Genomic DNA, 55,869 nt, shown 5'->3' with positions numbered 1-55,869 from the left:
GCAACGGCTACGTCCTGGAGCAGCTGCTCTCCCCGCTCGTGGTCCACACGACCCCGGCGCACGAGGAGCTGATCGCGCTGGCCCCGGGCGTGCTGACCTCCCACCACGCCCACCACTACCGGGGGTTCGCCAACACGCAGTGGCGGCTCTTCGAGAAGGCCGCCGAACTCAAGCCGCTGCTCTACGCGTTCCGGGCGCTGCTCACCGGCGTCCACCTGATGCGGTCGGGCACGGTGCAGGCGCACCTGCCGACCCTGCTGGCCGAGGTGCCCGAGGCGCCCCCGTACCTCGCCGCCCTGATCGAGGCCAAGGTGGCCGCCGAACACGGGGGCTACGAGGGCCCGGCCCTCGACGGGGTGCGCGCGGACTTCGAGGCGCTGCACGCGGTGCTGGACACGGCCCAGTCCGCCTCCGCCCTGCCCGAGCACGCGTCGGCGTACGAGGCCCTCGACGCGTTCGTCGTACGGCGCCGCGTGCTACTCGACTGAGGCGCGGCGGGCGCGGACCAGGAAGTCCTCGACGCGGGCGCGGTCCGGTTCCGCGGGCAGGGGCGTGGTGGCCAGGGCGGTCTCCGTCTCCTCCTGGAGGCGGGCCATCCAGGCGTCGACCTCGTCCCAGGCGAGCTCCCCGCGGCGGACGGCCAGGAGGCGGTCGCGGTACGGGCCCGCGTCGATGCTCAGGCGGCCCGTGCGCAGGAGGTCACGGCAGGACAGCAGCAGGCGCAGCAGGTGCATGGCGTGCTTCCAGCGCGGGGCGCCGTGGACGCGGACGTCGGCGAGGAGTTTGCCGCGCTGGGAGACCGCGTACCGGCTGAAGCTGGTGTGGGCCCGGCGGGAGAGGAAGGCCCCGCGCAGCGAGAGCAGTTCCTCGCCCACCGGGGTGAGCTCGTCCACCAGGGGCGAGTGCAGACACTCCAGGACGTTCGGGTTGGCCCGCAGCGCGAGTTCGCAGAAGCGCTCCAGCTCCCACGAGAACTCCTCGTCCCGAGGGCCCTCCACGTGCGTGGGGGGCTTCTCGAACCGCCAGAACAGCGGAGCCGGGGCGAGGTAGACACCGCGCCGGTCGGTGTCGCTCGCCTCCGTCGCCAGCCCGAACGCCCGGGACCCCATCACGCACCGGTAGACCGTGTGGTCCCGTACCAGCGTCAGATCGTCCATGGGGCGAGCGTAAGCGCCTGACCTGCCGCTATGCGAGCGAGATAGTGCCGTCCGGCGCGACCTTGATCTTCTTCTCCGCCAGTCCCTTGGTGGCCGGGCCCTTGGTCACGGCGCCGTCCGCGACCGCGAACTTGCTGCCGTGGCAGGGGCAGTCGATGCTGCCGTTCTCCACCTTGTTCACCAGGCAGCCCTGGTGCGGGCAGACCGCCGTGAAACAGCGGAAGGAGCCGGCCGTGGGCTGGGTGACCACGAGCTTCTGCTCCTTGAGGACGGTGCCGCCGCCCTTGGGCACGTCCGCGGCCTTGACGAGGACGTCGGAGCCCGCCGAACCGGATTCCGGGGTCGCGGCGGAGGCGGCACCGGAGGCGGCGGGTGCGGACGCCGAGGCGTTCGACTGTCCCTGGGGGGTCGTCTCGCCGTCACTGCCGCAGGCGGTCAGCGCGCCGCCGGCCAGGGCGGCCGCGCCCGCCGCCAGTACCGTGCGCCGGGCGGTGTGCGTGGGGTCGCTCATGAGTCTCTCCTCGCGTTGTGGCCGGGAAGGGCGTGCAGCATCCTGGCCTGCGGCGAGCCTCGGGTGAAGCTCGCCGCGCCGTTTCATCGGCCCGGTTCCCATGGGGCCAGTGAGGCAGGGGTGCCGGGTGTGCGTACGACCTCCCACACGTGGACCACGGCCTCCCGGTTCAACGGACCATGGACATGTGGGTAGCGGACGCCCGATTCACCCTCGCGGCGGACCTCCGCGGTCAGGGCGTCCTCGTCGAGCTCCACCGCGAGCAACGTACCCGGCACCTCCCGGTAGTGCGCGTCGGCGATCGCGAGCGCCGTCGGGCGGTCGGCCGAACAGTGCACGAAACCCTCCGAGTCCAGTGAGCGCGGGGCGTACGGAAGCCCGGGTGCGGCGGCCCAGTAGGCGAGCGGGACGATGTGGAAGATCATGCGGATCGTTCTACCGCAGCGGCCCGGAGCCGCGCATCGGGTGGCGGCGCGCCGAGGACACCATCGAGGCTCGGGCGCTCCGACCTCGGAGAAGACGACCCGGCCCCGGCCGCCGTCCCAGCGGACGGACCGCCGGGCCCTCGTGGCTCCGCTCTGGCTACTCTGGCGGGGCAGCCCCGTCACCTTCCGTACGCAACCCTGGAGCGCTTGTGAGAACCGCCGTCGTCATCGGAACCGGACTGATCGGCACCTCCGCGGCGCTCGCCCTGGCGGCGCGCGGGATCACCGTGCACCTCGTCGACCACGACCCGGACCGGGCCCGGACGGCCGCCGCCCTCGGGGCCGGCACCGACGAGGCCCCCGAGGGCCAGGTCGACCTCGCGATCGTCGCCGTACCGCCGGCCCACGTGGCGGCGACCCTCGCCGACCTGATCGGACGCAAGGCGGCGCGGGCGTACGTGGACGTGGCCAGCGTCAAGGGCGGGCCGCGGCGGGAGCTGGCGGCGCTCGGCGTGGACGTCACCGCCTACATCGGCACGCATCCCATGGCGGGCAAGGAACAGTCCGGACCGCTCGCGGCCACCGCGGACCTCTTCGAGGGCCGCCCGTGGGTGCTGACCCCGACCCGGGACACCGAACACGAGGTGCTGAACCTCGCGCTGGAGCTGGTGGCCCTGTGCCGGGCCGTTCCCGTGGTGATGGACGCGGACGCGCACGACCGCGCGGTGGCGCTGGTCTCGCACACCCCGCAGCTGGTGTCCAGCATGGTGGCGGCCCGGCTGGAGGAGGCCGACGAGACGGCGGTCCGGCTGTGCGGGCAGGGCATAAGGGACGTGACCCGGATCGCGGCCTCCGACCCGCGGATGTGGGTGGAGATCCTGTCGGCCAACCCGGGGCCGGTGGCCGACGTCCTCGCCGGGATCGCGGCTGACCTGGAGGAGACCGTGGAGGCACTGCGGGGCCTCCAGTCGGCCGACGTGGAGAAGCGGCGCGGCGGCGCGGCGGGCATCGAGGACGTGCTGCGGCGCGGGAACGCCGGCCGGGTGCGGGTCCCGGGCAAGCACGGCGCGGCGCCGACGGTCTACGAGACGGTGGCCGTGCTCATCAGCGACCAGCCGGGCGAGCTGGCGCGGATCTTCGCCGATGCCGGCCGGGCCGGGGTCAACATCGAGGACGTGCGGATCGAGCACGCGACGGGGCAGCAGGCGGGCCTCGTGCAGCTGATGGTGGAGCCGCGGGCGGTCGCCGGCCTGACCGCCGAGCTGCGGGAACGGGGCTGGGCGCTGCGCCGGCAGTAGGCGCGGCGCCGCGCCTGCGGCGGCCGCCCCGTCCGGGCCGCAGGCGCCGCCCCCGGCCCCCCGCGGGGCCGGATGTGCACGGCGGGGCCGGGGGGTGTCCGGGGCCGGTAACCTTGGGGAGGGGCGTTTTGCCGCGCCCGGACACGTACGCGCAACCAGGAAGGTGCCCGCACCGTGGAAACCGCAGCTCCGTCCGCCGTGATCGTCGCCATCGACGGTCCCTCCGGCACGGGCAAGTCCAGCACCTCCAAGGCCGTGGCCGCCAAGCTCGGGCTGCGCTACCTGGACACCGGTGCCCAGTACCGGGCCATCACCTGGTGGATGATCACCAACGGCGTCGACACCGACGACCCGCAGGCCATCGCCGTCGCCGCCGGCAAGCCCGGCATCGTCTCCGGCACCGACCCGGCCGCCCCCACCATCACGGTGGACGGCCTGGACGCCGCCGGCCCCATCCGCACCCAGGAGGTCACCTCCAAGGTCAGCGCCGTCAGCGCCGTCCCCGAGGTGCGCACCCTGATCACCGAGCTCCAGCGCTCCATCGCCGCCGCGGCGGCCCAGGAGGCCGAGGGGATCGTCGTCGAGGGCCGGGACATCGGCACCACCGTGCTGCCCGACGCCGACCTCAAGATCTTCCTGACCGCCTCCGCCGAGGCGCGCGCCGCCCGGCGCAGCGGCGAGCTGCGCGGCAAGGACGCCACCGACCTCGCGGCCACCAAGGAGGCGCTGATCAAGCGCGACGCGGCCGACTCCGGCCGCAAGACCTCCCCGTTGGCCAAGGCCGACGACGCCGTCGAGGTGGACACCACCGAGCTCACGCTCGACCAGGTGATCGAATGCGTCGTGACCCTGGTCGAAGAGAAGCGGGCGGGCCGCAAGTGAGCGAATCGCCCTCCCTCACGGGTGCGGCGGTCGGCAGGCGCATCGGCATCGGGCTCATGTACGGGCTGTGGAAGCCGCGCGTGCTGGGCGCGTGGAAGGTGCCCGCCTCCGGTCCCGTGATCCTCGCCGTGAACCACTCGCACAACATAGACGGCCCGATGGTCATGGGCACCGCGCCGCGCCCGCTGCACTTCCTGATCAAGAAGGAAGCGTACGTCGGCCCGCTCGGCCCCTTCCTCGACGGGATCGGGCAGGTCAAGGTCGACCGCACCGGCACCGACCGGAGGGCGATAGGCCGCGCCCTGAAGGTGCTCGACAACGGAGGGGCCCTGGGGATCTTCCCCGAAGGCACCCGCGGCGAAGGGGACTTCGCCTCGCTGCGCGCGGGCCTCGCGTACTTCGCGGTCCGCAGCGGAGCGCCCGTCGTCCCCGTGGCCGTCCTGGGCAGCAGCGAGAACCGCGGAAAGCTGATCCCGGGGCTGCCGCCCTTCAAGAGCCGGGTCGACGTCGTCTTCGGCTCCGCCTTCGACGCCGGCGACGGCACGGGCCGACGTACCCGCACCGCGCTGGACGAGGCCACCACACGCATCCAGGACCGGCTGACCGCCCACCTGGCCGACGCCAAGCGCCTCACCGGGCGCTGAGCGAGACTTGAAACCAGTAGTGGAACCGCGCTGCGCGGGTGCCACCGACCACCACGAACGACGAGGAACGGACTTCATGAACGACCAGCACGACCACGGAGCACTTGGCGATGCCGAGTACGCGGAGTTCATGGAGCTCGCCGCGGAAGAGGGCTTCGACATCGAGGAGGTCGAAGGCGCCATCGAGGAGGCGGGCCACGGCCCGCTGCCCGTCCTCGCCGTCGTGGGCCGCCCGAACGTCGGCAAGTCGACCCTGGTGAACCGGATCATCGGCCGTCGCGAGGCGGTCGTCGAGGACAAGCCCGGCGTCACCCGCGACCGCGTCACGTACGAGGCCGAATGGGCCGGCCGGCGCTTCAAGGTCGTCGACACCGGCGGCTGGGAGCAGGACGTCCTCGGCATCGACGCCTCCGTCGCCGCCCAGGCCGAATACGCCATCGAGGCCGCCGACGCGGTCGTCTTCGTCGTCGACGCCAAGGTCGGCGCCACCGACACCGACGAGGCCGTCGTCCGCCTGCTGCGCAAGGCCGGCAAGCCCGTCGTCCTGTGCGCCAACAAGGTCGACGGCCAGAGCGGCGAGTCCGACGCGGCCTCCCTGTGGTCGCTGGGCCTCGGCATGCCGCACCCGGTCTCCTCGCTGCACGGCCGCGGTACGGGCGACATGCTCGACGCCGTCCTCGAAGCCCTGCCGGAGGCGCCCGAGCAGACCTTCGGCGGCGCCGCCCCCGGCGGCCCGCGCCGCATCGCGCTGATCGGCCGCCCGAACGTCGGCAAGTCCTCGCTGCTCAACAAGGTGGCGAAGGAGGACCGCGTCGTCGTCAACGAGCTGGCCGGCACCACCCGCGACCCGGTCGACGAGCTGATCGAGCTCGGCGGCATCACCTGGAAGTTCGTCGACACCGCCGGCATCCGCAAGAAGGTCCACCTCCAGCAGGGCGCCGACTACTACGCCTCGCTGCGCACGGCCGCCGCCGTCGAGAAGGCGGAGGTGGCGGTGATCCTCATCGACACCACCGAGAGCATCAGCGTCCAGGACCAGCGCATCATCACCATGGCCGTCGAGGCCGGCCGCGCGATCGTCATCGCCTACAACAAGTGGGACGAGCTCGACGAGGAGCGCCGCTACTACCTCGAGCGCGAGATCGAGACCGAGATGCAGCAGGTCGCCTGGGCGCCCCGGGTGAACGTCTCGGCGCTCACCGGACGTCACATGGAGAAGCTGGTCCCGGCGATCGAGACGGCGCTGGCGGGCTGGGAGACGCGCGTCCCCACCGGCCGGCTGAACGCCTTCCTCGGTGAGGTCGTCGCCGCCCACCCGCACCCGATCCGCGGCGGCAAGCAGCCCCGCATCCTGTTCGGTACCCAGGCGGGGAGCAAGCCGCCGCGGTTCGTCCTCTTCGCCTCCGGCTTCCTGGAGCACGGCTACCGGCGCTTCATCGAGCGCCGCCTGCGCGAGGAGTTCGGCTTCGAGGGCACCCCGATCCACATCTCGGTGCGGGTGCGCGAGAAGCGCGGCGCCCAGCACAAGAAGAAGAAGTAGCAGCGGAGGCCGCGGTACGCGGACGAGCCGTCCGGGGTCAGTAGCCCCGGCGCGGAGCGGGCGGCAGGGCCGCCGGGACGTGCGTCATCCCGGTCTGGTGCTGCCGCCCGCCGGCGTATCCGGGACTGCCCGCGTACGAGTACGCCGGCTGCGGCTGAGGCTGCGGCTGCGGGGTGTACGAGGGCTGCCAGTCGTCGGTCCGCTGCCATGCCGAACCGCTCCAGCCGCTGCCGTACGAGCTGCCCCCGCCGGTGTACCCGCCCCCGTAGGAGAAGGCCGTGAACCCGAGGTCCTCCTCGCCCGTACGGTCGCCCGGCAGTGCCCGGAAGGAACGCAGGTACTCGGAGTACAGCGTGTCGTAGATCGGGGTGTGCGAGACGGCCGGAGCGCTGTCCCGCTCGCGTGCGGGGCGCAGCGCGGGAACGGTGCTCGGATAGGACGGGGCGCGGGAGGAGTCGTATGAATGCACGTACCAGCCAACGAAACCGACGCCTTGCGGATGCGGGGTGACGGGGAAGGAAACGCAGATCGCCGGGGGTGCGCGGGACGGACCGCACACCCCCGGCGCACGCCGCCGAACCCCCGCGCCGGGGGCTGACGGCCGTTCCGGTGACCCGCTGGATCAGGCTCCGGGCGTACCCGCCAGGGGCATCGCGGCCGCCACGAGCTTGCCCGAGGCAGCGGCCTTGTCGAGCGCGTCGCGCAGCAGGTCCTCGCGGGGCTGCTGGCCGATGGAGCCGACGGGGGCGGCGTAGATGAGCACGCGCTGGGTCTTCTGGACGGCGGTGCGCCAGCCGTCGGTGACCGACAGCGCCTGGTGCGCCTGCCACCAGGCGACCTGGCCGCCGCCCTCGGTGCCCGGCTGCAGCACGGCGTGCAGCTGGCCGCCGGCGAGCAGGACCGACCAGCCGCCCAGGACGGTCGGGAGCTCGGCGGTGTCCGTCACCGGGATGAAGCCCTGTTCGATGAGGAGCGGCAGGAAGTCGTCGCCGGGACCGTCGCTGCCGGGGCGGGCGATCGGCGCGGTCGGCTCGACGACCAGGGCCGGGTGCAGCTCGCCGCCGATGAGGATGAGTCCGCTGGTGATGCCGAGGACGGCCTGGCCGCCGGGCACGTTCTGCGGGGCGCCGCCGTCTGCGCCGGGCGCCGGGCTGTCGCCGGTGATGCTGCGGACGGCGCCCTGGAGCTGCTCCTCGGAGACGGAGACGACCTGCGAGGGGATGCAGGTGGCGTGGGCGAAGGCGAGGACGGCGGTCTCCTCGCCGACGAACAGCACCGTGCTGGTGCGGTCGTTCTCGGGGTCGCCCGGGGTGCGGCAGGAAGTGCAGTCGTAACTGCGCGGCGCGTCCTCGCCGACGAGCAGCCTGTCGGCTTCTTCGTCACCGATCTCGGCACGTACCTCATCACTGACGTCGAGCATGCGCGGCACGGGGTGGCTCCTCGGCATAGGTGCGGGGCCGGGGGACTCCCGGCTCGCCGGGCTCAACGGCGGAGCGGCGGCCGGGGTCACGCCATTGGAGGGAACGGAATCGAACCTGGCCCCCGGAAGAGTGAACCGTCTGACCGGAGCGTTGCTTTCGTGCCAACTGTTTTCTGATTGTGCTCAGTTGACGGCCGGGTGTGGCCGTTTGGGGCAGGGGTGGCGGTCGGCCGACCGGGTGGGGTGCGGTGACCCGCCGCGTGGCGGGCCGGAGGGGGCCGCGGGGGCTGCGTAGCGTGACGCGATGCCCGACCTCCGGACCGCCGCTGGCGTCGCCGCTGCCGCTGCCGCCGTGCTGGTGCTCGTACTTCCCGGCGGCCCCGCGGCCGCGGCTCCGCCACCGCCCGCGCCCGGACCGGCGGGCGCGGCGCACCCCGGCTCGCCGGGGGTGATCGGCAGCGGGCCGGGGGACTGCGGACCGGGCGGGGAGTGGCCCTGGGACTGCGTGGCCGACTGCGAGAGCGGCGGGCGCTGGGCGGTCAACACCGGCAACGGCTTCTACGGGGGGCTGCAGTTCTGGCAGCCGACCTGGGAGGAGTACGGCGGGCTGGCGTTCGCCCGGCGGGCCGACCTCGCGACCCGCGGCCAGCAGATCCGGGTCGCGGAGGAACTCCTCGGCTCGCAGGGATGGAACGCCTGGCCGGTCTGCTCGAAGCGGTACGGGCTGGCGGGGCGGATGCACGCGGTACGGGCCGGGGACACGCTGGTGACGATCGCGCGCAAGCACCGGGTGCGGGGCGGGTGGCGGGCGCTGTACGAGGCGAACCGGGAGCTGATCGGGCCGCGTCCGGAGGCGATCGCGGTGGGCACGCTCCTGACGCTCCCCGAGCCGGGGCCCTCGCCGAAGCCGGACCCAAGGCCGGAGCCGGACCCGAGGCCGGACCCGAGGCCGGACCCGGACCCAAGGCCGGAGCCAAAGCCGCGGCCGGACCCGACGCCCGGGCCGGTGGCTCCGGCGGTGCCCGCAGGGCCGCAGCCCTCGTCCCCCGCCAAGGCCCCGCCTTCCGCCCCGCCCGCGCCGTCGCCCCGCCGCTGACGTACTCCCGCCGGTCCGCTCCCGCCCGGCTCCGCTGGCAGACTCGGGGGATGCTCGACACCTCCGCACGACTGCTGCGCCTGCTGTCCCTGTTGCAGGCCCACCGCGAATGGACCGGGGCCGGTCTCGCGGAGCGCCTCGGGGTCACCGCGCGCACGGTCCGCCGCGACGTGGACCGGCTGCGGGAGCTGGGGTACCCGGTGAACGCCAGCCCGGGGACCGGCGGCGGATACCAACTGGGGGCGGGGGCCGAGCTCCCTCCGCTGCTGCTGGACGACGACGAGGCCGTGGCCGTCGCCGTCGGGCTGCGGACCGCCGCCGGGAACGGGGTCGAGGGCATCGGCGAAGCCTCCGTACGGGCCCTCGCGAAGCTGGAGCAGGTGCTGCCCTCGCGGCTGCGGCGCCGGGTGTCCGCGCTCAACGAGTTCACGGTGCCGATGCTGCGCGGGGCCGAGCGGTCCACCGTGGACGCCTCGGTGCTGACCGAGCTGGCCTCCGTCTGCCGGGACGGCGAGCGGCTGCGCTTCGGCTACCGGGACCACGAGGGCAACGTCAGCCGCCGCACCGTCGAGCCGCACCGGCTGGTGTGCACCGAGCGGCGCTGGTACCTCGTCGCCTGGGACGTGGACCGGGCCGCGTGGCGGACCTTCCGCGCCGACCGGATCGAGCCCAGAGCGCCGCACGGGCCGCGGTTCACCCCGCGCCCGCCGCCCGCCGACGACCTCGCCGCGTACGTCTCCCAGGGCGTGTCGCAGCGGGTGTACGCGGCCCGTGCGGTGGTGCGGCTGAAGGTTTCGGCGCAGGAGGCGGCCCGGGTCGTCGGGCCGAGCGACGGAGTCCTGGAACCGGTGGACGGGCAGAGCTGTCTGCTGCGCACCGGGGCGGCCAACCTCGACGTTCTGGTGATTCACATCATGCTGCTCGGCTGTGAGTTCGAAGTGGTCGAGCCGCCGGAGCTCACGGATCGGATCAGGGCCGCGCGGGATCTCCTGGGGAGGGCCGTGGACGCCGGAGAAGTGAAGGAAATGTAGCGGACCTGAGGGGGATTCAGCTGGTCTGGTCCATGAGGGACGTGGCAATCCCCGAGGGGAATTCGGGGCCGCTCGGCGTCAATTCCAAAGTCCTTGTACGTCGGGCGTGTCGCGCTTCGGATAACAATTTGCGGTTGTAGATATTCTGTGACACAAGCGTGACCCGGGACGGACGAACGTCCGGGCGCGGCGCTGACGAACGACGAAGGCGGGCCCGGTCGGTGAGACCGGGCCCGCCTTCGTGTCGCGGGGTGAGGGGGTGCGTACCGCCCCGCGGCGGGTCGTCAGCCGCCGGCGATCGGACGGGCCGCGGCGCCCCGGGCGGCGGTCCGTTCGGTGTGCGCCGGGCGGCGGCTGCCGACCGGGGTGACCGGGGTCCGCTCGGAGCGGATCAGGTGCGGCCGGCCGACGGCCGGGTGCGCGGCGGGCCGGGGGGCCGGGGAGTGCGCCGTGCCGGCACCGGCCGCGGCGGGGACCGGGACCGGCTCCACGACGGCTTCGTCGACGCGCCGCAGCTGCCACTTGCCGCCCGCGGAGAGCAGCGGGAGGAGCGCGGAGACGACAGGTGCGGGCATCCGCCCGGTCTCGGCGCGGCGGCGGAGCAGCTCGCGCAGGTCGAAGACGTAGGCCTCGGCCCGGGCGATGAGCGGCTCGAACCACGGCAGGGCCAGCAGGATCAGCAGACCCGCGGACCAGCCGAGCAGGACGTCGCTGACCCAGTGGGTGCCGAGGTACACGGTGGTGGCGCCGACGCTCAGGGAGACGACCGCGGACACCACGGACAGCACGCGCCGGGTGACCACGGTGGAGGCCAGGTAGGCCAGGATCCCCCAGGTCACGACGGCGTTGGCGGTGTGGCCCGAAGGAAATATATCGCCGCCCGCGAAGAGTTCGGCGGATCCGATCTCCGTGGCGTAGTGCGGGCCGAGCCGGCCGAGGCCGAGCTTGACGGACCCGACGGTGACGTTCAGCAGGAGCAGTGCCACGCCGAGGGTGATCAGCGGCCGGAGCGTGTGCTGGCGCCAGCAGCGCCAGCCGAGCCAGGCGGCGACCATGACCGCGGTGGGTCCGCGCTGACCGAGCACGACGAGGTAGTCGAGGAACGCGTGCACCTGCGGCCACTGTTCGTACGGCCGGAAGAACATGATCTGCCAGTCCAGGCGGACCAGCCACGAAGTGGTCAGTACGGCCACCACGATGGCGAGATAGAAGACGAGGGTCGATCCCAGGAGTACGACGCGGTGCCGGCTCATCTGCGGGGTTTGCAGATGAGCCGGTCGCTCTGGTTCCCGGTCCAGCCGGGCGAACACCCGCTCCAGACGGGTCAGGATTTGGTCGGTACGCACTCAATCGACGTTACCGCGCGCCGCTGGTCGGCCCGGGCGAATCGCGGGCTTTGTGATGACCATGTGATGTGGAGTTGGTCTCACGCGGAGCTTAATTCACGGTATTTCGGCAGTGGTTGGAAGCCGGATGATCCACTGTCCCGGCAATTGTTTCAGTCACTTACCTGAACTTTATTGCCGCAGGTCATTTCTTTTGCTGAAAGATGGATGGGAATGATTCATTCCGTTATGTGTGGGCTCTATGGAGGTCCCGAGCCGTTCAGCCAGAACGCCCCGTAGGCCGCCGAGGCCAGGGCCGCCGCGCCCAGCACCGGCGCGGCCCGCCGGGTCCGCCACGCCGCCAGGGCCAGCGCCGGCGGCAGCAGCAGCGGGAAGGCGGGCAGCAACAGGCGCGGCTTGGAACCGAAGTAGCCGGACGCGCACAGTGCCAGGGCCACGACGATCCCGCAGTACACCAGCAGCGGCGCCGGCTGCCGCTGCCGCACGCACGCCGCGTACAGCCACAGCACCAGCACCACCCCCGCGATCAGCCCCACCCCGGCGGGGAACGCGGACGAGGCCAGCTTCGCGCCGACGAACCGGGCGAAGGCCCAGCCGCCGTCGAAGCCGTTGCCCCACCCGCCCTGCACGTCCAGGTACCCGAGCAGACCGCCCCCCGTGCGCGCGCCGACCCACAGCACGTACGCCGCCGCGCCCGCCGGAGCGAGCAGCGCCCCCACGGCCATCCGCCACGACCGCTCCCCGCGCCGCCACGCCAGGACGGCCGCCACCCACACCGCCGCGACCACCGCCGCGCCGACTGGACGGGTCAGCCCCGCACCGGCCGCGAGCAGCCCCGCCGTCAGCCACCGGCCGCGCAGGGCCCCGTACAGCGCCCAGGCGGCCAGCGCCGTGAACAGCGACTCGCTGTAGGCCATCGACTGCACGATCCCGACGGGCAGCGCCGCCCAGACCCCGACCGCGAAGACCCCGGCCCGGCGGCCGTGCAGCAGATCGGCCACCGCGAAGATCCCCCAGGCCGCGGCGAGCCCCGCGACCGCCGACACCACGAGGCCCGCGGAGCCGTACGACAGCCCGGTCGCCGCCGACACCAGCCGCTCCAGCCACGGCAGCAGCGGGAAGAACGCCAGGTTCGAGTGGACGTCCCCGTTCGGGAGGACCACCTCGTACCCGTACCCCTCCGCGGCGATGCGGGCGTACCAGAGCGAGTCCCAGCGGGCCGACAGCAGTGTGTGCGGGCTGCTGCCGGCCGCCGCGCCCCACACCGCGAGCACGATCAGCCCCAGCATCCGGACCGCCGCGAAGACGGCCAGGGCGGGCGCGGCCCGGCGCAATCCAAGATCTTTCACGGGCATGATTATCGGTGCCGCCGGACCTGCCCGGGCCCGACGGCCACGGGACGTGAGCGGGCGTGTACGCGGGGGCAGGACGGGGCATGGGGGAGTGGCACACGCCACACCTGGGCCGTCACCGCGATGAGAGCTTGGCCACGTGTCGGACGGACGAACTCGCGTACGCTGACCGTTCACTCGCGTGTCGATGCCGGACCCCGTTGGACGCCGCACAGCGCACCACCCCCCGTGGCTCCACAAGACGCTGGTCCGCCGAGCGCGAGGGATCACCTGGGAGGTACATGCATGTCGGGGACGAACGCGGCCGGGGCCAGGACCCCTTCCCCCTGGCAGCGGCTCAGCGCGGCCTCCGGCGGAGCCAACCGCTGGGTCGTCCTGGCGGTTCTCTGCGTCAGCCTGGTCCTCGTCGCACTCGACGCGACCATCCTGCACGTCGCCGTTCCCTCCGTCACCGAGGACCTGCGCCCCGGCTCGATCGAACTCCTCTGGATCGTCGACGCCTACCCGCTGGTCTGCGCCTCGCTGCTCATCCTCTTCGGCACCCTCGGTGACCGGGTCGGCCGCCGCCGCGTCCTCCTCCTCGGCTACGGACTCTTCGGCGTCGCCTCCGCGATAGCGGCCCTCGCCGACAACGCCCAGGTCCTCATCGCCGCGCGCGCCCTGCTCGGCATCGGCGGCGCGATGATCATGCCCGCCACCCTCTCGATCCTGCGCCGGGTCTTCCCCGACCGGCGCGAGCGGGCGCTGGCCATCGGCATCTGGACCGCGGTCGCCGCGGTCGGCGCCGCGAGCGGGCCGGTGCTCGGCGGCTTCCTCGTCCAGCACTTCTGGTGGGGCTCGGTCTTCCTCATCAACATCCCGCTGATGGCACTGATCCTGCCGCTGGGACGCTGGCTGCTGCCCGAGTCGCGCGGCTCCGCGGACGGGCCGTGGGACGTGCTCGGCGCGCTGATGGCCGCCGCCGGCGTACTCGGCTCGGTGCTCGGCATCAAGCGGCTCGGCGCCGAACGCCACCTCCTCGACGCGCAGGCCGTGGTCCCGCTGCTGCTCGGTGCGGTGCTGCTCGTCCTGTTCGTCCGGCGGCAGAAGCGGCGCACGCACCCGCTGATCGACATGCGGATGTTCTCCCGCGCAGCCTTCTCCACCTCGGTGGCCTGCATCGTGCTCGCCATGCTGGCCCTGGTCGGCCTGGAGCTGATCGCGGTCCAGTACCTCCAGCTCGTGCTGGAGCTCAGCCCGCTGGAGACGGGCCTGCGGCTGCTGCCGCTGACCTTCGCCGCCATGGCCGCGGGCGCCACCGGCTCGTACACGCTGGGCCGGGTCGGGCCGCGCACGATGGTCTCGCTCGGCTTCCTCCTGACGGCCTTCGCCGTGCTGCTGCTGACCCTCATGGGCCAGCAGGACCGGCCGCTGCTGCTGACCGTCGGCTTCATCCTGCTCGGCTTCGGACTGCAGACCACGCTGTTCGCGGCGTACGAGTCGATGCTGAGCGAGGCCCCGGCGGCCACCGCGGGCGGCGCGGCCTCGATCGGCGAGACCTCGTACCAGCTGGGCGCGGGCATCGGCATCGCGCTGCTGGGCAGCGTGATGAACGCGGCGTACCGGCCGGGGCTGGCGGGGGTGCCGGGGGTGTCCGCGGCGGACTCGGCGGGCGCGGCGAACTCTCTCGGCGAGGCCTACCAGATCGCCGCGCACCTCGGGGGGTCGGCGGGGGCCTCGCTGTACGCGGCGGCGCGGCACTCGTTCGTGCACGGGCTGCACGTCACTCTCGTGGTGAGCGCGGGGCTGTTGTTCGCGGGGGCCCTGATGGCGTTGAGGCTGCCGCGGGTGATGGAGTGCGGGGCCGCGGATGCCGTGCGGGTGCCCGCGCAGGGCAAGGGAGAGCCGTGCGGGGCGGCGTCGGTGGAGCACGCGGGCTGATCGCCGTTGCGGGGGCGCTGCCCCCGGGCCCCCGCGCCTCAGGCGTCGGCGGGGCCGGAGTGGTGCGGCGAAGGCGGGGCCGGAGTGGTGTGGCGAAGGTGGGGCTGGATTTGGGCGGCGGGGACCAATAGCGTCGGCCGGGCGCAAAAACTTGCGTTGTGAGGTTCTGTATCCAGGCCGCCGGGAGGCCCAGTGTCCGCGTTCCTGCCCCATGATCCGCTCGGGCTCGACGAGCTCCTCGGGCCCGAGGACCTCGCCGTCCGGGACACCGTGCGCAGCTGGGCCGCCGACCGGGTGCTGCCGGACATCGCCCAGTGGTACGAGGACGGGGAGCTGCCCGGGATCCGGGAGCTGGCCCGCGAGCTCGGCGCCATCGGGGCGCTCGGGATGTCCCTCCAGGGCTACGGGTGCGCAGGCGCCAGCGCCGTGCAGTACGGCCTCGCCTGCCTGGAGCTGGAGGCCGCCGACTCCGGGATCCGCTCGCTCGTGTCGGTGCAGGGTTCGCTCGCCATGTACGCGATCTGGAAGTACGGCTCCGAGGAGCAGAAGCAGCAGTGGCTGCCCGGCATGGCCGCCGGCGAGCTGATCGGCTGCTTCGGGCTGACCGAGCCCGACGTGGGTTCGGACCCGGCCGCGATGCGGACGTACGCCAAGCGCGACGGCACGGACTGGGTGCTGAACGGCCGCAAGATGTGGATCACCAACGGCTCGGTGGCCGCCGTGGCCGTGGTGTGGGCGCAGACCGACGAGGGGATCCGCGGGTTCGCCGTCCCGACGGACACCGCGGGGTTCTCCGCGCCGGAGATCAAGCACAAGTGGTCCCTGCGGGCCAGCGTGACCAGCGAGCTCGTGATGGACGACGTACGGCTGCCCGCGGATGCGGTGCTGCCGGGAGTGACCGGGCTCAAGGGACCGCTCGGCTGCCTCAGCCACGCGCGGTACGGGATCATCTGGGGGTCCATGGGCGCGGCGCGCGCCAGCTTCGAGGCGGCGCTCGACTACGCGAGGACGCGGGAGCAGTTCGGCAGGCCGATCGGCGGCTTCCAGCTCACCCAGGCCAAACTGGCGGACATGGCCCTCGAACTCCACAAGGGCGTCCTGCTCGCCCACCACCTGGGCCGGCGGATGGACGCGGGCACCCTTCGGCCGGAGCAGATCAGCTTCGGCAAGCTCAACAACGTCCGCGAGGCCATCGACATCTGCCGTACCGCGCGGACCATCCTCGGTGCCAACGGGATCTCGCTCGAGTACCCCGTCATGCGGCACGCCACGAACCTCGAATCGGTCCTCACCTACGAGGGCACCGTGGAGATGCACCAGCTGGTGCTGGGCAAGGCGCTCACCGGCCTCGACGCCTTCCGGTGAGGGTCCCCCAGCCACCTCCCCCGGACTCCGTCCGGGGGTACCCCCAGAGGTGCCCCCGGCTCAGCTCTGGTTGAAGAAGTCGCGCGAGCGGCCGCCGGGCTCGCCGCTCACGATCTGGGTGTCGGCCGGGGTCAGCAGGAAGACCCTGGTCGCCACCCGCTCGATCGAACCGCGCAGCCCGAACGTCAGGCCGGCCGCGAAGTCGACCACGCGCTTCGCGTCGCCCGGGTCCATCGACGACAGGTTCACGATCACCGGGACCCCGTCGCGGAACAGCTCTCCGATGCCGCGCGCGTCACGGAAGCCGTCCGGGGTGACCGTCGCGATCCGACGGCCGTGCTCGACGGCCGACTCGGAGGCGACCCGCACCCGCGGGTCGGTGACCCACTGCTCGCCGGGACCGGCCACCGAACCCTGGGGGGCCTCCGCGTAGTCGTCGTCGTAGTAGCGCTCGTCGTCGCTGTCCTCCACGAGACCCAGCCAGGCACTCGCCTTGCGCACCGAACCCATGGACTGCCTCCTTTCACCGCGGTCAGTCTGTCTTCTCTCCGCTGCCCCTATGCTCGTCCATGATGCTGACAACGCGCCAAGTGGATAGCCGCCGCGCAGAGGTTTCGTGACGGTACTGGTGCAGAACATCCGTTGCACGGTCAAGGATCCTGGTGGCTACCACTGCTGACTGAGTGAAAATACGACCACTTCCGCCGTGCGGGTGAGCGATGGGGACGTTCGAGTGAACGAATCGGCTCGCTACGATGCCCGGCGGGAAAGGCGTACGACACACGGGGGAAGCAGCTTGTTCGGCATCGTGAGACCTTGCACGCACCGGCTGGGGGAGCGGTTCAAAGCGGAGTGGATGGCCCATCTTTGCGGGCTGTGTCTGGCACTTCGGGGAGACCACGGACAGTTCGCCCGGATCGTCACCAACTACGACGGCTTGCTCGTCTCCGTTCTGACGGAGGCTCAGTCGGGTCCCGCGCCCGGCGCCCGGCGTACCGCGGGGCCCTGTCCCCTGCGGGGGATGCGCACCGCCTCGGTCGCCCGGGGCGAGGGTGCGCGGCTCGCCGCCGCCGTCTCGCTCGTCCTCGCCTCCGCGAAGGTGCGCGACCACGTGGCGGACCGGGACGGGCTGTTGGCCCGCGCGCCCGTCGCCGCGGCCGCGCGCAGGGTGGCCCGCGGCTGGGACCGGGCCGGTGCCCGCACCGGGGCCTCGCTCGGCTTCGACACGGCGGTGCTCGTCGACGCGGTGGACCGCCAGAGCGGCATCGAGGCGCTGGCGGGCCCCGGCACGCCCGTGCTGGTGGTGACCGAGCCGACGGAGACCGCGACGGCCGCCGCGTTCGCCCATACCGCGCAGCTGGCCGGACGGCCAGGCAACGCCCCCGCGCTGGCCGAGGCGGGCCGGTACTTCGGCCGGCTCGCGCACCTGCTGGACGCCGTGGAGGACCGGCGCGCCGACGCCGCCGCGGGCGCCTGGAACCCGCTCACCGCCACCGGGACCCCGCTCGCCGAGGCCCGGCGGCTCTGTGACGACGCCCTGCACGGGATCCGGCTCGCCCTGCGCGAGGTGGAGTTCGCGGACGCGGGGCTCGCCCACCGGCTGCTCGTGCACGAGCTGCGCACCTCGGTGGACCGGGCCTTCGGGACCAGCGCGTGCGGCCACACGGCGACCGCCTCCACGGGGCAGGGCGGCAACCCGTACGCGGGCGGGCCGACGGTGGAGAGCCCGTACGGCGCGAACCCGTACGGCGGGAATCCGCACGGCGGGAATCCGTACGGGGGCAATCCCTACGCCCCGAACGCGCCCCAGGCGCCCGGCGGGCCGGGCATGCCTCCGCCCATGGGGCCCGGCGGCGGTGGTGGTGGCGGAGGGCTGCCCCCGCAGCGGCCGCGCCGCGGGCTGCTGGCGGGCTGTGCGGTGGCCCTCGGGCTGTTCTGCACCTGCCAGATGTGCTGTACGGAGTACGAGGGCCCGTGGTCGCGGGAGCGGCGCGAACCGCTCTGTGACGCCGGGGACTGCTGCGACGGTTGTGACTGCTGTAGCAACTGTGGATGCGACGACTGCTGCTGCTGTCCCTGCGACGGCTGCTGAGGCTCTTTCAGGCCCCACGGGCAGGTCCGGACGGCGTACGAGGGGATTCCCGTCCGGACCCGCGTGGAAGGGGTGAGCGGGATGAGCGACGACGCAGACGATCCGCAGGCCGCCTGGCGGACATGGCACGAGCGCAGGGCCGCGGCGGTGTCCGCCCCCTACGGCCCCCTCGCGCTCACGGGCACCCTCCCCCGGACTCCGTCCGGGGGGACCCCCAGGCTCGCCGACTACCCGGAAGGTCGAATTCCGGCCGTTCCGGGCCGCCGGCGCGTGACCGACGGCGGCGTGACGCTCCACGCCGCCGCCGAGGACGGCCTCCGCCTCGACGGCGAGCCCTTCACCGGTGACGCCGTACGGGCTGCCGACGAGGCCCCGCCCGCGTGTTCCCGGCTCTCCGCCGGGGACGTGCGGATCGTGGTGATCCGTCGCGAAGGGGAGGGGGCGGTCCGCGTCTTCGACCCCGCCTCCGAGGCGCGCCGGGTCTTCGCCGGCGTCGTGGCCACCCCGTACGACCCCGCTTCCGCGCCGCGCGGGCGGTGCACGCCCTACGCCGAGGAGCGGAGGGTCCAGGTGGAGAACGCCGACGGACGGGCCCGCGGGCTCGGCCTCGGCGGGGAACCCGCCTCCCCCTTCCAGGGTGCCGAGCACACCCTCCAGGTCGCCGTCGACGACGACGGCAGCCTCCGGGCCGTCTTCGGCGATGCCACCGGCGGACGCTCCGGCCACCGCTTCCGCTTCCTGCGGCCCGGCATACCGGGCGCGGGCGGGGCGATCACCGTGGATTTCAACCGATCTCTGCTGCCCCCCTGCGCCTTCGCGGACCACTTCGTCCGTCCCTTCCCGCCGCCCGGGAACACGCTGCCCTTCGAGGTGGCGGCGGGCGAGCGAAGGCTGAAAGCCGCTCTTGCGACCGGTATCTGACGACAGGACACTCCCGACAGCGCTTGTCAGGGACACGGCCAAAGCTCATGCGCCCTCCGTGCCCCCGGCTGCGCCTCACGGGCTCGGGCACCCCCACATCCGCCGGGCCCCCGACCCTCTCCAGGAGGACGAGAAGTGAGGATCAAGCGCATGACCCGTACCAGGCTGCTCGCGGCGGCCACCGGCCTGGCCGCCGCCGCAGCGTTCGCCGTCCCCACGGCGGCGACCGCGGACCCCCAGGACGGCGGCGGCTTCAGCGCCGACCGGCTCGCGTCGGCCAGCGCATCCGTGCTGCGCGCCAACGTCGGAGGCACCGCCTGGCACACCGACCCCGCCACCGGAACCCTCGTGGTCACCGCCGACTCCACCGTCTCCGCCGCCGCCATCGACAGAATCAAGCGCGAGGCCGGAGCGGACGCCGGAGCGCTGCGCATCGAGCGCACCCCCGGCAAGCTCACCAAGCTGGCCTCCGGCGGCGACGCGATCTACGCCAACAGCTGGCGCTGCTCCCTGGGCTTCAACGTACGCAGCGGCGCCAACTACTACGCCCTGACCGCCGGCCACTGCACCGACGGTGCGGGCACCTGGTGGACCAACTCCGCCCGCACCACCGTGCTCGGCACCACCACCGGCTCCAGCTTCCCGACCAACGACTACGGCCTCATCAAGTACGCGAGCAACACACCGGTGCCCCCGGGGACCGTCGGCAGCCAGGACATCACCAGCGCCGTGAACGCCACGGTCAACATGTCCGTGACCCGGCGCGGCTCCACCACCGGCATCCACAGCGGCCGGGTCACCGGCCTCAACGCCACCGTGAACTACGGCAACGGCGACATCGTCTACGGCATGATCCGCACCAACGTCTGCGCCGAGCCCGGCGACAGCGGCGGCCCGCTCTACTCGGGCACCCGCGCCGTCGGCCTCACCTCCGGCGGCAGCGGCAACTGCACCTCGGGCGGTACGACCTTCTTCCAGCCCGTGGTCGAGGCCCTCAACGCCTACGGGGTCAGCGTCTACTGACGGTGCCTCACGCACCCCCGTCGCACCCCTGGACGTCCTCCCGCCTTCTGGGAGGATGTCCAGGCGTGCGTGTCCGCGGGGGAGGCAGGTTTCTGCATGAAACGTATCGGCGTGACCGGGCACCGGTCCATTCCGGATGCGCTGCTCGGCCATGTGGAGAACGGTCTGCGCGCCGTACTGGGCGCCCACGAAGGACCGTTGGAGGCGTTCTCCAGTCTCGCCGAGGGGGCGGACCAGATGTTCGCCGCCATCGCGCTCGAATACGGCGCGGGACTGACCGTGGTGATCCCCAGCGGGGACTACGAGGACGGCTTCGAGGGCGCCGAGGCCCTGGCCCGCTACCGGCGGCTCAAGCGCCGCGCCACGCAGGAGATCCGGATGGACTTCGCCCGCTCCACGGACGAGGCCTACTACGCCGCCGGCACCTACATCGCCGACTCCTGCGACCGCCTCGTCGCCGTCTGGGACGGGCAGCCCGCCCGCGGACACGGCGGCACCGGCGAGATCGTCGCCTACGCGCGGGCGCTCGGCAAACCGGTCACCGTCATCTGGTGCGAGGGCGTGTCCAGGGACTGAGCCACGCCCCCGCCGGCACGCCCCCCACCGGTCTCAACTGCTGTGCCGAGCCAGCCAGTCGGTGTGCTGCGGCGAGACGTACCGCTCGGTCTCGTACACCGACGAAGGCCACTGGGACTCGGTGATGGTCGTCTGCATCACGACCATCATCGCCGCCAGGTCCTGCTCGATCAGGGTGTGCGCCTCGATCAGCGGATGATGGCGGCGCACCTCGTTCCAGGCGATGCCGGCCGCCGCCGCCGCGCTCAGCAGCGCCGTCAGCCTCGGCCCCGGCCCCGACCCGAACGACCCCAGCAGCGCGAACAGCAGGGCCAGACAGGTCAGCAGCACGATCGTCCACGACCACAGGTTCGTCGCCCGCCGGGACACCTCCGTCCGCCGCCGGTACCAGTTGCGCTGCTCGATCAGCCGGTCCCGTACGTACGTCTCGCGGCGCGCCTGGTAGTCCATGCCGCGCAGCCGCTGCATCGCGCCGGTGATCTCCCCGCCCTCCGGCACGGTCCCGGCGGTCCGCGGATCCTCCCAGCCCATCTTCCGCAGCTCGGCCAGGCCCGCCTCCAGCCGGGTCCGGTACGTCGCCTCGGGAGCGGCGACCTCGCTGCCGAACGGCGCCCCGTGCACGGCGTAGCGCCAGGCCAGCGACTTGATGAACTCCGCCGCGCTGCGGTTGAGCTGCCACTGCGGGCGGGCCCGGCGCCGGGTCGCCCGCATGCCCACGCCCAGCACCCCCGCGTACGCGAGCACGCTCAGCAGCCCGAACAGGTACAGCGAGCCCAGCTTCGGGCCCGAGGGCAGGGCCGCGGCCCCCGCGGCGGCCACGAGCAGCATCAGCTGGGCGCGCGTGGCCTGGGTGGACTCCCGCTGCCGGGAGATCGCCGCCTGGTCGGTGTGGTGGAAGAGGGCCGGCAGGTCCTCGTTTCGGAAAGTCATGCTGTCGGTCACAGCGCCCCCCTGCTGTCGGGTGGCGGACGGCGGGAGGCCCGCGGTCGCGGGCCCCCCGCCGCCCTCCGTGGAATCACACGGCGAGAGGCTCCAGATCGCGATGGATCCGCCGCTCGTCACGGGCGTACCGGGTCAGGCTGTGGTCCTCGCCGAGGAGCCGGCTCAGCTCGGCCACCGCCTCCGCCCGCAACCGGGCCGCCTCCTCCTTGCGGCCCAGCGAGTCCAGGCTGACCGCCATGTTGGAGCCGGCCGCCAGGGTTTCGGGATGGTGCCCTCCGAGCGCCTCGCGCAGCCGCATCACCGCGAGCCGCTCCAGCTCCAGAGCGCCCTCCGGATCACCCAGATCGGCCCGGGTGTTGGCGAGGTTGAGGTGGGCGAAGACCGTGTGCGGATGGTTGTCGCCGAGGACGTCGCGCATCAGCCGGATCGTCTGCCGCAGCATCGTCTCCGCCGTCTCCGCCGCGCCCGTGCCCCAGTGGAAGACCGCCAGGTTGTTGACGGCCGCCAGGGTGTACGGGTGCCGCTCGCCCGGCACCTTCATGTACTCGTCCACCACCTCCTGCGCCAGGTCCCGCGCCCCGCCCGGATCCCCGGTCGCGAAGAGGTCCGAGGCCAGGTTCAGTTCGCAGGACAGCAGGTCCGGGTTGACGGCGGTGTACTTGGCCCGGTAGCGGGCCCGGGTGGCCGTGGTCAGCCGGAGCGCGTCCTCCAGCTGGCCCGCCCGGCGCAGCGACACCGCCAGGTTCTTCGCGGCCGCCAGGGTGCCGGGGAAGGCCCGCCCCAGCGTCCGCTTGTAGGTCTCGTAGGTCCGGCTGAGCAACTGCACCGAGTCCTCGTACCGGCCCACCTCGCGCAGGTCGCGGGCGAGGTTCTGCGCGGAGGACAGGGTGTAGGGGTGCTCCGGGCCGAGCACCTCCGTGCGCAGGTCGTGCACCTCCTGGTCGATCTCGCGGGCTCTGGTGTACTGGCCCACCAGCCGCAGGTTCAGCGCCAGGTTGTTCGCGGCGGCCAGCGTGCGCGGGTGCGCCTCGTGGAAGATCTGGCTGAAGCCCTCGTGGGCGTCGGTCGCCAGCTCCATCGCCTGCGTGTAGTCGCCCAGCGCGCCCAGCGTGTTGGCGAGACCGCTCATGGTCATGTACGTGTGCGGGTGCGAGGGACCCAGCACCGCCCGCTGGCGCTCCAGGGTGACCTCGTCCAGCTCCTTCGCCTCCACGAACCGCCCCTGCGAACGCAGGATGTTCGACAGGTGGAAGCGCAGGTACAGGTACTGCAGGTCGTCGTTGCCCAGCATCTCCTTCCAGGCTTCCCGCAGTTCCTCACCGAGCTGGTAGGCGGCCTTGAAGTCGCCGCGCTTCCACAGGTAGCGGACGCGGTCGATCAGCAGCCGGCGGGTCTCCGGCTCCTTGCAGTACCGGGCCTCGGACGGGGTCAGGTGCGACCAGATGGTGTTGAACCGCGGCCACGTCTCCGGGTTGTCGATCGGCTCGTCGTCGTCCGGCCGGGCGCCGGCCAGGATCCGGTGGACGGCGTGGCGGGCCTCCCGCTGCTCCTCCTCGGTCAGCTGCGCCCGGATCACGGCCTGCACCAGCCGGTGCACCTGGATGCTGTTGCTGACCTGGTCGACCTTGGCCAGCGCGAACCGGCCGATCTCCCGGATCACCCGGCCGAGCACCAGCTTCTCCTGGAGCGAGGAGTCGTAGGGCTTGAGGGCGTCGATCATCTCCTTGCTGTAGAGCAGGTTCGCGGAGATCGGCTCGGGCGCGAGGAACGCGCACAGCTGGAGCAGCCGGACCGCCGCCGGGGAGCGGGACTGCAGCCGCTCTATGGAGATGTTCCAGGTGGCGGCCACCGGCTCCGGATAGCCGGGCGGCTGGTTCAGGGCCAGCACGCTCGCGGCCTGCTGGGCCAGCTGCTCGATGTACGCGGCCACCGGGGTCGCGGTCTCCGCGATCCAGGCCCCCGCCTGCTCGACCGCCAGCGGCAGGTCGCCCACCGCCACCGCCACCTGCTCGGCGTCCTCCTTGCTGAGCCCCGGGGCCCGGCGCTGGAGGTGCTCGATGGACTCCTCGCGCAGGAACACGTCCACCGGGAGCGCGTCGCCGTACTGCGACCAGGACTGGTTGCGGGAGGTCACCAGCACGTGGCCCGGGCCGCCCGGCGGGAAGAACCGCTTGAGCGTCTCGGGATCGTCGGCGTTGTCGAAGACGAGCAGCCAGCGCGAGGAGGGCACCCCGCGCCGCAGCAGGTCGATCGCCTCCTGGGAGGCGGCCGCCATGTCCTCGCCGGTCTGCGCACCGAGGCGTACGGCCAGCTCGGCGAGGGCCGCGACCACGTCGTCGGTCTGCTCCGAGGAGATCCACCACACCAGGTCGTAGTCGGCCATGAACCGGTGCACGTACTCCAGTGCCACCTGGGTCTTGCCGACGCCGCCGAGCCCGAACAGGGTCTGCGGCTGCGGCAGCACCACGGCCATGCCGCCGCCGAGCTGGTCACGCATCCGCTCCAGCACGATGCTGCGCCCGGTGAAACCGGGATTGCGGGGCGGCGCGTTCCAGATCTTCGGGACGGTCCCCGGGAAGCGGGGGCCGGGCTGGGAGGCGCTGTTGACGCTGTCGGGCAGGGCCATGGGCCGCTCCACCGCGCGCAACAGGGCGGTGGTGGCGTGCACCTCGTCCAGCCGGAAGAGGTCCACCGGGTTGCGGTCGATGTAGGGCGTGGAGAGCCGTACGTCGCCCACCCGCAGCGGGACCAGCTGGCGCCGGCCCCCGGTCGGGTCCTCGGCGGCCGCCCGCTCCCACACGTCCACGGCCCGGGCGGACTTCAGGTAGGCCGTGGAGAGCAGCACCACGGTCCGGGCGGCGGTGTCGATGCTGATGCCCGTCCCGCCGCCGAGGGTGTCCCCGGAGCCGGCGGTCACCGGGGCCCGCTCCGCGGAGACGTCCTTGGGCACGACCCGGAAGCCGGCCCGGGTGAGCACCGACTCGATCCAGTCGGCCCACATCCGGTTCTCGGCGACGTAGGAGAGGAACAGGTCGGCGGGCAGGGCCGGCCGGCGCCGGGTGAAGGCGTCCCTGATCCGCAGCCGGACCTCCTCGCCGATGACCGGCATGGAGGTGATCTCGCCCTCGGTGACCACGGCGGTGAGCCGCTCGAAGGCGGAGAGCAGGGAGTTGGTGAGCCCGGCCTCGTCGCCGAAGGTGGCCAGGGTCTCCTCGTAGGCGTAGTAGGGCCGGTACGGGATCTCCACCGCGCCCCAGTAGGAGGTGAGCTCGTCCCCGACGAGACCGCCCGGGAAACGGTCGAACTTGATCCGGGCCAGCGCCCGGCCCGCGTCGGCCTTCTCCTTCTCGCCCTCGTCGATGCGCATCGGGACGGGGTAGATCTTGATGCCGCGGTCGTTGAACCGCTCGTCGATCTGACGGGCCACCGACGCGGCGCCGTCGATGGACTGGTCGGAGAGGGTGAAGCAGTCGACGAGGACGTCCGGGAGGTGGACCGTGCAGATGTCCGCGATGTCGGACAGTCCGGTGCGGCTGTCGATCAGGACGTAGTCGTAGTTCTCCTTCATGTCGGCGCGCAGGGCGTCGAAGAAGAGGCCGCCGCCGAGGCGGTCGTAGAAGTTGTCCCAGTCGAAGGTGGAGACGGTCGCGGAGTACTCGCGGTTCTGCCGGCCCGCGGAGACGAAGTCCAGGGTGCCGCCGTCCGGGAACTCCCAGCCGAGGGTCTCCGGGGTGAGCGAGACGGCGTGCGGCTGTATCCGCGCGTAGTCCTTGTGCCAGTCGTCGGCGCGCTGCACCGGGCTGGTCGCGGCCCAGGCGTATTCGCTGATCAGGTCGATGACCCCGGTGGTGGCCCCGAGCGTGGAGGGGTCCAGGAAGGGGTGGAAGAAGCGGTGCAGGCCCGGGGCCTCCAGGTCCCAGTCCACGGCGAGGACCCGCTTGCCGTTGGCCGCGAGGATCCAGGCGGTGTTGGCGAGCGCCATGGTGCGGCCCGTGCCGCCCTTGTACGAGTAGAAGGTGACGATGCGTCCGTCACGGGTGTCCCTGCTGTCACGACTCGCTGTCATCCGCGTCCCCCCGGTCGGTGTCGTTGCTGTCGTTGCCGTCGATGTGGGCGTCGTACGCGTCGTAGGCGTCGGGCGGGAAGGGAGCCCGCGGCGGTGCGGACGGCTCGCTCATCCCCATCGGCCCGATCAGCCGCGGGCGTTCGGTGTGGGTGTTGCCGGCCGGCAGGTAGACCTGGGCGTGTCTGAGGAACTGCTGGGCGGCGGCCTCGACCACCTGGGGCAGGATCTGTCCGAGGGTCTCCATGTTGGCCACGCCGTTGGCGGCGGCCCGGCAGGCCGCTCGGCCCTGGCTCATCTTGACGGGCAGGGTCTCCTCCAGCCGCCGGGCCAGCTCGGCTTCCTTGGCCCGGCTCTGGTGGTCGTAGCGGTTCCACGGCACGACCACGTTGATCCACGGGCGGGACTCCTGGTCGAAGGCGGCCAGGCGCTGGCGGCGGTGCTCGTCCTCCACCACCCAGCGGTCGACGATCAGAATCTCCGGCCGGGTCGGAGGCTGCTTGCTGTCGAAGTGACCGGCCTCGTCGTCGAAGGAGGACATCGTGGTCTGGTAGTTGAGGTTCTTGATCACGTCCTCGGCGACGTACGCGATCGGCCGCTGGGACACCGGATGGTACGGATTCCAGTCCAGGGCGCTCTCCCCGTAGTACTCCGGGCTCCGGCCGTCCGGCAGATCGTGCCGGGATCCGGCCGCCACGGTCACGTGGAGGGTGCGGGCGGGACCGCCGCCGGCGCTGCCGGAGGGGCCGAAGGCGCTGGGCACCACCCGGTAGTCCATGGGGCGGACGGGATCGAGACGGACGGTCTCGGCGACCCGGACGATGCGCCGGGCCAGTTCGTAGACGGCCCGCTCGTACTGCTCGGCGTATCCGCGCAGTTTGATCAGCCCGTACAGGCCGTCGGTGACGTAGCGCTCGCCGAAGGTGTTGTGGTTGAACTGCAACCGCTCTGCCGGGCCGGGCAGTTGGGAGGGCGGGACCGGCACCCACAACGCGGGCACGATGGCCTCGGCGCGCTCGTTGCTCGCCGCGCCGTGCTGGATCGCGCGGTGCGCGAAGGCGAACCATTCCTTCCCGCACATCTCACTGGCGAAGTACCGCGGCGAGAACAGGGGGACGAAGACCCGGCAGGTGGCGAGCGCCGCGCCGAGCCGTTCCGACCAGCCCTCGCCGCTGCGTATCTCCCGGTCCATGAAGCCGGCCTCGGCGCCTGCGGGCAGGTCCGTCAGCGCCATGACGTGGCCGCAGAGATCGCGGAAGAGGCGCTCCACCCACATGTCGGGGTCGGGCCCCCCGGCCCCGAATCTCGGTGTGTGCGCATAACTGAGAAAAAAATATGGGTGCACTGATGCGGGCAACACGCCCCCCGTCCCGAAGCTGCGAGCGAAGAAACATCATTCCGGAGCTGCTTCGCCACATCCCCTCATCGTTCAGTCAATCAGCGTCTGTTTTCGGTCATCCAGTCAAGGGCGTGGTCAACGGCATCCGGGAGGGAGAAGAGCATGGTCGCCGCCCCTCCCACCCGCCCCCTGCGGACCCGGGAATCCGGGAACGCCCCGCCGATCTCCGCGAAATCCCCGTCGTCGAGCGCGACGTCCTCGTAGGCGGTCCACGCCCCCTCCCGCCCGCTCCCTCGCCGCTCCGGAAGGTTCACCTTCACCACACACTCGTACATGCGCAAGGGGGGCTTCGGAATTCGGTACTCCGCGAGATGGAAAGCCGTGCAGACCGAAAACCCCACATTGATCATGAGTACCTGACCGCCCTCCCAGCACAACTTTCCCAGCGGCGACTCCTCACCCAGGTGGCTTTCGAGGCGGTGCCCGGAACAGAGCCGCTCCGCGTCCGCGCCGAGGGCGGCGAAAGACGTCTGCGGATGGGCGCTGCGCGCGGCGCCCGGCGCGGTGCGCACGGCCTCCGCGAGCGAGCCCATGCCCTGGCTCGGGCTGCTCGCCGGATCGAAGGCGGGCATCCGCTCCCGGAAGGCCCGCACCCCGGACTCGTCCAGACCGGCGATCCGCTCCAGATGGGCACTGGAGGTCTTGGAGTTCTCGGGAGTGAACGCCGGGACCACCAGGGTGCCGCGCGGACCGAGGACCCCCGTCAGGGCGTCGCGCAGCTGCTCGGCGCGCAGCCCGGTCCCGCCGAGGCCGGCGTGCACCAGGAGCCGCATCCCGGGGCGCACCCCGAGCAGCCGCAGCTGCACGGCCAGCTGGAGCGTGCCGGTGCCGGTGCCGGTGCCGGCACCGGTGGTGGTGGCGCTCACGCGTCGACCGCCTTCAGTTCGTAGCGGAGCTCCGCGACGAGGCGCTTGCCGGTGACGGTCAGCTCGGCCGCCTCCGAGAGACGGTCCAGGGCCCGGTGGATGCGGTCCGCGCCACCCGGCTCGGGGGCCGCGGTGGCCCGCCGGTACGCCTCCACCGCCACCCGCTCGTGCACGTCGGCCAGCAGCCGCGACACCGGCACCGGCCGCTCCCGCCACGGCGAGGGGTGCTGCCACTCCCCGTCCAGCGCGTACAGGTCGGCCACCTCGGTCAGGGCCCGCAGCCGGGTCCGCCGCCGCCCGGTCAGCAGCGCGAGCGCGGTCTCCCGCACCCCCGCCGCGTACGGCACCCCGAGCGCCCCCGGACCGTGCCGGCCCGCCTCGCCCCAGCCGCCCGCCCGCGGACCGCCCGCCAGCGGGGTCAGGGTGGTCAGACCGGCCGCCGCCGCCCGGGCGAACCCGGGCACCGCCTTGTGCAGCAGCGCCCACGCCCGGTCCAGCCTGCCCCGCCACTCCTCGGCCTCGCCCGCGCCGAGCCGGAGCCGGGGCGGGCGGGGGAAGCAGTTGCGGTACGGGTCGAGGTCCTCCAGCGCCACCGGGGCCGCGTCCGGCCCGGGCGACCAGGTGCGTACGGGCTGCCAGCGCGCGTCCCCCGCGGCGGGCCCGAAGCGGTGCTCGGTGCGCCCGTCCCGTACCGCGTACCCCTCATCGGTGACGCGCAGCACGGCCCGGCCCTCCGTGCCGGGCTCCCCGAGCCGCAACAGCCCCAGCGTCGGCAGGTACACCTCCCCGTCCCGGTAGGCCACCTCGGCCGGCAGGTCCAGCCCGCCGCGCAGGACGGCCGCGACGGCCAGCGCGGTCAGCCTGCGCGCCGCCTCCGGCCCGTCCTGGCGGCCCTCCCGGGCGGCGTCCAGGGACGCCAGCACCCAGGTCCGGGTGAAGGGGTGGTCCAGTACGGCGTCCAGCGCGTCCGCACCCGCCTCCCCGGCCTGCTCCACGGCGGCCAGCAGCTCCCAGGCGCGTGCCCAGCCGGGCTCGGCGCCGAGGTCCGCGTGGAGCCGGGCCAGCAGGATCCGGGTCAGCTCCTCCTGGGAACGGGCGAGTTCGGCCGGATCGGAGAGCTGCGGCGCGGTCTCGCGCAGGGCCGTGCGGCCCTCGACCCCCTCCACGAGCTCGCGCAGGTCGGTGCAGTAGACGGAAGGGTTGTCGAAGCCGTTCCGCTCGCGGTAGCGATGGGTGTACAGGCCGCCGCCGCACGAACGTACGACGGGGCACCGGCGGCACGAGTCGCTGACGCCCGCGAGGCCCAGCTGCCGGGCACGGACCCCGGGATGGGCCGCGACCTGGTCAAACGCATGGTCGAAGACGTTGAACCCGGTGGCCGCGGCCCCCTCGAAGGCGCTCTTGAGGGAGTCCACCTGCTCCAGGGTCCCGTCGGTCTCGACGACGACGAGGTCCGTGGGCGCGAGACCGAGCGACTCGGTCAGGCTGGGGCCGCCGCGCAGGGTGGAGAGCAGGGACTCGAAGAGCCGTACGGGCACCGGGCGGCCGAGGCGCTCCCAGTGGTCGAAGATCCGCAGGAGCCAGCGGGCGTACGCGTCGGGGGCGCCGTCGGGGCGGACCGGAGGGGTCTCCCAGGTGGCGTGCGGAAGGAGGAAGTCCACGCGCGGCGGCTCGAGTTCGACGAGCGCGTCAAGGACGGCCACGGGGTCGTTGGCCACGTCCACGGTGCAGAGCAGGCCCTGGTAGAGGTGGCGGTAGGGCTCCGAGCGGAGCAGGGCGACGGCCGCCAGGACCAGCGGGTGGCTCGTCCGGCCGTCCGCGAAGCGGCGGTGGCGGTCGTTGGCGGCGCGGTCCCCGTCGAGGGAGATGCCCACCCGGACGCCGAACTCGTCGAAGAGGTCGAGGTAACGGGTGCTGAGCTGGAGGCCGTTGGTGTGGATCCGCAGGTCGAGGTCTGCGGTTCCGGTGAGCGCCCGGCTGAACTCCTCGCACACGAGGCGGAGCCGGGCCGTGCCGGCCAACAGGGGTTCCCCTCCATGGAGGATCACCGTGACGGAGGGGAGTGCATGGTCACGGGCATGTTCGGCGAGCCGCGACGCGGTATGCGAAATTACCTCGGGGGAGATCACTTTCGGCCGGGCTCGCCAGCTCTGATCTGCGTGTTCGTAGACATAGCAATGATCACAAGCAAGATCGCATCTGCTGTGAACTTTCAGGACGATCTCGCGAAATGCGATCAGGCCGGTCATTCCACCAGTCTAGAGCGCTTACTTCGGCGTCAGAGCGCGGAGTTGAAGATCGGTGCCTGAACCGGACGACCGGATTCAGCCGGCAGTACGCGACCGAGCGTCGCCGCCGCGGACGCGGCGTGGACGTCGATCTTGCCGAGCGGGATCCGGCGGGCCTTGATCGTGCTGGTCGCGGGGGTTGCGGAAGTGTTCACGACACCGTCCTCGGGGAAGCCATGTGGAATGGGCATGTGAATGACAACAGCGACGCGCTGCCGTCAAGCGTGGACTTTACTCGGCCACACCCCATTGGCAACCGAGACATGACGCCTGGTCAACCGTTCTATGGCGAGCCCGGGGTAATTCTCGACGTGGCTTATTCGGCCGTTCGCCGGACGGCAAGATCCATTTCTTCCGCCGGCGGACCCGGGCCGGGATCCGGACGGGGATCCGGCCGGGAGCCGGCCGCGAGCCGCACCCGGGTCCGCCCGGGGCGGGCGAGCGCCGCCACCCGGCGCCGACCTGGGCGGATCCGCCTCGGTAGGTTGGCCGGATGACCACGCCGCCCCTGATCCTCCTGCTGTCCGGAAGTCTGCGCGCCGGTTCCTCCAACGAAGCGGTGCTGCGCACCGCCCGGGCCGTCGCCGCCGAGACCCCCGCCCGCCTGCGCACCCGCCTGTACGACGGGCTGGCGACGCTGCCGCACTTCAACCCCGATGACGACACGGACCCGTTGCCCGCACCGGTGGCCGGGCTGCGCGCGGCGATCGCCGGGGCGGACGCGATCCTGGTCTGCACCCCGGAGTACGCGGGCACCCTGCCCGGATCGTTCAAGAACCTCCTGGACTGGACCGTCGGCGGTACCGAGATCGGCGACAAGCCCGTGGGCTGGGTGAACGCGGCCGCCCCGGGCCGCGGCGGGGGCGCGGAGGCCACGCTGCGCACGGTCCTCGGCTACACCGGCGCCGCGGTGGTGGAGGAGGCCTGCGTACGGATCCCGGTGACCGGGGCGATGTCCGGCCGGGACGGGACGGTCGCCGACCCGGAGGTCCGGGCGCGCATCGGCGAGGTGCTCGGCGTCCTGGCCGGCCGGGCCGGCCACAGCACTAGGCCGGCTGCTGTTCGCTGAGAGGCGGGAGGGGCAGCTCGCGCAGCAGCCAGTTGAGTACGTCGGGCAGTGCGCGCAGGGCCGCGAAGTGCGCGGCGGCCGGCTCGATGGCGGTGGTGGCCCCCGGGATGCGGCGGGCCAGCCAGCGGGAATGGCCCACGGGGGAGAACACGTCGAGCTCCCCGTGCCAGATCAGCACCGGACAGCGGATGTCGGCCGGGTCGAAGCCCCAGGGGCGGCTGAAGGCGAGGACGTCGTCGATCCAGCCGTACGCCGAATGGCGCAGCCCCTCACGGTAGTTCCGCAGCAGCATCGACCGCAGGCCCGCATCCGAGACGATCATGCGGTCGTTGTCGGTGAGCTCCCGGCGCAACTCGTCCAGCAGCCGGCCGGGGTCCTTGCGGATGCCGTCGGCGCGGGGGATCAGGCGGGCCGCCAGCTCCTCGGGGTCGGTGGTGGCGGTGGTGTACTCCTTGACGTTCGACGCGGCCATCCCGGCGAACCAGTCCAGGTCCTCCGCGTCCCGGGGGGCCAGGCCGACCATGGCCGCGGTGCGGGTGACCCGGTCCGGGAGCAGGGCGGCGCAGGCGAGGGCCCCGGCGGCGCCGCCGGAGCGGCCGGCCACCGCGAACGTGTCCAGGCCGAGGGCGTCGGCGACGGCGGCCACGTCCTGGGCCACGTCGGCGACGGTGCGGCCCACGTGACGGTCGGAGCCGCCGTAGCCGGGTCTGTCGTAGGCGATGAGCTGCATGCGGCGCTGGTAGAGAACCATCCCCCGGGGGGCGGGACCCAGGCGGCTGCCGGGCATTCCGTGGAGCAGGAAGACGGGTTTGCCGTCGGGATCGCCCCAGCGCTCCACGGTCAGGTCGCGGCCGTCCGCTGTGCGCACCTGATTGCGCACGCGCTCCCTCCTCCACGATCGGTGCGAGTCGTCACCGAGATTGTGCTCGCTGGGGGAGGAGCGCGGTAGGGCGCACTTCGTGCGAAATTATTGTGAAAGCCTTCACAAGAGCGTGGCGGCTTTCGGGCCCCTGGTATATGCCCAGGTCAAGAAGGGTCCCTTGGGGGGTGAACGGGCGTGAACGCCCCTTCGGCCCGACCGGAAAGGACTTTTTCGGCACGGATGCTTCCGCTTTTGCGCGTCGAATTGAGAAAGCCGGCCGGTGCGAAATGAAGGACCCGGACGCGGCGCGTCCGGCCAAGGGGAGTGGGGACGTGCCGGGGTGTCCCCGCAGGACGAGCGCGCAACCCAGGCCATAGGGCCGTGACGTGCCCGCAGGCGCGAGCCGAGGAGACACCCCGGCGCGGCACCGCGGACCGACCTCCGCCGCCAAGCCCGCTGGAAGTCGCGCCGAGCCGCCCGCAGGGCAACCCGCCGCTTCGCACCCGCCGAGCCGCCGGCAGGGCAACCCTCACGCCGCCGAGCCGCCCGCAGGGGCAAGGTCCGGGCGGGCCTTGCGGAAGACCGCGCAGGCCAGGGTGATCGCCGAGCCGGCCACCGCCCAGGCGGCGAGCACCAGCATCGGCCCGCCCGCGCCGTTCCCCCGGAAGTACGTGATGGAGCGCGCGGCATACGTACCGGCGCCCGGCGGCAGGGCCGGGCCGATGGCGCTCCAGAACGGCGGCAGCAGCGGGTACGGGTAGGCGCCGCCGGCGCTCGGGTTGCCGAGCACCACCACCAGCAGGATCGCCAGGCCGATGCCGATCACGCCCGCCAGCCCCTGGAAGGCGAGGGTGACCGCGCCGACCGCGAAGACGACCAGGGTGCCCAGCCCCCACAGGCCCAGGATGTTGCCGGGCAGCGCGCCCAGGACCGGGCCGGCGATGACCGTACCGAGCAGCCCGGCGGCGAGCGCGTACAAGAGCAGTGCGCCGAGCCGGATGACGGCGCGGTGTCCGTTGGCGGGCCGGGCGCCGGCGCTGATCGCGAGGATCGCGGCGCACAGGTAGCCGCCCACGCACCAGCCGATGACCAGGTAGAAGGAGCTCAGGCCGCGGCTGTCGCCCTTGCCGGCCGGGGCCACGTCGGTGACCCGCAGGGTCCGGCCCTGGGTCTTCTCGACGAAGCCGACGACCTCTTCCACGGCCTGGGACAGCGAGGCGCCGGCGCCGGAGGCGACCAGCAGCCGGTCGGTCGTGCCGCCCGGGTCGACGACCAGCGCGGCGTCGACGTCCCGGTGCCTGACCTGGTCGAGGGCCGCGGCCTCGTCCTTGACCACGCTGGGGTCGAGCGGTTCGCCGGGCAGGGCGCCGAGCTGTTTCGCCGTCTGCTCGGCCACCGGCGCGAGGGGGGCGGTCACGGCGATCGGGATCTCGCTGGGCTTCGGATGGTGGAAGGCCCCGATGTACGAGGTGATGAAGGCGAGCTGGAGGACCAGCACCCCCAGGACCAGCAGGGCTGCCCGGGTGGTCACGGCGTCCTTGACCTCGGCGAGGAAGCCCGCGGACGGGCCTGCGTCGGTGGTCTCGGTGGGCTGGGTCATGTTCCACACGCTCGGCGTACCGAGGGCGGGGCGCAGCAGGGGAGGGCCGAATGGATGACCTCAGAGGATCGAACAAGTGTTTCGCACGGATATTCGAATTGCTCTATGGTGGGGATGGGGGAGGAGGTGTTCAACGAGCGAAGCAGGAGGCCGCGGGTGCCTGGTTTTACGCATCTGCACACCGTTTCGGGGTTCTCCATGCGCTACGGAGGCTCGCACCCCGAACGGCTGGCGGAGCGTGCCGCCGAGCGGGGCATGGACGCCCTCGCCCTGACCGACCGCGACACCCTCGCGGGCGCGGTGCGGTTCGCGAAGGCGTGCGTGAAGGCGGGCATCCGGCCGTTGTTCGGGGTGGACCTGGCCGTGTCGTCCGCGGCGGGGTCGGCCGGGTCGGGGGGCTCGGCCGGCTCCGCCGGATCCGGCGGCAGGGCGGGCTCCGCCGAGGCCTCGTACCGCCGCCGCACCCCCGTCAAGGGCGGGGCCTTCGTCGACGAGTCCGCCGCGCGGGCCGTCTTCCTGGCCCGGGACGGCGCCGCCGGATGGGCCGAGCTGTGCCGGATGGTCACCGCCGCCCACGCGGGCGGCGCCCCCACCGGTACCGACGCCGGTGAGCCGGGCCGGACCGGGGCCGACGGCGCCGCGTCCCCGCGGGTGGCCGGCGGGCAGCCGGTGCTGCCCTGGTCGGCCCTGCGCGGGGAGGCCGTCTTCGTCCTCCTCGGGCCCGGCTCCGAAGTGGGCCGCGCGCTCGCCGCGGGCCGCCCCGACCGGGCCGCCCGGCTGCTCGCGCCCTGGCGGGAGATCTACGGCGACTCCCTGCGCCTGGAGGCCGTCCACCACGGCCGCACCGGCACCGGACCCGGCTCGCTGCGGCTGGCCGCCCGTACCGTCGGCTTCGCCGCCGAACAGGGCGTCCCGGCCGTGCTCACGAACGCCGTCCGCTACGCCGACCCCGGCCAGGGCCCGGTCGCCGACATCCTCGACGCGGCCCGCCGCCTGGTCCCCATCGACCCCCGCGGGCCCCTCGACACCGGCGAACGCTGGCTCAAGGCCCCCGCCGCCATGGCCGAGGCCGCCGACCGCATCGCGCAGGCGGCCGGGCTGCGCCCCGCCGACGCCAGGCGCCTGCTCGCGGAGACCTCCCGTACCGCCGGGGCCTGCGCCGTGGACCCCGAGGACGACCTCGGCATGGGCTCCGTGCACTTCCCCGAGGCCCGGCTCGTCGGCGCCGCCCACCGCAGCGCCCAGCGCGTCCTCGCCTCCCGGGCCTCGGCGGGCATGGTGCTGCGCGGGTACGCGGACGACCGCGCGTACTGGGAGCGGATGCACCACGAGCTGGACATCATCGCCTACCACGGCTTCGCCTCGTACTTCCTGACGGTCGCCCAAGTGGTGGACGACGTAAGGGAGATGGGGATCCGGGTGGCCGCCCGCGGCTCCGGAGCCGGCTCCCTCGTCAACCACCTGCTCGGCATCGCGCACGCCGACCCCGTCGCGCACGGCCTGCTGATGGAACGCTTCCTGTCCAAACGTCGGCGCGTGCTGCCCGACATCGACATCGACGTGGAGTCCGCCCGCAGGCTGGAGGTCTACCGACGCATCATCGACCGGTTCGGCACCGAGCGGGTCGCCACCGTCTCGATGCCCGAGACCTACCGGGTGCGGCACGCCGTCCGCGACGTCGGCGCCGCCCTGTCCATGGACCCGGCCGTCGTCGACAGGCTCGCCAAGTCCTTCCCGCACATCCGGGCCCGCGACGCCCGCGCCGCGCTGGCGGAACTCCCCGAACTGCGTGACGTACGGGGGGAGTCGTACGGACGGCTGTGGGAACTCGTCGAATCGCTCGACGCGCTGCCGCGCGGGATCGCCATGCACCCGTGCGGGGTGCTGCTCTCCGACGCCTCGCTGCTCGCCCGTACGCCCGTGGTGCCCACCAGCGGCGAGGGCTTCCCCATGTCCCAGTTCGACAAGGACGACGTGGAGGAGCTCGGGCTGCTCAAGCTGGACGTGCTGGGCGTACGGATGCAGTCCGCGATGGCGCACGCCGTCGCGGAGGTCCGGCGCGGCACGGGGGAGGAGCTCGACCTGGACGACCCGGAGCAGGTACCGCCGGGGGACCGGGCCACCTACGAGCTGATCCGCTCGGCCGAGACCCTGGGCTGCTTCCAGATCGAATCGCCGGGTCAGCGCGACCTGGTGGGGCGGCTGCAGCCGTCGACCTTCCACGACCTGGTCGTCGACATCTCCCTCTTCCGGCCGGGGCCGGTGGCCGCCGACATGGTGCGGCCCTTCATCGAGGCCCGGCACGGGCGGGCGCCGGTCCGCTTCCCGCACCCGGACCTGGCGGACGCGCTGCGCGACACGTACGGGGTGGTGGTCTTCCACGAGCAGATCATCGAGATCGTGCACGTCATGACCGGCTGCGGGCGCGACGAGGCGGACCGTGTGCGGCGCGGGCTGTCGGATCCCGGCTCGCAGGCGCGGATCAAGGTCTGGTTCGCGGCGCAGGCGGGCGGGCGCGGCTATCCGGCGGAGGTGATCGCGCGGACCTGGGAGATCGTGGAGGCCTTCGGCAGTTACGGCTTCTGCAAGGCGCACGCGGTGGCCTTCGCCGTGCCCACGTACCAGTCGGCATGGCTGAAGGCGCACCACCCGGCGGCCTTCTACGCCGGGCTGCTGACCCACGATCCGGGGATGTACCCGAAGCGGCTGCTGCTGGCGGACGCGCGGCGGCGGGGCGTGCCGGTGCTGCCGCTGGACGTGAACCGGTCGGCGGCCGCCCATCGCATCGAACTGGTGTCCGATAGTGCTGTGCGGGCGGTGTGGGGGCTGCGCCTGGGCCTGTCCGACGTCCACGGCATCAGCGGGGCCGAGGCCCACCGGATCGAGGACGGACAGCCGTACGCCTCCCTGCGCGACTTCTGGGACCGGGCGCACCCCGGCCGCCCGGTCGCCGAACGACTGGCACAGGTGGGTGCGTTGGACGCCTTCGGCGCCAATCGGCGTGACCTGCTGCTGCACTTGACCGAACTGCACGGCGCCCAGCGGGCCGCCGGGGTGCGCGGTCCCCAACTCCCGCTGGAGGGCGGCCGGTCCACAGCCTCCGTAGGGCTGCCCGACCTCACCGAGGCGGAACGGCTCAGCGCCGAGCTGGGCGTCCTCGGCATGGACGCCTCGCGCCACCTGATGGGGGACCACCGCGCCTTCCTGGCCGAGCTGGGAGTGGTCCCGGCGCACCGGCTGCGGGACACCGCGCACGGGCAGACGGTCCTGGTCGCGGGGGCCAAGGCGGCCACCCAGACCCCGCCGATCCGGTCCGGGAGGCGGGTCATCTTCACCACCCTGGACGACGGGACGGGCCTGGTCGACCTCGCCTTCTTCGACGACAGCCACGAGCGCTGCGCGCACACCGTCTTCCACTCCTTCCTGCTGCTGGTACGCGGTGTCGTGCAGCGGCGGGGCCCGCAGAGCCTGAGCGTGGTCGGGGCGGCGGCGTGGAACCTGGCGGAGCTGGTGGAACTGCGGGCGGCGGGCGGTCTGGACGCGGTGGCGGCCCGGCTGGCGGCCGAGCCGGCCGCCTCCGGCGGTGACGGCGGTGACGGCGGTGACGGCGGTGACGGTCGTGGTAGCGGTGACGGGGCGGCGGAGGGGCAGGTGCAGGGGCAGACGCAGGAGCAGGTCCCCGGGCGCCGGATCCGCATGTCCACGGGGTACGAGATGAACCCGTGGGCCGACCTCCAGCCCCCGGGCACCGGCCCCGCGACCGGCCGCAAGCTGTGGCACTCCAGCCCGGGGAGCGCGGGATGAGCACCGTGATGTGCCTGCGGCTGAGCCCCGCCGGCGGCGGACCGCTCGGGGCCGAGGCGTACGCCGGGGTGCTCGCGCTGCTCGGCGGGATCACCCCGGCCGTGCAGGCCCTGGCGCCCGACACCGCCCTCGCCGATGTCCGGGGCGCGCTGCGCTACTTCGGCTGCGACGCCCGCCGGCTGGCCGCCGTGGTCCGGGTCCGCTCCCTCGCCCTGTACGGCGTGGACGCCGCCGTCGGCGTGGCCGGCAACCCCATGCTGGCCCGGGCGGCGGCCCGCGAGACCCGGCCCGGGGACACCCTGGTGATCCCCGACGAGCCCGCCGCCGTACGGGAGTTCCTGGCGGGCAAGCCCGTCACCGTCCTCGACGGGGTCGGCCCCCGGGCGGCCCGCACCCTGTGCTCCTACGGCCTCGACTCCGTCGGCCGGGTCGCCGAGGCCCCGCCCGCCGCCCTGCGGCGGATCCTCGGCGCCCGGCTCGGCCGCGAGGTGCACGAACGCGCCCTCGGCGTCGACCGCACCCCCGTCCGTCCGGGCGCGGCCGCCCGCACCATCGCCGCCGAGCGGCTCTTCGACCGGGACGAGCTGGACCCCGTACGGCACCGGCGGGCCCTGCTCTCGCTGACGGAGGAGCTCGGCGCGAGGCTTCGTACACAAGGGCCGGGCCGGGGGCAGGTCTGCCGGGCCCTCTCGCTCACCGTCCGCTGCGCCGACCGCACCACGCTCACCCGCACCCGCACCCTGGCCGAACCCACCGCCCACTCGGCCACCCTGACCGCAACGGCCTACGCCCTCTACGAGGGCCTCGGTCTGCAACGGGCCCGGGTCCGCGCGCTGTCCCTGCGGGCCGAGGGCCTGACCCCGGCCGAACAGGCCGTGCGACAGCTCAGTTTCGACCCCGAGGACGACAAGGCGCGCCGGCTGGAAGCCGTCACGGACCGGGTCCGCGCGCGCTTCGGGCCGCAGGCCATCGCCCGTGGCTCACTGGCCGCCTGACGGTCGATCGGACGACACGCGAGTTTTTACCGACGCGTAACTTCCCTGTGTTGCTACTCACCCGTAATTTAGCGGCAGCAGCGCCCCCTTGTGATCCGGATCACGGGACGAACCCCCACGCCCCATCCCCTTGAGTCGAACGCAAGGAGATCACACGATGCTGCCCTGGAGACGCCTGCTCCGCCCGCTGGCCGTCCTCGCCCTCACCGCCGCCGCACTCGTCGCCCCCACCGGCACGGCGCAGGCCGCGTCCGCCCCCAGCAGCGGCTGGAACAACTGGTCGTGCAAGCCGTCCGCCGCGCACCCGCGCCCCGTCGTCCTCGTGCACGGCACCTTCGGCAACTCCGTCGACAACTGGCTCGGACTCGCGCCGTACCTCGTGCACCGCGGGTACTGCGTCTACTCCCTCGACTACGGGCAACTGCCCGGCGTGCCCTTCTTCAACGGGCTCGGCCCCATCGACAAGTCCGCCGGACAGCTCGACGTCTTCGTCGACAAGGTGCTCGCCGCCACCGGCTCCGCCAAGACCGACATCATCGGCCACTCGCAGGGCGGCATGATGCCGCGCTACTACCTGAAGTTCCTCGGCGGCGCCCAGAAGGTCAACGCGCTGGTCGGACTCGCCCCCGACAACCACGGCACCACCCTGCTCGGCTTCACCAAGCTGCTGCCGTACTTCCCCGGGGCCGAGGACCTGATCAGCACCGCGACCCCGGGCCTCGCCGACCAGATCGCCGGATCCGCCTTCCAGCAGAAGCTGAACGCGGGCGGGGACACCGTCCCGGGGGTGAAGTACACGGTGATCGCCACCCAGTACGACGAGGTGGTCACGCCGTACCGGAGCGCGTTCCTGAACGGGCCCGACGTGCGCAACGTCGTACTCCAGGACCTGTGCGTACTGGACCTCTCGGAGCACGTCGCCATCGGGCTCACCGACCGGATCGCCTGGCACGAGGCGCTCAACGCCCTCGACCCGGCCCACGCCGAACGGACCACCTGCGCCTCCGTCTTCGACTGACGGACGGCGGCGCGGGCGGTCCGCGGCGTTCATGGCTAGCGGCCGTGGCGGCCCGCCGTCGTCGCACGGCGGCGGGCCACTGCGAACAGCACGGCCGCGCCGACGGCCAGGGCGCCGGCCCCGGCGATCGCGATCGCCGGGGTGGCGCCGTTGCCGCCCGTCTCCGCGAGGTTGCGGCCGGCCGTGGACGGGGAGGGGGCCGGGAGGGCGGCGGCGGTGCTGCCGTTCGTCTTCGGGTCGTTGTCGCCGTGGCCGTTGTGCTCCACCGTGGACTTGTCCGCTCCCGCTGCGATCTGCTGGTCCGTCGGGGCCGAGGGCTGGTCGGACGGCTTGTCGGACGGCTTGGACCCGGTGCCGGCGCCGGTGCCGGTGCCCGTGCCCGTGCCGGGCTTGGAACTCGGCGACGCCCCCGTGCCGGGCTTGGTGCTCGGCGTGGTGCCGGCGCCGCCGTTGCCGCCGCCCCCGCCCCCGTTGTCCTTGCCGAAGACCACGTCCGAGCAGGTGTAGAAGGCCTCCGGGCTGTCCGAGCGCTGCCAGATGCTGTAGATCAGGTGGCGGCCGGACTTGTTCGGGACGGTCCCCGAGAAGACGTAGTCGCCGTTCTGCATGCCGGGGTCCGTGGCCTTCGCGAACGGCGCGGGCTCCAGGTCGGACCACTTCAGCGGCTTCGTCGGGTCGTACCCGTCCTTCGTCACGTACAGCTCGAAGGAACCCTTGTGCGGGGCCGTGCCCTTGTAGCGGAAGGTGTGCGCACCGGCGGTCATCGGGCTGGCCGGCCAGTCGGCCCGGGCCAGGTCGAGTCCCTGGTACTTGTCGTTGCCGGCGGAGCACAGCTGGCCGTTCGGGATCAACGCCTGGTGGTTACCCGCCGCGTTGGCGATGTTCACCGCGTTCCAGTCGTAGAACGCCTGTGCCCCGCCGGCCGCCACGGCCGCCTTGCAGGCCGCCGACTTCGGCGCTTCGGGGCCCTCCGCGTAGCAGGCCGCCACCCGGCTGACCGGGTCCGTCATCGAGCCGTGCGCGACCGCCGGAGCAGCGGCGTAGACGGCCAGCGCCAGCGGGGCGATACCTGCGGAGGCGACACGGGTCAGCGTCACGGTGCGGCGGCGTGCGGGCATGGGTGGATCTCCTTCGGGCACGAGGCGGGGGCGCGCCAGCGGAATCGGAATCGGGCCCAGCGGCGCCGCCCCCCGGCGGCGCCACCTGCGGCCCTTCCTGTCCTGGCCCGGCCAAGCTAGCCCCCCGCACCACGCCTTTCGCCTGCTCCGACCCCCTGGAGCGGATCCTTAGGGTCCCGTTAAGGGAGGAGTAAGGACGGGCTCAGGAAGGAGCTTCGGGTGGGTGGCCGCCCGGGTGTGGGGGCTACGCTCCGAGGATGAGGCGAGCAGAGGTTCTCAAACGAGTCATCGGCATCCTCACGGAGGCCCAGGAGATCCGCCGGGCGGCGGAGGCAGGCGAGGACGACGACGGCCCGGAAACGGACAGCCACGTGGTCACCAACCTGCTGAACGAGATGCTGCCCTCGATCAGCGTGCCGGCCGACTCGTCCCCCGAACAGGTGGCCCGCCTGGTCGCGCAGGCGCTCGGACCCGCCTTGCAGACCATGGTCGCCGGGTTCAGCCTGGCCTTCACGAGTCTCGCCATCGAGCACGACAGCGGCCAGACGGACGTCTCCGCGATCGAGGTCCTGCAGCGGCTCGCCCTGGAGGTGGAGGCCGGGTTCTTCGACGAGGAGGCATAGCCGGCGGGCCGGGCGGGCCGGGCGGTACGGGGGCCTGCCGCACCCGGCCGCCACCCCTACGCGGTGAGGGCGCGCAGGCCGGCCGCGGAGCGGGCCTGGTCGTCCAGGGCGTCGAGGGCGCGCACGGCCTGGGCGGCCGCCTCCGGGTCGCTCGTGGCGAGCCCGCTCTCGGCGAACTCGTCCTCGTCCAGCCGCAGCACGGAGCTGACGTCCGCCGAGACCCACAGGTCGAGGTCCAGGTCCTCCACGAGGATCTCCCCGGCCCGCACCAGGGCCGGGCGGGTCACGTCGCAGTACCAGCCCTTGAGGACGCCGTCGCCGGTCCACACCTCCTTGATCGCGTACCAGCGCGTGCGCCAGAAGTGCTCGACGAACACGTCGCCCGGCTCGAAGCGGACGAAGCCGAAGTCGCGCACCCCCTCGGCCGCCCAGGGGGCACGTACGGAGATCCGGTCACCGTCGTCGGCGACCCGCGTCGCCGGATAGCGGATCTTGGTCCGTCCGGCCTTGGTCAGGACGACGGTCAGCTGCTCGGTCACGCTGTCTCCCGTTCCTTCGTGCGTTGCTGCGTGCGTTGCTTCGCGAGTCTCTTCGTGTAGCGCGTCTCGGTCGCGCAGATCTCGTACCCGAACCCCTTGTTGACGGCCAGCATCGGGGCGTTGCCGGCGTCGTTGCCGGTGAAGGCCTCGGTGTAGCCGGCCGTGCGGGCCCGGTGCAGGGATGCCGTCTTGACGAGCTTGGCCAGCCCCCGCCCGCGGAAGGCGCGCAGGGTGCCGGTCATCCCCGAGGCGTAGCGGGTGGCGCCGTCGGTCCGGGCGAGCGTGAAGGCGGCCACCACCCCGTCGACCAGCACGACCGTGGTGAGCTCCTTGTCGAGGGAAGGGCTGTTCCACGTGTGGCCGAGCCAGTCCTCGTAGTCGTCGAACTCGGCCGCGATGTCACTCGGCTCGTCCGCCGCCGTCTCGGCGTCGGCCTCGAAGAGCGGCCGGGGGTCGGCGGCGAAGGCCGAGCCCGAACGCAGTTCGACCCCGGCCGGGAGCGGCCGCGGGAGCGCGGGCAGCGCGGCCGCTGCCAGGTCCAGGCGCAGGAAGTGCGCGGACCTGCCGGGGAGGTAGCCGCGCCGCTCGGCGAACGCGCGGTGCGCGGGCTCGTCGAGCACCCAGGCGTACGCGTCCACCGCACCCCGCGCCGCGAGGTGCTCCTCGGCCGTGCGGAGCAGGAGCAGGCCGGCGCCCCGACCCCGGTGGGCCTGGTCGACGTACACGTTGACGTATCCCTGGCCGGGCTCCGGGCTGTCGTGGGCGATACCGGTTTCGGCCGTGCCGACGACCTCGCCGCCCGGGGCCTCGGCGACGAGGACGCGGTGGTGGCTCGCGGGGTGGACGCAGGACAGCTCGTGGGCCACGCCCTCGGCCGTGTTGATCATGAAGGGCAGGACCGCCCGACGGACGCGCACGACGGACGCCGCGTCCGAGAGGTCACCCGGGCGGAGGTCGCGGATCGATGCGATCATGCGGCAGACGCTACGGGCGCTTTCGCGCGGACGCCTCCCAATTAACCGGCGATGGGGGACAATCACCCGCGTGACCTCGACAAACCTGAAGATCACCCTTGACGGCTCGGCCGGGTCGGCCGCCCCGTACGAACAGCTGCGCGCGCAGATCGCGGACCGGGCCCGGTCGGGGAAGCTGCCGGCGGGCTTCAAACTGCCGACGGTGCGGGGGCTGGCGGAGGAGCTCGGGCTGGCCGCGAACACCGTGGCGAAGGCGTACCGGGCGCTGGAGGCGGACGGGGTGATCGAGACGCGGGGCCGGAACGGGACCTTCGTCGCGGCGGCGGAGGGCGCGTCCCGCGAGGCCGCGTCTGCTGCGCAGGCCTATGCGGAACGGGCCCATCGGCTGGGCCTCACCCAGGCCGAGGCGGTCGCGGCCGCCACCGAAGCCCTCCGGGCCCGGTACGCCGCCCGCTGACCGTTCCGGCCCCGCCGGCGTTCGAGGGGCGGGGTTCGGAGTGGAGCCCCGAGAGGTTCCGCCGTCGCAGGCGACACGCGACCGCAACCGCCCCTGCGGCGCGGCTACAGGTACAGCCCCGCCTCCGAGCTGTGTGGCTGCGGCGGCAGGAGCGCCGCCGGGCCCGAGCCGCGCCGCAGGGCGAAGAGTTCCGCCAGGCTGGCGCCCTCGCGGGAGACGCCCTCGTCCGTGCCCAGCCAGTCCACCGCCTCCCGGTGGGTCAGCCGGCCGACCTCGATGCGGGCCAGGCAGCGCCCCGGCCGGACCACCGCGGGGTGGAGCCGTTCCAGGTCCTCGTTGGTCGTCACGCCGACCAGTACGTTGCGGCCCTGCCCCAGCAGTCCGTCCGTGAGGTTGAGCAGCCGTGACAGCGCCTGCCCGGCGGTGTGCCGCGCCTCGCCGCGGATCAGCTCGTCGCAGTCCTCCAGCAGCAGCAGCCGCCAGCGGCCCTTCGACGTGCCCTCGTCCTCGCCGATCGCGATGTCCATCAGGTAGCCCACGTCGTTGAACAGCCGTTCCGGGTCCAGTACGCAGTCCACCTGGCACCAGTCCCGCCAGGACCGGGCCAGCGTGCGCAGGGCGGAGGTCTTGCCGGTGCCGGGCGGGCCGTGCAGCAGGAGGAGCCGGCCCGCGATGTCGTCCGGGGTCACCTTCATCAGCCGGTCCATCGCCCCGGCCACCGGCGCGGTGTAGTTCGGCCGCACCTCGGCCCAGGTCCCGGCCGTGATCTGGCGGGTCGTCCGGTACGGCCCGCGGCGCGGGGAGACGTACCAGAAGCCCATCGTGACGCTCGAAGGCTGCGGTTCGGGTTCGTCCTGCACCCCCTCCGTGGCCTCGCCGAGCACCTTTTCCGCGAGTTCCTCGCTGACCGCCGTCACGGTCACGTCCGCGCCGCGGCTCCAGCGGGAGACGAGCACGGTCCAGCCCTCGCCCTCGGCGAGGACGGCGCTGCGGTCGCTGTCGCGCGCCGAGCGCAACACCGAGGCACGCGGCGGCAGGAGGGTCGCGTCCGCCTTGACCCGCTCGATCGACACGCTGTGCGAGTACGGCTGCTCACCGGTGGCGAACCGGCCGAGGAACAGCGCATCGACGACGTCCGACGGCGAGTCGCTGTCGTCGACGTTGAGCCGGATCGGCAGCGCGTCATGCGGGTTGGCTGGCATGGCGCCCATGATCCGGCACACCGTGCCCTCGTGCACCCGTGTTTCGCCGGATCGGGTGCCCCCGTTCCCTCTTCAAACGCCTTCGGAGTGAAGATTCGGGCCGCAACTCTGCCCCGAACATTCTTGGCATGGACACTTCCAGACAGGCTCGGCTGCTTGTACCACGGACTCAGGAGTAACCCCCACAAGGAGCCGCACACATGAGCATGAGACTGTCGCGCTTCGCTGCCCTCACCTCCTCCGTCTTACTCGCCGCGGGCACCGCCCTGTTCGGCGCCTCCCCGGCCACCGCCGCCGCCGACTTCGGCTACGTCGCCCTGGGCGACTCGTACTCCTCCGGCGTCGGCGCCGGCGGCTACGACAGCGCCAGCGGCAACTGCAAGCGCACCCCCCGCGCCTACCCGGCCCTCTGGGCCGCCGCCCACTCCCCCCAGACCTTCTCCTTCACCGCCTGCTCGGGCGCCCGCACGGGCGATGTCCTCGCCAACCAGCTCGCCCCGCTCAACTCTGGAACCGACCTGGTCAGCATCACCATCGGCGGCAACGACGCCGGATTCTCCGACGTCATGACGACCTGTGTGCTCCAGTCCGAAGCCACCTGCGTGAGCCGCGTGAACCAGGCCAAGGCCTACGTGGACTCCACCCTCCCCGGCCAGCTCGACCAGGTCTACAACGCCATCGACAGCCGGTCACCCGCCGCCCGCGTCGTCGTCCTCGGCTATCCCCGCTTCTACAAGCTGAACGGCACCTGCACCACCGGCCTGACCGAGGGCGAACGCGCCGCCATCAACGGCGCCGCCGATTACCTCAACGCCGCCATCGCCAAACGCGCCGCCGACCACGGCTTCACCTTCGCCTCGGTCGCCGGAGCCTTCACCGGTCACGAGATCTGCTCCGGCAACGCCTGGTTGCACAGCGTCAACTGGCTGAACATCGGCGAGTCGTACCACCCGACCGCCGCCGGGCAGTCCGGCGGCTACCTGCCCGTCTTCACCAACGCGGCCTGATCCGCACCGCCGGCCGCGGGGCTCGCCGCCGCGCTCGCCGTCGGCGAGGGCGGTGACGCACTCGCCGCGGGGGACGAGGCCCCGGCCGTCGGACTCTCCCTCCTGCACGTCACGGAGGTGGCCACCCACTGGGTGGTCACCTCCGCCGGCCCCCGCACCTCCAGCCGGACCGCGTCCTCGAAGGTCGTGTCCGGGACGTGCGCGAGCTCGAAGTGCTCCAACTGCCGGCTGCGCGCCCCGCCCGCCTCGTAGATGACGGACTGCCAGCCGGGTCCGGAGGTCCGCCCGCTCCGCGTGGCCCAGCGGTACTCCAGCACCACCGGGACCCGCTCCACCTCGACGGTGGCCGTGAAGGCGGGCGCCTGGTCCTCGGGTGGCGGACAGCCGCCCGTGTAGGTGGAGCGCACGGCGACGACCGACACCGAGACGTGCCCACCCGCGGTGGCCGAGGCGGAAGCCGAGGCCGAAGCCGGTGGCGAGGCGGACGGAGCGGCCGAAGGGCTCGTGGTGACGGTCCGGGCCGTGCTGCTCGCCGCGCCCGTCGGAGCGCCCGGGCCGCCACCGCGGCCGTCCGCGTCCCCGCGGTCCTTCAGCAGCAGCCACCCCAGCGCGATCAGGGCGAGCGCCAGCACCGCGATCCCGGCGGCCGGCACCAGCCCGGCCCGGCCCCCGCGTTCCGCCGGGCCCGCCCCCGGTCCCGGTACGGGCACCGGCGCCGTGGGCCGCCCGTACGGTCCCGCCGGCGCGCCGTGGCCCGCCCGTGCTCCACCACCCCGCGCCTCGAGCCCATGGCGCGCGACGGCCGTCGGCGCGTCCGGGCCCGACAGCGGCCCGCCCGAGGCCCGTACGGCCCCGCCCGCGCCCACCACCCGCAGCATCCGGGCCGCCTCCGCCGCGGACAGCCGCTCGGCCGGGTCCTTGCGCAGCAGGCCCTGCAGTACGGGCTCCAGCGGCCCGGCCCGGCGCGGCGGCGGCAACTGCGCGTCCACCACGGCCCGCAGGGTGTCCAGCGGGGTGGCCCGCCGGAACGGCGTGGCACCCTCGACGGCCGCGTAGAGCATGACCCCGAGCGACCACAGGTCCGATCCGGGCCCCCCATCGCGACCCAACGCCCGCTCGGGCGCCAGGAATTCGGGGGATCCGACCACCTCGCCCGTCATGGTGATCGCGGAGGAGCCCTCCAGGCTCGCGATGCCGAAGTCGCCGAGCACCACCCGGCCGTCATTGGCGATCAGCACGTTGCCCGGCTTCACGTCCCGGTGCAGCACCCCCGCGTCGTGCGCGGAGCGCAGCGCGGCCAGCACCTGTTCCCCGATGTGCGCGGCGCGCTGCGGGGTCATCGGCCCCTCGGCCTCCAGCACGTCGGCCAGCGAGAGCCCGCGCACCAGCTCCATCACGATCCAGGGCCGCCCGCCCTCGGACGCCACGTCGTAGACGGTGACGACCCCGCGGTGGGAGACCCGCGCCGCGGCCCAGGCCTCCCGCTCCAGCCGCCGGTACATGCGCCGCAGTTCGGCGGGGTCCAGTCCGGCGGGCGCCCGTACCTCCTTGACGGCCACGTCTCGCGCCAGGACCTCGTCGCGGGCCCGCCACACGATGCCCATCCCGCCGCGGCCGATCGGTTCCAGCAGCCGGTAGCGCCCCGACACGACGCGATCGGAGTTCGTTTCCTCACTCACACGGCCCCCCGAGTGCGTCACCGCGCGCCCGCGTGTCATCGGGCGATCACTCCAAGTTAGCGCAGTGCGCGCCAAGTGACCCCGGTCGTGACGGGACTCGCGGCACGGCCTTCCACAGCGTCACCTCTGTGCGGAGAGTGACGGCCGACTCCGCTGAGTAACCGTCAACTACCCGTCCCCATAGGGGTAATTCACACCACCGGGATACCCGGGGGCGACGCCGGGGCGATAGGGTTAACCTGCCCGGGCCGGGTGCCCTCGTACGGGTGGGGAGAGAACATGGAACAGATAGCTATGCGCAGCAGGCCGCCTCGCGTGCCTGCCATCACCTGCGGCAGCGGTGCGACCAGCTCGCGCCTCGACCGCCATCTCGCCGTGCTGGGCGGACCCGCCCTCCCGCACCGCGAGACCGCCGAGGCGACGTTGCTGATGCGCGAGCTCACCTCCCGCGACCACACGCACCGTCTGCGGAGCCGGAGCGCGCGCGTCTCGCTCTTCGCGCCGCTGCGCCGTCTGCGTCGCACGCTCTTCGGCAGCCGCCGTTCGTAACCGTCCCCGCACCGCGGCCGCTCGCCCTCGGGCCGGCGGCCTCCCGGCCCTACCCGATCACACCGTCCCGGCGCAGTTCCGAGATCTGCGCGTCCGCCATCCCCAGGGCGCGCAGCAGGGCTTCGGTGTGTTCGCCCAGCGCGGGCACCGCACCCATGTGCGGTGCCGCGCCGCCCGGCAGCCCGATCGGCGGCAGCAGGGCCCGCAGCGGACCGGCCGGTGACCCCACCTCCCGCCAGCGGTCCCGCGCCGCCAGCTGCGGATGCCCGGCCAGCTGGGCCACCGAGTTCAGCCGCGCGCAGGCGATGCCCGCCGCCTCCAGCCGACCGATCGCCTCGTCCGCGCCCAGCCGTCCCAGCGCCTGCGCCACGACCGCGTCGGTCTTCTCCCGGTTCGACGTGCGTGCCGTGTTGGTCGCGTACGCCGGATCGTCCGCCAACTCCGGCCGTTCGAGCACCTGTCGGGCGAGCCGGGCCCACTCGCGGTCGTTCTGCACCGACAGCAGCACGCGGTCGCCGTCCGCCGTCGCGTAGGCGTCGTACGGGGCGATCACCGCGTGCGCGAGTCCGGTGCGCACGGGCTGCTCCCCGCCGTGCATCGTGTGGTGCAGCGGATGCCCCATCCACTCGGCCAGCGCGTCCAGCATGGACACCTCGACCCTGCCCCCGCGCCCGGTGACCCCCCGGCGCAGCAGCGCGGCGAGGACGCCCGAGAAGGCGTACATGGCCGCCGCGATGTCCGCCGCCGGGATCCCCGCCTTGACGGGCTGCTCCGGGGTGCCCGTCACCGACACCAGCCCCGCCTCGCACTGCACGAGCATGTCGTAGGCGCGCTTGTGGGCGTACGGGCCCTCGGGGCCGTAGCCGGAGACGTCCACGGCGACCAGCCGCGGGTAACGCGCGCACAGCGCGGCCGAGTCGAGGCCGAGGCGGGCGGCGGCGCCCTGCGCGAGGTTCTGCACGAACACGTCGGCTCCGGCCAGCAGGCCGTGAAGCACCTCCCGGCCGCGCGGGTCCTTCAGGTCGAGCGCGATCGACTCCTTGCCCCGGTTGGCCCAGACGAAGTGCGAGGCGAGTCCGTGCGCGGCGGTGTCGTAGCCGCGCGCGAAGTCGCCGCCGTCGGGACGCTCGACCTTGACCACCCGTGCGCCGAGGTCGGCGAGCTGTCGGGTGGCGAAGGGGGCCGAGACGGCCTGTTCGACGGCGACGACGGTGATGCCCTCCAGCGGGAGCGGTTCGGGGTCCGGTTCGGAGGACGGTTCGGGAGCCGTTGCGGTAGCCATGGGCCCTGCCTACCGGCTCGGACGGGAACTGTCACCACACGCGGTGGTGACATGCGTCATCCGCGCGCCGCCTCCCCGCGGGCGAACCTGCGCGTGGCCAGGGGCACGAACAGCGCGAGGAGCAGCACTGACCACAGCAGGGCCCCGGCCACGGGATGCGCCGCGGGCCAGGCCGCGCCCGCCGGCGGCTCGGCCCCGGCGTTCCCGCACAGCTCGCGCACGGCGGTGGCGACGGCGCTGATCGGGTTCCACTCGGCGACCGCGCGCAGCCACCCGGGCAGCCCGGCGGTCGGCAGGTACGCGCTGGACAGCATCGGCAGGATGAACGTGGCGCTGCCGAGCTGGCCCGCCGCCTCCTCGCTCCTGCTGAGCAGGCCGAGGTACGTGCCCACCCACGCGGTGGCGAAGCGGAACAGCAGCAGCACGCCCAGGGCGCCCAGTGCGCCGGGCAGGCCGTTCTCGATCCGCCATCCCATCGCCAGCCCCACCAGCATCAGCGGCACCATCGACACACCCGTGGTGAGCAGATCGGCCGCCGTCTGACCGAGCGGGACGGCGGTGCGGCTCATCGGCAGGGTGCGGAAACGGTCCATCACGCCGCGGTGGGCGTCCTGCGCCGCCGTGAACATGCCGGTCATCAGGCCGTTCGCGGCGGTGGCCGCGAGTAGCCCGGGCACCAGGAACTCCCGGTACTCGGCGCCCGGCATGGCGAGGGCGCTGCCGAAGACGTAGCCGAAGAACAGCAGCATGGTGATCGGCATGGTCTGGGTGAGGACCAGCAGCGCGGGGGCGTGGCGGGCCTTCTGGAGCTGACGGGTGAAGACGGCTCCGCCGTCGGACAGCAGGGTGCTCATGCGGCGTACTCCTGGTCGGCGGGACGGGCCCGGGTGAGGCGCAGGAACACCTCGTCGAGGGTGGGCGGGCGCAGAGCGGCGTCGGTGACCGGAACGCCGGCGGTGTCGAGCTCCCGGATGATCCGGGGCAGGGTGAGGCCGCTGTCGAGGACGGTCGCGCCGACGGTCAGCCGCTCCTCGTCGAGCACGGGCCGGCCCCCGGTGAGCTGGTCGAGGACGCAGGCGGCACCGGACAGCGCCGCGCGGTCGGTGACCGTGACCTCCGCGTGGGCGCCGATGCGGGCCTTGAGCGCGGCCGGGGCGCCGGTGGCGGCCACCCGGCCGCGGTCGACGACCACGATGTCCTCGGCGAGTCGGTCGGCCTCCTCCAGGTACTGGGTGGTGAGCAGCACGGTGGTGCCCTCATCGGCGAGTTCGCGCACCGCGGTCCAGATCTGCTCCCGGGCCGCCGGATCCAGGCCGGTGGTGGGCTCGTCGAGGAACAGCACCCGGGGGCGGGTCACCAGCCCGGCGGCCAGGTCCAGGCGCCGCTTCATGCCGCCGGACCAGGTGCCGGCCACCCGGTCGGCGGCCTCGGCGAGCCCGAACCGCTCCAGCAGTTCGTCGGCGCGGGCCCGGCCCGCGGAGCCGCGCAGTCCGGCGAGCCGGGCGAAGAGCCGGAGGTTCTCGCGGCCCGTCAGGTCCCCGTCCACGGAGGCGTACTGGCCGGTGACCCCGATCGCGCGGCGGACGGCCGCGGGCTCGCGGGTGACGTCGTGGCCGGCGACGAGCGCGCGGCCGGCGGTGGGCGTCGTGAGGGTGGTGAGGATCCGGACGGCGGTGGTCTTGCCCGCGCCGTTGGGGCCGAGGAGGCCGCAGACCGTGCCCTCGGGGACGGTGAGGTCGAGGCCGCGCAGGGCGTGGACCTCCCCGTAGCTCTTCTCCAGACCTTCACTAAGTACAGCGTACGTAGTCATGCGCGACACCGTACCTCACTACGTACGGCGTACGTAACTAAGATGGGGGCGAGACGACGAGGTGATCTGAGCGATGACAGCCGGCGGGCGACCCGCTGAACCCGAAGTGATCTGGTCCCGGCCCCAGCGGGCCGGCCGCGGCCCGAGGCCCGCGCACAGCCGTGAGTCCATCGCGGCCGAGGCGGTGCGCGTCGCCGACGCGGAGGGGATCGAGGCCGTCTCGATGCGGCGCGTGGCCAGCGGGATCGGTGCGGGGACGATGTCCCTCTACAACTACGTGCCGCGCAAGGAGGACCTGTACGAGCTGATGGTCGACGCCGTCAGCGGGGAGTACGAGTTCACCCCGCCGACGGGCGACTGGCGGGCCGACCAGCTGGCGCTGGCCCGGCAGACGCGCGCGCTGATGCACCGCCACCCCTGGCTGCCGCGGCTGCTGAGCCCCGTGTACGGCTTCGGCCCGAACGCCCTGCGCTACCTGGAGCACAGCCTGGACTGCCTGGCGCCGCTGGACGTGCCCGACGGTGAGAAGCTGGAGCTCGTCGCCGCCGTCAACGGCACTGTCGCGGCTTACGTGGCGAGCGAGCTGGCACTGGCCGAGCGGGCCCGGACGCTGCCGTGGAGCGAGGCGGAGGAGCAGGGCGTACGGACGGCCTGGCTCGCCTCCCGGCTGGCCACCGGGGACTACCCGAGGCTGGCGGCGGCCCTCACGGGCGGCGGCCCGGTCCCGGGCGCGGGTCTGGACATGGACGCGGTGTTCGACCGTTCGGTGTCGCGGCTGCTGGGGGCGTGGGGTCCGTAGGACCGCGCGTGCGCGGGTGTCGGGCGCGCGGGTCGGTCCACGACACGCCGGCTCGTGCACGTGGGCCTCGTGCGCGCGGGTTGGTCCGGCACGGAGGCGTTCGGCGCGGGGCGGGCCGAGCCGGTTCGTTGGCGCGGGGCTGCCCCGCGGGTTCGTCCGCGTCGGCGTTCAGAGCAGTGCGAACTGCCCGCCCGGGCCCTCCTCGTGGTGGTCCAGCACCGAGGCCGGCCGGCGGGCCCAGACCGGTGGGGGCAGCACCCCGGCCGCGCGCAGCCCCTCGGCCGGCAGGACCGGCCCCGGCTCGAACGCCGCCCGCTCCGGCGCCAGATCGGCCAGCAGTGCCAGGGTCGTCACCAGGGCGAGCAGCTCCGAGGTCCAGCTCTGCGGCCACTCGGCGGGCCCCAGCGCCTCCAGCCCGTCGGCGTCCGGGCCGCGGTGCGCGGTGCGCGCGGCGAACCACGCCTCCAGCACCCGCACGCCCTGCGCCTCGTACTCCCAGGCCGCGGCCGGCACGGGGGAGACCGTTCCGCTGCCGAGGCTCAGCGTCTCGGTCCCGGCGTCGTACGCGAGCCCCTGCGGCCATGCCCCGACCGCCGAGCGGACGTACGGCCGCCGGCCGCCCGGCAGCCGCGGCGGCTCACCTCCGCGCGCCCCGCGCAGCTGGACGGTGAGCAGCCGGTGCCCCAGCTCCAGCCCGGCCCGCCAGCGCGCGGGATCGGCGGCGAGCGGGACCTCGTGGCCGCGCGGCCCCGGCCTGCCCGCGGCGAGCACCCAGCACAGGAAGTCCTCGGGCGTGACCCAGCCCCCGTAGCGCTCGCCCAGCAGGGGCAGCAGGCCGGGGGCGAGGTTGGGCTCGGCGCCGCCGGGGCGCCGGTGCAGCGGGCGGATCCGGCCGAGCCGGCCGACCGGGAGGTGCGCGGTGACCAGCGGGTCGGGGGTCTCGACGAGGAACACCTGGTGCTCGTCCCGGACCCGCCAGAGCTCCGGGCGGGCCGTGTCGATCAGCCGCTGGTCGGGCAGGAGCCACTGCTCGTCGAAGGGTTCGCGGAGCACCCGTACGGGGTCGGGGCAGGGACCGGGCGCGTCGGCGAAACGGGCCGTGGCCGCCGAGCGCTGGCCCGGCAGGGCGGCCGCCCCGGCGGCTGGCGTACGGACCCGGCTCGGGCGGAACAGCCGCTCCCGCTCGGCCCCTTCGGAGCCGGTCAGGGCGGCCCAGCGAGCGCGCAGGGCCGCCGGATCGGGTGCGGCCACCCAGTCCCGGCCCAGGCGCAGGCCGCCCACGGCCCAGGGCATCAGGTCGTCCAGCAGCGGTACGTCTTCGCTCACGCCGCCGATGGTAGCGACGGGATCCGATGGCCGGGCTGCGTCCAGGCCGAAGCGCTACGCTCCTTATGTACGCAATGTACGCAAGCTGTGCATACGTGAGGCGTACGCAGGCGTACGTACGGGATCGACCGAGGAGACGGTCATGAGCCAGTACGACGAATACTCGACTCCGTCGCAGGCCGAGGGCGAGCGCCTCGACGAGGACATGGACGAGAAGCAGCGCAAGGAGCGGCACCCCCTGACGACGCGGACCACGCCGTCCCAGGCGGAGGGCGAGCGCGCCACGGAGGCCGGCGAGAAGCAGGCCGCGGACGTGCCGGGTCCCGTCAGTGGGCGTCGACCGTCACGGTGAAGGAGAACCGGTCGCCGCGGTAGCGGATCCGCGCCACGTCCACCACCCGGCCGTCCTCGTCGTACGTCACGCCCGTGTAGTGCAGGATCGGGCTGAGCAGCGGGACCTGGAGCAGCTCGGCCGTCTCCGGGTCGGCGAGCCGGGCCTCCACCGTGTCCGTGATGCGGCTGATGCGCACGCCCACCACGTCCCGCAGCACCTTCGTCATCGGCCAGCGCTCCAGATCGGCGAGGTCCACGGCCTCGGCGAACTCCGGCAGGACCGCGTTCTCCGCCCAGTTGGTCGGTTCGCCGCTCTCCCGGTCGTGGCGCAGCCGGCGGTAGGTGACCACCTCCGGCGTGGCCGGGAAGTGCTCCAGCAGCTCCCCGGCCACGGGCGTGCGCCCGTGGCCGAGGATGGTCGTGCGATCACCCGACTGCTGGGCCACGATCGCGTCGACCGAGCCCAGCAGCCGCACCGGGGTGCTGCGCAGCGCGCCCGGCTCGATGAAGGTGCCGCGCCGCCGGTGCCTGCTGATCAGCCCCTCGCCCTCCAGCTCCTTGAGCGCCTGCCGCATGGTCAGCACGCTCACCCCGTAGTGCTCGGCGAGCTGCTCCTCGGTGGGCAGGCGCAGCGAGGCGTCCGGAGTGCGCCCGAGTATCGAGGCGCGCAGGGACTGCGACACCTGGTACCAGAGCGGCAGCTTCCGGTTCAGCACCAGAGAGTCGGGGGCGAAGGCGGTCACGGGGGTCACGGGTGGATCTCCGAACGGGGCCGGACAGGGGGACGTGCAGCGCACTGCAGGGTATGCAGTGCAGGTCAGGCGCGGAAGTGGCGCTGCAGACCCTGCCACACGTCGTCGTAGCCGCGCTGGAGGTGAGCGGCGCCGGCCGCCTGGGCGGTGGCGGTGATCGGCCAGCGGGTCTCGAACATGAAGGCCAGGCCGTCGTCGATCTTCTGCGGCTTCAGCTCGGCGGCGCTCGCCCGGTCGAAGGTCTCCCGGTCCGGGCCGTGCGCGGACATCATGTTGTGGAGCGAGCCGCCGCCGGGGACGAAGCCCTCCGCCTTGGCGTCGTAGGCGCCCTCGATGAGGCCCATGTACTCGCTCATCACGTTGCGGTGGAAGTAGGGCGGGCGGAAGGTGTCCTCGCCGACCAGCCAGCGCGGGGCGAAGACCACGAAGTCCACGCCCGCCAGGCCCGGGGTGTCGGAGGGCGAGGTCAGGACCGTGAAGATCGACGGGTCGGGGTGGTCGTAGCTGATCGAGCCCAGGACGTTGAAGCGGTGCAGGTCGTAGACGTACGGGACGTGGCTGCCGTGCCAGGCGACCACGTCGAGCGGGGAGTGGTCGTAGGTGGCCGACCACAGGTTGCCGCAGAACTTGTTGACCACCTCGGTCGGGCGCTCCACGTCCTCGTACGCGGCCACCGGGGCCTGGAAGTCACGTGCGGCGGCGAGGCCGTTGGCGCCGATCGGGCCCAGGTTCGGCAGTTCGAAGGGCTGGCCGTAGTTCTCGCAGACGTAGCCGCGGGCGTCGGCGTCCAGCAGCTCGACGCGGAAGCGGACCCCGCGCGGGATGAGGGCCATGTCGCCGGGCCGGGCGGCGAGCAGGCCGAATTCGGTGCGCAGGAGCAGGCCGCCGCGCTCGGGGACGATCAGCAGCTCGCCGTCGGAGTCGCTGACCACCCGGTCCGTCATGGACGCGTTGGCGGCGTAGAGGTGGATGGCCATGCCGGCGCGCTGGGCCGCGTCGCCGTTGCCGCCGAGGGTCCACAGGCCGGACAGGAAGTCGGTGCGGGGGGCCGGGTCCGGCAGCGGGTTCCAGCGCAGCCGGTTCGGGTCCGCCGGGGCCTCGGTGAAGGGGGCGGTGCGCAGGGCCCCGTTCTCGATCCGGGTGAAGGGCGGGTGGGCGGCCGAGGGGCGGATCCGGTAGAGCCACGAGCGGCGGTTGTGGGTGCGGGGCTCGGTGAAGGCGCTGCCGCTGAGCTGCTCGGCGTAGAGGCCGAGGGGTGCGCGCTGGGGCGAGTTCCGGCCGAGCGGCAGGGCGCCGGGGACGGCCTCCGAGCTGTGCTCGTTGCCGAAGCCGGTGAGGTACTCCAGTGCCTCCGCCGTCTTCCTGGCCTGCTCGCTGCCGGCCTGCTCGCTCATGTGCCGCTCCCGCTCCGTCGAAGGAATCCTATGGTTGACAGTAGGATTCCGCGGCCCGCGCGTCAACGGGGTCCCGGAGAGTTGTGTTCCGGGTGATTCGCGGGCTCCGCGTCCGGGGTGGTCCCCGGCCCTCGCATTCGGGCTGGTTCACGGCCCTCGCATTCGGGTGGTTCGGGGGGTCGGGGCCGCGGAGGTTCGGGGGTCGGGCTGCGGAGGCGGGGGAGTCGCGCTGCGGAAGGCCGGGACGGATTCGCGCAGAGGGGGATCCCAAAAGATGAACATTGCTCTACTCTCACGCGCATGTCGTGGACCCGCAGGTTCCCTGCCGTGCCGGCGGCGCTCCTCGCCGCCCTCCTTGCCCTCCTGACCCTCTTCGCCGCCGCGCCCGCCGCCCGCGCGCACGAGGAACGCCCGGTCACCCTCCCCGACGGCTCCGGATCCGTACCGGAGTACCGCGACGCGGAGCCCGACCTGGTCGTCTGCAAGACCGACCGGCCCGCCTTCGAGCGCCGGATATCCG

The 55,869-nt window shown here is 73.3% G+C and carries 50 protein-coding genes and 1 pseudogene (2 of these 51 only partly in view); 24 read left to right on the top strand and 27 right to left on the bottom strand.

The genetic code is table 11. The features are described from left to right. Window positions 1–488: the 3' portion of a nucleotidyltransferase domain-containing protein gene (locus ACZ6JT_RS27950; protein WP_388471764.1), read on the top strand. 271 nt of this gene lie to the left of the window's left edge; 488 of the gene's 759 nt are visible here — the last part of the coding sequence; its start codon lies beyond the left edge, outside the window; it ends in the stop codon at window positions 486–488. On the opposite strand, the gene ACZ6JT_RS27945 is transcribed toward ACZ6JT_RS27950, so the two are convergent. From ACZ6JT_RS27945 to ACZ6JT_RS27935, 3 genes are all read right to left on the bottom strand, one after another. Further along, window positions 477–1,157 carry a nucleotidyltransferase domain-containing protein gene (locus ACZ6JT_RS27945; RefSeq protein WP_469213859.1) on the bottom strand — a complete coding sequence of 227 codons (681 nt, stop codon included), beginning with the start codon at window positions 1,155–1,157 and terminating at the stop codon, window positions 477–479. The two genes, ACZ6JT_RS27950 and ACZ6JT_RS27945, sit on opposite strands and share 12 nt — an antisense overlap. Before the next feature lie 28 nt (window positions 1,158–1,185). Next, entirely contained in the window at window positions 1,186–1,668 is a 483-nt protein-coding gene (locus ACZ6JT_RS27940; RefSeq protein WP_469213857.1) for a Rieske (2Fe-2S) protein, read from the bottom strand. Window positions 1,669–1,751: 83 nt separating this feature from the next. Continuing rightward, a complete protein-coding gene (locus tag ACZ6JT_RS27935; RefSeq protein ID WP_469213856.1) occupies window positions 1,752–2,093 on the bottom strand; it encodes a DUF952 domain-containing protein in 342 nt (113 codons plus the stop codon). A 209-nt stretch (window positions 2,094–2,302) separates the two neighbouring features. On the opposite strand from ACZ6JT_RS27935, the gene ACZ6JT_RS27930 reads away from it, so the two are divergent. The 4 genes from ACZ6JT_RS27930 to der all read left to right on the top strand — a co-directional run bounded on the left by ACZ6JT_RS27930 (window position 2,303) and on the right by der (window position 6,457). Beyond that, on the top strand, window positions 2,303–3,391 hold the full coding sequence (locus ACZ6JT_RS27930) for a prephenate dehydrogenase (RefSeq protein WP_469213854.1): 1,089 nt from the start codon (window positions 2,303–2,305) through the stop codon (window positions 3,389–3,391). A gap of 174 nt (window positions 3,392–3,565) precedes the next feature. Then, window positions 3,566–4,273, top strand: a complete 708-nt coding sequence (cmk, locus tag ACZ6JT_RS27925; RefSeq protein ID WP_469213852.1) for a (d)CMP kinase — start codon at window positions 3,566–3,568, stop codon at window positions 4,271–4,273. Then, window positions 4,228–4,917 (top strand): lysophospholipid acyltransferase family protein, encoded by a 690-nt coding sequence (locus tag ACZ6JT_RS27920; RefSeq protein WP_469213850.1) that lies wholly within the window; start codon window positions 4,228–4,230, stop codon window positions 4,915–4,917. Before cmk ends, ACZ6JT_RS27920 begins: the two co-directional genes overlap by 46 nt. Window positions 4,918–4,993: 76 nt before the next feature. Then, entirely contained in the window at window positions 4,994–6,457 is a 1,464-nt protein-coding gene (der, locus tag ACZ6JT_RS27915) for a ribosome biogenesis GTPase Der (RefSeq protein ID WP_030720133.1), read from the top strand. Window positions 6,458–6,494: 37 nt separating this feature from the next. Here the strand turns inward: der and ACZ6JT_RS27910 are convergent, their stop codons facing one another. Together ACZ6JT_RS27910 and ACZ6JT_RS27905 are read right to left on the bottom strand one after the other, a co-directional pair. Then, window positions 6,495–6,926 carry a hypothetical protein gene (locus ACZ6JT_RS27910; RefSeq protein WP_469213848.1) on the bottom strand — a complete coding sequence of 144 codons (432 nt, stop codon included), beginning with the start codon at window positions 6,924–6,926 and terminating at the stop codon, window positions 6,495–6,497. A gap of 153 nt (window positions 6,927–7,079) precedes the next feature. After that, entirely contained in the window at window positions 7,080–7,886 is an 807-nt protein-coding gene (locus ACZ6JT_RS27905) for a hypothetical protein (protein ID WP_469213847.1), read from the bottom strand. A gap of 295 nt (window positions 7,887–8,181) precedes the next feature. Here ACZ6JT_RS27905 and ACZ6JT_RS27900 point away from each other — a divergent pair, with 295 nt between their 5' ends. Together ACZ6JT_RS27900 and ACZ6JT_RS27895 are read left to right on the top strand one after the other, a co-directional pair. Continuing rightward, a complete protein-coding gene (locus ACZ6JT_RS27900; RefSeq protein WP_469213845.1) occupies window positions 8,182–8,973 on the top strand; it encodes a transglycosylase family protein in 792 nt (263 codons plus the stop codon). A 50-nt stretch (window positions 8,974–9,023) separates the two neighbouring features. Continuing rightward, the gene (locus tag ACZ6JT_RS27895; protein WP_469213844.1) at window positions 9,024–10,004 is read left to right on the top strand and encodes a helix-turn-helix transcriptional regulator; all 981 of its coding nucleotides are present in this window, start codon (window positions 9,024–9,026) and stop codon (window positions 10,002–10,004) included. Window positions 10,005–10,288: 284 nt separating this feature from the next. On the opposite strand, the gene ACZ6JT_RS27890 is transcribed toward ACZ6JT_RS27895, so the two are convergent. After that, window positions 10,289–11,350, bottom strand: coding sequence for a phosphatase PAP2 family protein (locus ACZ6JT_RS27890; RefSeq protein ID WP_469213843.1), 1,062 nt, complete (start codon window positions 11,348–11,350; stop codon window positions 10,289–10,291). Between the two features lie 239 nt (window positions 11,351–11,589). Then, window positions 11,590–12,705, bottom strand: coding sequence for a hypothetical protein (locus ACZ6JT_RS27885; RefSeq protein WP_469213842.1), 1,116 nt, complete (start codon window positions 12,703–12,705; stop codon window positions 11,590–11,592). A gap of 282 nt (window positions 12,706–12,987) precedes the next feature. Between ACZ6JT_RS27885 and ACZ6JT_RS27880 the strand changes: the two genes are divergently transcribed. Then, on the top strand, window positions 12,988–14,622 hold the full coding sequence (locus ACZ6JT_RS27880; protein ID WP_469213841.1) for an MFS transporter: 1,635 nt from the start codon (window positions 12,988–12,990) through the stop codon (window positions 14,620–14,622). A gap of 192 nt (window positions 14,623–14,814) precedes the next feature. Further along, window positions 14,815–15,987: an acyl-CoA dehydrogenase family protein gene (locus ACZ6JT_RS27875; protein ID WP_469213839.1), complete on the top strand. Its 1,173-nt coding sequence runs from the start codon at window positions 14,815–14,817 to the stop codon at window positions 15,985–15,987. 60 nt (window positions 15,988–16,047) lie between these two features. On the opposite strand, the gene ACZ6JT_RS27870 is transcribed toward ACZ6JT_RS27875, so the two are convergent. Continuing rightward, window positions 16,048–16,497: a cell division protein SepF gene (locus ACZ6JT_RS27870; RefSeq protein ID WP_351294569.1), complete on the bottom strand. Its 450-nt coding sequence runs from the start codon at window positions 16,495–16,497 to the stop codon at window positions 16,048–16,050. 286 nt (window positions 16,498–16,783) lie between these two features. Here ACZ6JT_RS27870 and ACZ6JT_RS27865 point away from each other — a divergent pair, with 286 nt between their 5' ends. From ACZ6JT_RS27865 to ACZ6JT_RS27850, 4 genes are all read left to right on the top strand, one after another. After that, a complete protein-coding gene (locus ACZ6JT_RS27865) occupies window positions 16,784–18,079 on the top strand; it encodes a DUF5685 family protein (protein WP_469213836.1) in 1,296 nt (431 codons plus the stop codon). A gap of 81 nt (window positions 18,080–18,160) precedes the next feature. Further along, window positions 18,161–19,000: a DUF1684 domain-containing protein gene (locus ACZ6JT_RS27860; RefSeq protein ID WP_469213834.1), complete on the top strand. Its 840-nt coding sequence runs from the start codon at window positions 18,161–18,163 to the stop codon at window positions 18,998–19,000. A gap of 135 nt (window positions 19,001–19,135) precedes the next feature. Then, window positions 19,136–20,023, top strand: coding sequence for a S1 family peptidase (locus tag ACZ6JT_RS27855; protein ID WP_469213832.1), 888 nt, complete (start codon window positions 19,136–19,138; stop codon window positions 20,021–20,023). A gap of 96 nt (window positions 20,024–20,119) precedes the next feature. Then, on the top strand, window positions 20,120–20,599 hold the full coding sequence (locus ACZ6JT_RS27850; RefSeq protein ID WP_469213831.1) for a hypothetical protein: 480 nt from the start codon (window positions 20,120–20,122) through the stop codon (window positions 20,597–20,599). Between the two features lie 33 nt (window positions 20,600–20,632). On the opposite strand, the gene ACZ6JT_RS27845 is transcribed toward ACZ6JT_RS27850, so the two are convergent. The 6 genes from ACZ6JT_RS27845 to fxsA all read right to left on the bottom strand — a co-directional run bounded on the left by ACZ6JT_RS27845 (window position 20,633) and on the right by fxsA (window position 30,312). Further along, window positions 20,633–21,529 carry a DUF4231 domain-containing protein gene (locus ACZ6JT_RS27845; protein ID WP_469213830.1) on the bottom strand — a complete coding sequence of 299 codons (897 nt, stop codon included), beginning with the start codon at window positions 21,527–21,529 and terminating at the stop codon, window positions 20,633–20,635. An 85-nt stretch (window positions 21,530–21,614) separates the two neighbouring features. Further along, the gene (gene fxsT / locus ACZ6JT_RS27840; protein ID WP_469213828.1) at window positions 21,615–25,607 is read right to left on the bottom strand and encodes an FxSxx-COOH system tetratricopeptide repeat protein; all 3,993 of its coding nucleotides are present in this window, start codon (window positions 25,605–25,607) and stop codon (window positions 21,615–21,617) included. Then, window positions 25,591–26,949 (bottom strand): TIR-like protein FxsC, encoded by a 1,359-nt coding sequence (locus tag ACZ6JT_RS27835; RefSeq protein ID WP_469213827.1) that lies wholly within the window; start codon window positions 26,947–26,949, stop codon window positions 25,591–25,593. Before ACZ6JT_RS27835 ends, fxsT begins: the two co-directional genes overlap by 17 nt. 92 nt (window positions 26,950–27,041) lie before the next feature. After that, a complete protein-coding gene (locus ACZ6JT_RS27830) occupies window positions 27,042–27,776 on the bottom strand; it encodes an AAC(3) family N-acetyltransferase (protein ID WP_469213933.1) in 735 nt (244 codons plus the stop codon). An 89-nt stretch (window positions 27,777–27,865) separates the two neighbouring features. Further along, complete coding sequence (fxsBH, locus tag ACZ6JT_RS27825; RefSeq protein ID WP_469213826.1) at window positions 27,866–30,118, bottom strand: radical SAM/SPASM protein FxsBH, inactivated beta-hydroxylase extension form; 2,253 nt, start codon at window positions 30,116–30,118, stop codon at window positions 27,866–27,868. 29 nt (window positions 30,119–30,147) lie between these two features. Then, a complete protein-coding gene (fxsA, locus tag ACZ6JT_RS27820; protein WP_469213824.1) occupies window positions 30,148–30,312 on the bottom strand; it encodes an FxSxx-COOH cyclophane-containing RiPP peptide in 165 nt (54 codons plus the stop codon). Window positions 30,313–30,650: 338 nt separating this feature from the next. Here fxsA and ACZ6JT_RS27815 point away from each other — a divergent pair, with 338 nt between their 5' ends. After that, complete coding sequence (locus tag ACZ6JT_RS27815) at window positions 30,651–31,226, top strand: NADPH-dependent FMN reductase (protein ID WP_469213822.1); 576 nt, start codon at window positions 30,651–30,653, stop codon at window positions 31,224–31,226. Here ACZ6JT_RS27815 and ACZ6JT_RS27810 read toward each other — a convergent pair. Continuing rightward, window positions 31,204–32,106 carry an alpha/beta fold hydrolase gene (locus ACZ6JT_RS27810; RefSeq protein WP_469213821.1) on the bottom strand — a complete coding sequence of 301 codons (903 nt, stop codon included), beginning with the start codon at window positions 32,104–32,106 and terminating at the stop codon, window positions 31,204–31,206. The genes ACZ6JT_RS27815 and ACZ6JT_RS27810 overlap by 23 nt on opposite strands. 511 nt (window positions 32,107–32,617) lie before the next feature. After that, window positions 32,618–33,688 carry a DUF3533 domain-containing protein gene (locus tag ACZ6JT_RS27805; RefSeq protein WP_469213820.1) on the bottom strand — a complete coding sequence of 357 codons (1,071 nt, stop codon included), beginning with the start codon at window positions 33,686–33,688 and terminating at the stop codon, window positions 32,618–32,620. 156 nt (window positions 33,689–33,844) lie between these two features. Here ACZ6JT_RS27805 and ACZ6JT_RS27800 point away from each other — a divergent pair, with 156 nt between their 5' ends. The 3 genes from ACZ6JT_RS27800 (at window position 33,845) to ACZ6JT_RS27790 (ending at window position 39,505) form a co-directional block, all read left to right on the top strand. Further along, complete coding sequence (locus ACZ6JT_RS27800; protein WP_469213816.1) at window positions 33,845–37,492, top strand: DNA polymerase III subunit alpha; 3,648 nt, start codon at window positions 33,845–33,847, stop codon at window positions 37,490–37,492. Next, complete coding sequence (locus ACZ6JT_RS27795) at window positions 37,489–38,487, top strand: DNA polymerase Y family protein (protein WP_469213814.1); 999 nt, start codon at window positions 37,489–37,491, stop codon at window positions 38,485–38,487. The genes ACZ6JT_RS27800 and ACZ6JT_RS27795 overlap by 4 nt, the downstream gene beginning before the upstream one ends. Window positions 38,488–38,644: 157 nt before the next feature. After that, window positions 38,645–39,505 carry an esterase/lipase family protein gene (locus tag ACZ6JT_RS27790; RefSeq protein ID WP_469213812.1) on the top strand — a complete coding sequence of 287 codons (861 nt, stop codon included), beginning with the start codon at window positions 38,645–38,647 and terminating at the stop codon, window positions 39,503–39,505. Between the two features lie 35 nt (window positions 39,506–39,540). On the opposite strand, the gene ACZ6JT_RS27785 is transcribed toward ACZ6JT_RS27790, so the two are convergent. Then, window positions 39,541–40,623, bottom strand: a complete 1,083-nt coding sequence (locus ACZ6JT_RS27785) for a lytic polysaccharide monooxygenase auxiliary activity family 9 protein (protein ID WP_469213811.1) — start codon at window positions 40,621–40,623, stop codon at window positions 39,541–39,543. A 257-nt stretch (window positions 40,624–40,880) separates the two neighbouring features. Between ACZ6JT_RS27785 and ACZ6JT_RS27780 the strand changes: the two genes are divergently transcribed. Next, on the top strand, window positions 40,881–41,246 hold the full coding sequence (locus ACZ6JT_RS27780) for a hypothetical protein (RefSeq protein ID WP_469213808.1): 366 nt from the start codon (window positions 40,881–40,883) through the stop codon (window positions 41,244–41,246). Between the two features lie 56 nt (window positions 41,247–41,302). On the opposite strand, the gene ACZ6JT_RS27775 is transcribed toward ACZ6JT_RS27780, so the two are convergent. Together ACZ6JT_RS27775 and ACZ6JT_RS27770 are read right to left on the bottom strand one after the other, a co-directional pair. Beyond that, window positions 41,303–41,785: a ribonuclease FAU-1 family protein gene (locus ACZ6JT_RS27775; RefSeq protein ID WP_469213806.1), complete on the bottom strand. Its 483-nt coding sequence runs from the start codon at window positions 41,783–41,785 to the stop codon at window positions 41,303–41,305. Further along, the gene (locus ACZ6JT_RS27770) at window positions 41,782–42,759 is read right to left on the bottom strand and encodes a GNAT family N-acetyltransferase (RefSeq protein ID WP_469213805.1); all 978 of its coding nucleotides are present in this window, start codon (window positions 42,757–42,759) and stop codon (window positions 41,782–41,784) included. The genes ACZ6JT_RS27775 and ACZ6JT_RS27770 overlap by 4 nt, the downstream gene beginning before the upstream one ends. A 70-nt stretch (window positions 42,760–42,829) precedes the next feature. Here ACZ6JT_RS27770 and ACZ6JT_RS27765 point away from each other — a divergent pair, with 70 nt between their 5' ends. Beyond that, entirely contained in the window at window positions 42,830–43,216 is a 387-nt protein-coding gene (locus ACZ6JT_RS27765) for a GntR family transcriptional regulator (protein ID WP_376617860.1), read from the top strand. A 104-nt stretch (window positions 43,217–43,320) separates the two neighbouring features. Here ACZ6JT_RS27765 and ACZ6JT_RS27760 read toward each other — a convergent pair whose 3' ends face one another. Beyond that, on the bottom strand, window positions 43,321–44,454 hold the full coding sequence (locus ACZ6JT_RS27760; RefSeq protein WP_469213802.1) for a DUF5925 domain-containing protein: 1,134 nt from the start codon (window positions 44,452–44,454) through the stop codon (window positions 43,321–43,323). Between the two features lie 170 nt (window positions 44,455–44,624). Between ACZ6JT_RS27760 and ACZ6JT_RS27755 the strand changes: the two genes are divergently transcribed. After that, window positions 44,625–45,425 (top strand): SGNH/GDSL hydrolase family protein, encoded by an 801-nt coding sequence (locus ACZ6JT_RS27755; RefSeq protein WP_469213931.1) that lies wholly within the window; start codon window positions 44,625–44,627, stop codon window positions 45,423–45,425. Here ACZ6JT_RS27755 and ACZ6JT_RS27750 read toward each other — a convergent pair. Further along, complete coding sequence (locus ACZ6JT_RS27750; protein WP_469213800.1) at window positions 45,395–47,104, bottom strand: serine/threonine-protein kinase; 1,710 nt, start codon at window positions 47,102–47,104, stop codon at window positions 45,395–45,397. The two genes, ACZ6JT_RS27755 and ACZ6JT_RS27750, sit on opposite strands and share 31 nt — an antisense overlap. A 279-nt stretch (window positions 47,105–47,383) precedes the next feature. Between ACZ6JT_RS27750 and ACZ6JT_RS27745 the strand changes: the two genes are divergently transcribed. Then, window positions 47,384–47,653 (top strand): hypothetical protein, encoded by a 270-nt coding sequence (locus ACZ6JT_RS27745; protein WP_267760327.1) that lies wholly within the window; start codon window positions 47,384–47,386, stop codon window positions 47,651–47,653. Window positions 47,654–47,702: 49 nt separating this feature from the next. On the opposite strand, the gene ACZ6JT_RS27740 is transcribed toward ACZ6JT_RS27745, so the two are convergent. From ACZ6JT_RS27740 to ACZ6JT_RS27730, 3 genes are read right to left on the bottom strand one after another with little or no spacing between them, the layout of a single operon-like run. Next, window positions 47,703–48,935: a CaiB/BaiF CoA transferase family protein gene (locus ACZ6JT_RS27740; RefSeq protein WP_469213798.1), complete on the bottom strand. Its 1,233-nt coding sequence runs from the start codon at window positions 48,933–48,935 to the stop codon at window positions 47,703–47,705. 56 nt (window positions 48,936–48,991) lie between these two features. Then, window positions 48,992–49,789, bottom strand: coding sequence for an ABC transporter permease (locus ACZ6JT_RS27735; protein ID WP_469213796.1), 798 nt, complete (start codon window positions 49,787–49,789; stop codon window positions 48,992–48,994). Beyond that, window positions 49,786–50,745 (bottom strand): ATP-binding cassette domain-containing protein, encoded by a 960-nt coding sequence (locus ACZ6JT_RS27730; protein ID WP_469213794.1) that lies wholly within the window; start codon window positions 50,743–50,745, stop codon window positions 49,786–49,788. The genes ACZ6JT_RS27735 and ACZ6JT_RS27730 overlap by 4 nt, the downstream gene beginning before the upstream one ends. A gap of 73 nt (window positions 50,746–50,818) precedes the next feature. On the opposite strand from ACZ6JT_RS27730, the gene ACZ6JT_RS27725 reads away from it, so the two are divergent. After that, window positions 50,819–51,544, top strand: coding sequence for a TetR/AcrR family transcriptional regulator (locus tag ACZ6JT_RS27725; RefSeq protein ID WP_469213793.1), 726 nt, complete (start codon window positions 50,819–50,821; stop codon window positions 51,542–51,544). A gap of 168 nt (window positions 51,545–51,712) precedes the next feature. Here the strand turns inward: ACZ6JT_RS27725 and ACZ6JT_RS27720 are convergent, their stop codons facing one another. After that, window positions 51,713–52,837, bottom strand: coding sequence for a type ISP restriction/modification enzyme (locus ACZ6JT_RS27720; protein ID WP_469213929.1), 1,125 nt, complete (start codon window positions 52,835–52,837; stop codon window positions 51,713–51,715). Between the two features lie 175 nt (window positions 52,838–53,012). Here ACZ6JT_RS27720 and ACZ6JT_RS27715 point away from each other — a divergent pair, with 175 nt between their 5' ends. Beyond that, on the top strand, window positions 53,013–53,222 hold the full coding sequence (locus tag ACZ6JT_RS27715; protein ID WP_469213790.1) for a hypothetical protein: 210 nt from the start codon (window positions 53,013–53,015) through the stop codon (window positions 53,220–53,222). Here ACZ6JT_RS27715 and ACZ6JT_RS27710 read toward each other — a convergent pair. Together ACZ6JT_RS27710 and hmgA are read right to left on the bottom strand one after the other, a co-directional pair. Further along, on the bottom strand, window positions 53,197–53,946 hold the full coding sequence (locus ACZ6JT_RS27710) for a GntR family transcriptional regulator (RefSeq protein ID WP_030720241.1): 750 nt from the start codon (window positions 53,944–53,946) through the stop codon (window positions 53,197–53,199). The two genes, ACZ6JT_RS27715 and ACZ6JT_RS27710, sit on opposite strands and share 26 nt — an antisense overlap. A gap of 74 nt (window positions 53,947–54,020) precedes the next feature. Then, entirely contained in the window at window positions 54,021–55,349 is a 1,329-nt protein-coding gene (gene hmgA / locus ACZ6JT_RS27705) for a homogentisate 1,2-dioxygenase (RefSeq protein WP_469213788.1), read from the bottom strand. A gap of 300 nt (window positions 55,350–55,649) precedes the next feature. Between hmgA and ACZ6JT_RS27700 the strand changes: the two are divergent. After that, window positions 55,650–55,869, top strand: a pseudogene (locus ACZ6JT_RS27700) (right-handed parallel beta-helix repeat-containing protein) (its annotated part continues 1,817 nt past the right edge of the window); the annotation flags it as partial.

This window comes from Streptomyces sp. NPDC046308, assembly GCF_055588065.1.
This window is presented reverse-complemented; position numbering and strand designations above follow the sequence as displayed.

Excerpts from the sequence above, each read along its gene's own strand:
- ACZ6JT_RS27945 (WP_469213859.1), bottom strand. The coding sequence starts at position 1,157 with ATGGACGATCTGACGCTGGTACGGGACCACACGGTCTACCGGTGCGTG.
- ACZ6JT_RS27940 (WP_469213857.1), bottom strand. The coding sequence starts at position 1,668 with ATGAGCGACCCCACGCACACCGCCCGGCGCACGGTACTGGCGGCGGGC.
- ACZ6JT_RS27935 (WP_469213856.1), bottom strand. The coding sequence starts at position 2,093 with ATGATCTTCCACATCGTCCCGCTCGCCTACTGGGCCGCCGCACCCGGG.
- ACZ6JT_RS27920 (WP_469213850.1), top strand. The coding sequence starts at position 4,228 with ATGCGTCGTGACCCTGGTCGAAGAGAAGCGGGCGGGCCGCAAGTGAGC.
- der (WP_030720133.1), top strand. The coding sequence starts at position 4,994 with ATGAACGACCAGCACGACCACGGAGCACTTGGCGATGCCGAGTACGCG.
- ACZ6JT_RS27900 (WP_469213845.1), top strand. The coding sequence starts at position 8,182 with ATGCCCGACCTCCGGACCGCCGCTGGCGTCGCCGCTGCCGCTGCCGCC.
- ACZ6JT_RS27895 (WP_469213844.1), top strand. The coding sequence starts at position 9,024 with ATGCTCGACACCTCCGCACGACTGCTGCGCCTGCTGTCCCTGTTGCAG.
- ACZ6JT_RS27885 (WP_469213842.1), bottom strand. The coding sequence starts at position 12,705 with ATGCCCGTGAAAGATCTTGGATTGCGCCGGGCCGCGCCCGCCCTGGCC.
- ACZ6JT_RS27880 (WP_469213841.1), top strand. The coding sequence starts at position 12,988 with ATGTCGGGGACGAACGCGGCCGGGGCCAGGACCCCTTCCCCCTGGCAG.
- ACZ6JT_RS27870 (WP_351294569.1), bottom strand. The coding sequence starts at position 16,497 with ATGGGTTCGGTGCGCAAGGCGAGTGCCTGGCTGGGTCTCGTGGAGGAC.
- ACZ6JT_RS27860 (WP_469213834.1), top strand. The coding sequence starts at position 18,161 with ATGAGCGACGACGCAGACGATCCGCAGGCCGCCTGGCGGACATGGCAC.
- ACZ6JT_RS27850 (WP_469213831.1), top strand. The coding sequence starts at position 20,120 with ATGAAACGTATCGGCGTGACCGGGCACCGGTCCATTCCGGATGCGCTG.
- ACZ6JT_RS27845 (WP_469213830.1), bottom strand. The coding sequence starts at position 21,529 with ATGACTTTCCGAAACGAGGACCTGCCGGCCCTCTTCCACCACACCGAC.
- fxsT (WP_469213828.1), bottom strand. The coding sequence starts at position 25,607 with ATGACAGCGAGTCGTGACAGCAGGGACACCCGTGACGGACGCATCGTC.
- ACZ6JT_RS27830 (WP_469213933.1), bottom strand. The coding sequence starts at position 27,776 with ATGCGGCTCCTGGTGCACGCCGGCCTCGGCGGGACCGGGCTGCGCGCC.
- fxsBH (WP_469213826.1), bottom strand. The coding sequence starts at position 30,118 with ATGACCGGCCTGATCGCATTTCGCGAGATCGTCCTGAAAGTTCACAGC.
- ACZ6JT_RS27815 (WP_469213822.1), top strand. The coding sequence starts at position 30,651 with ATGACCACGCCGCCCCTGATCCTCCTGCTGTCCGGAAGTCTGCGCGCC.
- ACZ6JT_RS27805 (WP_469213820.1), bottom strand. The coding sequence starts at position 33,688 with ATGACCCAGCCCACCGAGACCACCGACGCAGGCCCGTCCGCGGGCTTC.
- ACZ6JT_RS27795 (WP_469213814.1), top strand. The coding sequence starts at position 37,489 with ATGAGCACCGTGATGTGCCTGCGGCTGAGCCCCGCCGGCGGCGGACCG.
- ACZ6JT_RS27790 (WP_469213812.1), top strand. The coding sequence starts at position 38,645 with ATGCTGCCCTGGAGACGCCTGCTCCGCCCGCTGGCCGTCCTCGCCCTC.
- ACZ6JT_RS27785 (WP_469213811.1), bottom strand. The coding sequence starts at position 40,623 with ATGCCCGCACGCCGCCGCACCGTGACGCTGACCCGTGTCGCCTCCGCA.
- ACZ6JT_RS27780 (WP_469213808.1), top strand. The coding sequence starts at position 40,881 with ATGAGGCGAGCAGAGGTTCTCAAACGAGTCATCGGCATCCTCACGGAG.
- ACZ6JT_RS27770 (WP_469213805.1), bottom strand. The coding sequence starts at position 42,759 with ATGATCGCATCGATCCGCGACCTCCGCCCGGGTGACCTCTCGGACGCG.
- ACZ6JT_RS27755 (WP_469213931.1), top strand. The coding sequence starts at position 44,625 with ATGAGACTGTCGCGCTTCGCTGCCCTCACCTCCTCCGTCTTACTCGCC.
- ACZ6JT_RS27745 (WP_267760327.1), top strand. The coding sequence starts at position 47,384 with ATGGAACAGATAGCTATGCGCAGCAGGCCGCCTCGCGTGCCTGCCATC.
- ACZ6JT_RS27740 (WP_469213798.1), bottom strand. The coding sequence starts at position 48,935 with ATGGCTACCGCAACGGCTCCCGAACCGTCCTCCGAACCGGACCCCGAA.
- ACZ6JT_RS27735 (WP_469213796.1), bottom strand. The coding sequence starts at position 49,789 with ATGAGCACCCTGCTGTCCGACGGCGGAGCCGTCTTCACCCGTCAGCTC.
- ACZ6JT_RS27730 (WP_469213794.1), bottom strand. The coding sequence starts at position 50,745 with ATGACTACGTACGCTGTACTTAGTGAAGGTCTGGAGAAGAGCTACGGG.
- ACZ6JT_RS27725 (WP_469213793.1), top strand. The coding sequence starts at position 50,819 with ATGACAGCCGGCGGGCGACCCGCTGAACCCGAAGTGATCTGGTCCCGG.
- ACZ6JT_RS27720 (WP_469213929.1), bottom strand. The coding sequence starts at position 52,837 with ATGCCCTGGGCCGTGGGCGGCCTGCGCCTGGGCCGGGACTGGGTGGCC.
- ACZ6JT_RS27715 (WP_469213790.1), top strand. The coding sequence starts at position 53,013 with ATGAGCCAGTACGACGAATACTCGACTCCGTCGCAGGCCGAGGGCGAG.
- hmgA (WP_469213788.1), bottom strand. The coding sequence starts at position 55,349 with ATGAGCGAGCAGGCCGGCAGCGAGCAGGCCAGGAAGACGGCGGAGGCA.